We start from the raw sequence: 56321 nt of genomic DNA, 5'->3' as shown, positions 1-56321 counted from the left end.
CGCGACCGCCGCATCCGGGGTGACGCGCACGAGCGCGACGGCAGCGATCACGAGGCCCGTGCAGACATCGGCAAGCACGGCCACCTCGGTGTCGGCCGCTGCCGGAAACCTGGCGGCGACGCCGTTCGCGAAGGCTCCCCGCAGCTCAGCCCGATAGTCGGCGATGACCCGTGAGACGGTGGCGTCCTGCGAGATCGGCGCGCCCGCAGCGTTCACGAGCAGGCAACCGCTCGTCGCGGCCGTCGTGCCCGCATCGAGGAGCGCCGCGCGCAGCCCGGCGAGGTACCCCTCGAGCGCGCCCGCGGCGACCGTTGGGGCGGTGAGCGGCGCGAGCCGGGGGCGGATGACCTCGGTCAGGTAGCTCTCGATGACGGTCTCAAACAGCCCCTGCTTCGACCCGAACGCGTGGTAGATGCTCGAGCGCTTCAGCCCCGTGGCCGATTCGAGGTCAGGGATCGAGCTCGCTTCGTACCCGTTCGCCCAGAACACGCCTCGAGCCGCGCGCACGACCTCCGCGGTGTCGAACTGCTGCGTGCGACCCATACTGTCTCCTCAAAATGATTGCGCGAACGCCCCTCTCGTTATATTGTACTGACCGTTACAGAATTTTGCGAACGCGGCCCGCGGCCGGCGCTCACCGAGAGAATCGAGCCACCCATGATGATCACAGGCCTTGTGCTGACCGGTATTGCGGCACTCATCCACGTGTTCATCTTCTACCTCGAATCCATCGCCTGGACGAGCGCGCGGGCGCGCCGCACGTTTGGCACGGGCACCGTCGAGCAGGCCGAGGCGCAGCGCACGCTCGCCTTCAATCAGGGGTTCTACAACCTGTTTCTCGCGGTCGCCGTGTTCCTCGGCATCGTCGTCGTAGCGCTGGGCAACGTGCCCGTGGGGGCAACCCTGGTCTTCACAGGCGCGGGCTCTATGGTCGCGGCAAGCCTCGTGCTTGGCCTCTCGTCACCAGACAAGCTTGGCGCCGCAGCGAAGCAGGGCCTCGTGCCGGCGCTCGGCATCATCGCGCTGGCGATCGGTCTCCTCGGGTAGCCGGGCGGCCCCCGCATCCACCTCCCGCTTTCACGTACCCCACCTCACAAAGGAGCACACATGAGTCAGTCAACGAGCACCCAAATTCGCCTCGCCCGCCGCCCCACAGGCTGGCCCGTGCACGAAGACTTCGAGACCGCTACCGTCGAGTACGGCGATCTCGCGCCTGGCGAGGTGCGGGTGCGCAACGAGTTCGTCTCGGTCGACCCGTACATGCGCGGGCGCATGAGCGATGCCCGCAGCTACGTTGCGCCCTACGAGCTCGGCGCCGTGATCTCTGGCGGGGCCGTCGGCAGGGTCGTCGAGTCAGCGAACGATTCACTGCCCGTCGGCACCGCCGTCTTGCACCAGCACGGCTGGACCGACGTGGCGCAGGCCGACGGCGCGAAGTTCCGGGCACTGCCCGAACTCGCCGGAGTACCGCTCTCCGTCCACCTGCACATGCTCGGCATGACCGGGCTCACCGCCTACGTCGGCCTCACGACCATCGCGGGCCTGCGCGAGGGCGACACCGTCTTCATCTCGGGCGCCGCGGGCGCCGTCGGCACCGCCGCAGGCCAGATCGCGAAGCTCTTGGGCGCTGGCAGGGTGGTCGGGTCGGCAGGCTCGCCAGAGAAGGTGGCGCTGCTGACCGAGAAGTACGGCTACGACGCGGCGTTCAACTACAAAGACGGCCCGGTGCGAAAGCTGCTCGCAGAGGCAGCGCCCGACGGGGTCGACGTGTTCTTCGACAACGTCGGCGGAGACCACCTCGAGGGCGCCCTCGCCGCGATGAACGACGGCGGTAGGCTCGCGCTTTGCGGTGCGATCGCCGCGTACAACGCCACCGAGCGCCCCGTCGGCCCCTCGAACATGGCGAACATGATCACTCGCGCACTCACGATGCAGGGCTTCACCGTCGGTGCGCACTGGGACAAGCTGCCCGAGTTCACCGAACGCATGTCCGCGTGGTTTGGCGAGGGCAAGATCGCCTACGACGAAACCATCGTCGACGGCATCGACAACACCATCGACGCGTTCCTCGCGATGATGCGCGGCGCGAACACCGGCAAGATGCTCGTTCGCGTGGGGGCAACCGAGTAGCGGCGGGCCCCGCAAGGATTCCGGTCGGTGAAGCTACGCGGGCGGCGTCAGCCCCGACGCGACAGCAAGGTCTTGCCACGACATACCCGTGCCCTTGAAGACGTTCGGGCGGCTGGGGTCGCGCACAATCTCGCCCCGCACGAGGCCTGCGAGGGGCTGCATCGAGTTGACGTCAAGGTTCCCCTCGGCCGCCGCCATGATGACGTCGCCGGCCTCGCGCAGCGCGGTCGCCTGGTCTTCGACGACGACGAGCGCGCGGCCCATGAGGTCGCCCGGGATCTCGCGCCTGTCGGGCTCGTGCGAGCCCATCGCGGCAACGCAGGCGCCGTCGCGCACGAGCGAACCGTCAAACACCGGGTCTTTTGCCGACGTCGCGCAGAGCACGATGTCGGCTTCGGCGACGTCCGCGGGGGTGCCGACGCTCGCCGAGATCCCGAGCTCGGCGAGCTTCGCCACCGCTGGTGCGGTGCGCTCGGGGTTGCGCCCGACAAGCTTGATGTCGGTGAGCTCGCGGATGCGCGAGAAGGCGACGACGTGGTCGATCGCCTGCGGCCCGCTACCGAACACGACGAGACGCTGCGCGTCGGGCTCCGCGAGCCTGTCAACCGCGACCGCGGTGGTCGCGGGCGTGCGGATCACCGTGAGCGCCGACCCGTCAACGAGCAGCTGGGGAGTGAGGGTCTCAGCGTCCATGAGCAGGTAAAGGGCCTGAATGCGGGGCTTGCCCTTCGCAGGGTTGTCGGGCGAGACCGACGCGATCTTCACCCCGACCGACTGCCCGAGGCTCGACGGCATGAGCAGCAGGTGCCCCGCCCCAGCGTCAACCGACTGCCTCGCGGGGTCATCGGCCGGGTCGAAGCCCTCCAGCAGCGCGCGCTCGATGAGGCCGCGCGCGGTGTCTGGGTCGATCTGGGCGCGCACGTCCGCGGCTGAGAGGAACGGCAGTCCGGTCGGGGCAATCATGGAGTTCTCCTTGCTGGCTGGGTGGTGAAGGGGTTCGGCGAGGGGCGGCTGCCCGAGCCTAGAAGCGGTTCGCGGAGACGCCCCGCAACAGCTCGGGCACGGGGCCGCCACCAACGAGGTCGGTGATGAGCTTGCCCGTCGTGGGCGCCAGGCTGATGCCGAGCATGACGTGCCCCGTCGCGACAAGCACGTTCGGGTGCTTCGCGAGCGCGCCGATGATCGGGAGGCCGTCTGGCGTCGTCGGGCGCAGCCCCGTCCACGGTTCGGGGGCACCGTCGATGTCGGGCCAGCCCTCGAAGTATCCGCTCACACCGGTGAGGATACCGCCGGCGCGGCGACGCTTGATCGACTCATCGACGCCGGTGAAGCCCATCGTGCCAGCAAGTCGCACCTTCGTGTCGAGCGGCGTGATCGCCACCTTCGCCTCGGCGAGGTAAATCGGCTTCGTCGGGCCGCCGGGCACGACCGGGAAGTCGTAGCCGTAGCCCTTGCCCGACTGCAGCGGCACGCGCTCGCCGATGCCGCGCAGCACCTCGTTGGTCCAGGCGCCAGCGGCGACGACGACTCGGTCGGCTCGGAGCGTCTCGGCGCCCACCTGTACGGAGACGCCACCACCGGTGGCCTGCTCGAGCGATGCGGGCGCGCCAAGCCTGAGCTCGACGCCCTCGCGCTCGCAGGCCGCCGCGAGGCCGCGCACGAACGAGCCGGGGTCGACCGAGCGGTCGCCCCGCGACTCGATGCCGGCAACCACCCGGTCTGAGAGCACGGGCTTGTGCGCCTTCAGGTCTGCCTCGCTCATGTGGTTCCACGAAAACCCGGGCAGCTTGCCGTCCAAGAGTTCGAGCTCGGTGACCCGGCCCTCGACCTTGTGTCCGTCGGTGAAGAGCATCGACAACGGCTGCTCGTGCTGCTCGAATTCGACGCCCTCGGACGCGAGCTCGTCAAAGTCCGACAGCGCCGTCGCGCTGAGCGCGGCGAGCACCGCCGACCCCTCGCGGAAGCGCGCGTCGGTGCAGCTACGAAGCATGCGCAGCATGAACCCGATGAAGCTCGGCTTGAGCGAGGGTGTCACGTACAGCGGGCTGTCGGGCTGCACCATCCACTTCATGGCCTGCAGCATCATGCCGGGCGCTGGGACCGGTGTCGACATGCTCGGAATCAACCAGCCCGCGTTGTGCCCCGAGGCTTTCGCCGCGAGCGGCGCCTGGTCGACAACGGTCACCTCGTGGCCGGCCTTGCGGAGGTAGTACGCGGATGCCAGGCCGACAGCGCCGGCTCCGATCACGATGACACGGGTCATGCGGGTGTTACGCCTTTCGTGAGGAGGCACGCGCCTCGGAGTGGTCGGTGACGGGTTCGTCAATCACGGAGATGTGCGCGGTGCGGTCGATCGCGGGCTCACCCTTCGCCAGCCCAACGACGTAGCCGATCACGCCGCCGAGCACCGCGGGGATGATCCACCCGCCGTTGTCGGCGAACATGGGCAGCCACGAGAAGAAGCCGTTGAGCTCGTCGACGAAGTTGCCCGACGCCTTCACTGCGTCGAGGATCGCGATCGATCCGGCCCCGATGGTCGCCCCGACGTAGACCGCGCGGCGCCCGCCGAAGAAGCGGTCGAGGAGCGCGAGCACGATGAGGGTCATGCCGAGCGGGTAGAGCAGGAAAAGGATCGGGAGCGCAGCGGAAAGCACTGCCTGCAGCCCGAAGTTCGCGATGACGAGACCGACTGTGGCGTGGATCCATACCCACGCCTTGTACGACACCTTCGGGAACTGCTTTGCGAAGTAGTCAGCGACTGCGGTGAGGCACGCGACGAGCGTCGTGATGCCGGTGAGGAAGATGACGAGGCCGATCATCAGCACCCCCGGGTAGCCGAGCAGCGTGCGGGCCGCCTCGGCGATGACAGTTCCACCGTTGTCGGGGCGGCCGATCGAGTCGACGCTCGAACCACCGATCCAGGCGAGCGAGATGTGCAGCAGCGCGAGGCCTATGACCGTGATGATGCCGGCCTTCAAGAACGTGAACGAGATGCCCTTGCGGGTCGTGATGCCCTGGCCGCGAATCGACTGGATGAAGACGCCGGCGAACACCAGGGCCGCGAGCGCGTCCATCGTGAGGTAACCCTCGGTGAAGCCCTTAATGAACGCGCCGTTCTTGTAGGGGTCGACGGCGGGGTGCAGCTCACCCATCGGGGTGATGAGCGACTTCACGACGATGATGATGAGCAGCACCGAGAAGATCGGCGTGATGACCTTGCCAACGCGGTCGACGAGCTTCGACGGCGTGAGTGAGAGGTAGACGCCGAGCAGCGTGAAGATCACCGAGAAGATGATGAGCGGCCAGGTGCCTTGCGTGAGCTCGGGGCCGAGGATCGGCTTCACCGAGATCTCGTACACAACCGAGGTCGTGCGCGGGTTCACGTAGAGCGGCCCAAGCGCGAGGAACAGCAGGATGCAGAACACGAACGAGTACACGGGGTGCACGCGCGAGGCGAGCTGCTCTACCGTGCCGCCGGCCATCGTGAGGGCGACGATCGCGAGGAGCACGAGGCCGACGCCGGTGATGAGGAAGCCCGACATCGGGATCCACATCTCGCTGCCCGCGGCCTGACCGACCATCGGGGCGAAGATCGTGTTACCCGCACCGAGGAACATGGCGAAGAGCAGCAGGCCGAGGGCCAGCATCTGGAACGGCGAGAGTTTCCGGTCTCTGGTCATCGCGCACCCCCTCGGGTCGAGCTGGTCTGGTTGGGCACGGCGGCTGAGGGTCCCTCAGGCGCGAAAGGCGTGTGTTGCACGTTCTCCTCCTTGAGCTGGCAAAAGAAATCTGGCGGCGTGTGGGCAGGCTCGAAAAGCCAGTCGTCGCCGCACGTCCGCTCCATCGAACCACACGAGGCCAGCCCCATTCCTCGGGCAAAGTACCTAATTTATCGGGATATTATGGGCACTATGTACGGACAGTTCGCGCGCGCGGAAGAACTGGATCGCCCGCACGCGGGCGCGATCCCGCTCTCCGAGATCGCGACCGCACTCGACGCCGCGGTCCGCGAACTGGTTCCCGCCGAGCCCGAACCAGGATCCGGATCGCGGCCCACGCCCCGCGTACACACCGTCGCGCTCGCCGAGTTTGCCGACCTTGCCTCCCCCGTTCCGTCCGCGCCGCCGGCCGACCTCGTACTGCCCGTCGGCGTCGCAGCGGAGCACGTGGCGACGTGGCTCCGCGGCTTGGGCGCGCGGCCCGACGCTGAGCGCCCCGTCGCCCTCATGGTCAAGGAGGACATCGACGGGCCCGCCCTGCGAGCGGCCGCCTCCGAGGCCGGGCTGGCGATGATTGTGGTCGATCGTATGGCGCGCTGGGACCTGCTGCTCGCCGCGATCCACCGGCGGCTCGAACGGGCGCAGTCACGCGAGACGGCCCCGCCCGGCGCGGGCGAAAACGCCGCGTTCAGCGACCTCGCCGAGCTCGCGTCCGTGATCGCCGCGGGCGCCGGCGGCATGGTGACGATCGAGCGCCCCGACTCGAGCGTGCTCGCCTATTCCCCGTCCGACGGCACCGCCGACGGGCTCCGGGCCCGGGCCATCCTCGGCCGGGTCGCGCCGGAGGACTCGATGGTGCTGCTCGGCGCCTGGGGCGTGGTGAAGCGGATCCAGAACACGACCGAGGTCGTCGCCGTTCCTGCGCACGCCGAACTCGGGATGCGGCCGCGATTGGTGACCGGAATTCACTCCCCCAGCGGCCAGTTCATCGGCTCGATCTGGGTGCAGGAGGGCGCGAACGGGTTCAGCCCCGACGCCGAGACAGTCGTGCGGGGTGGCGCCTCAGCGGCGTCACGCGTGCTCACGCGCGAGCTCGAGGCACCGTCGGCGACGGAGCTCATGCTGCAGCGGGTGTTCGGGGAGCGCGGCGGGATCGACGCGGGCACTGCGTCAGCGTTTCTCGGTCTGCCGACGCTCGGCGACGCGGCGCTGATCGGCATCGCGCTGCCGGGCGCCGCCGAGGACGGGGGCGGGGCGGTCGCCAGTGTTGCCGGGGTCGCCGGGGTTGCCGGGGTTGGGGTCGCCGGGGTTGCGAAGATGCTGCGGTTGCACGTCGGGGCGTTTGCGCCGCAGGCGCGGTTCGTGCTGCTCGGAGAGCGCGCCTACGTGCTGCTTCCAAACCTCTCGGGCGGCCACAGGCTTGAGGAGTGGGCGGAGATGCTCGTCGCGAAGTTCGATGCCCCCGGCGCGCGTTCGATGCCCCCCGAGACGACGCCAATGCGGGTCGCGATCGTCGCCCCCGTCACGGGGTTTGAGGAGGTTGCCGGGGCCCGCGCCGAGGCAGACCGGGTGCTCGATGCGATCGCTGGGAGCGGCACCCGCGTCACTTCCCTCACCCAGTCGCGCACGTCCGTGCTGCTGCGAGAGGCATTCGAGCTGCTCGGCGAACGGCCGGAGCTCATCGACCCGCGGTTCGACACGCTGCGCGACTACGACGAGCGGCACGGGGCCGAACTCGTTGCGAGCCTGCGGCGCTACGTCGACACGGGCTTCAACGCGCGCGAGGCGGCCCGCCTGCTCGGGGTGCACCCGAACACGCTGCGCTACAGGCTGCAGCGCGCGCAGGAGATCACCGGGCTCGACCTCAGCCGCACGGAAGACCGCCTCCTCGCTGCGCTGCAGCTTGAGCTCGCGGCGCGGGCTGCGTCAGCTACCCTCGCCAAGTAGGTCGAAGAGCTTCAGCGCGAGCGAAATCTCCATGCCATCGGCTCGCCTGCCGCCGCGCTCAGACTCGAACTTCGCGACTCGCTGGCGCACGGTGTTGCGGTGCAGCCCGAGCAGCTCGGCCGTCTTCGAGGAGTTCTCGCCGGTCGCGTAGAACGTCGCAAGCGTCTCGCGAAGCGCGGCCTGCTGCTCCCCCTCGGACGCGACGTCCCCGAGCACCTCCCGGGTCCACGTTATAGCGCTCTTCGTGTCGTGCATGAGCAGTGACAGAAACCCGACGTCGGGGTCGCTGAACGCCACCAGCTGGGCTTCTCGGAACCGCTGGGCGCCGAGCGCGACGAGCCGCGCCTTCGCGGCCTGCTCGTGGCTGCGCCTGAACCCTGAGACGCCGCTGCCGGGCACCCCAATGGCAACCCGCACATTGTTCGCCTCGGCAGACTCGGCGAGCTTCGCGATGCGTGTGAGGGCATCAGGTGCAAGCTCGGTTGTCGGGGTCGCGACCCATGCCCACGCCGTCGTACGATCCGCAGCGGTGATCAGCGGCGGCTTCGTTGACTGCAGGATCGCGGCTATCCGTCTGAGCAGCTGGTCGACCTGCCGCTGATCCTCCGTCGTCGAATTGTCGAACTCGAGCCACGCGATGAGCGCGATGTGGTGCTGATCAAGCGAGTACTTCGTGCGCGCTTCGAACCCAGCGGACGAGATCGGCTCGCCGCGCAGTGTCTTGAGCACGGCTGCCGCATTCGTCACCGCACGCGCGGTCCACCATTTTGCCTGCTCGGCGACGAAGACGTTCGTCACGTACTGGAGCATCCAGTCAATGTAGTTGTGAATCACGTCGGTGATGCGGCGGACGAGGTTCATTTGCAGGTCTTGGTCGTCGAGCCCGAGCGCGTCGACCATGTCGATGCCTCGGCGAACCACCATCGATTGGCCAAGGTAGTACGCGCGCGTGAGCGAGCCAAGCTGCACGTCGCGCTGCGCGAGCCGCATGGCGTACTCGACGGCGGCCGTGCTCGGCTGAACTGATTCAATCGCGATGTCGTTCGTGAGGATGTGCCCGATGGTCCACACGTTTCCGTCAACGCTCGCGCGCAGCATCTGCACGAGTTGGGCGTCTTGGTCGAGACCCGCGACCCTGTCTGACAGCAGCGCTGTCATCTCGTCGACGATCTGTGGCGTGTCCTCCTGCAGGGTGTACCCCACGCGGGCGATGAGTTCGCGCAGCTGCAGGTCGTGAGCCGCAGACTCCGGGCGAACCACCCTGCGAGGCGCGGGCTGCCCTGAACCGGCAGCGCCCTCGCTTCCGCGGCCCGTCACGCCCCTATCCTCTCGAGCGGCGCGCGGCTTCCCCGCTGCAGCACGTCGAGGGCGCGGTTCGCCGCGTTGAACCCGCCCATCCCGTGAATCCCAGGGCCGGGCGGCGTCGCAGCCGAGCACAGGTAGACACCGGGCGTTCCAGTGTCGTAGGGCTGAGCGCTGAGCCGGGGGCCGAGAAGGAACTGGAGGGGAGACTTCGCGCCGGTGAGAATGTCGCCGCCGATGAAGTTCGCATTCTCGGCTTCGCTCTCGGCCGGCGTGCGGGCACGGAGGCCGACGATCCGGTCTCGGAACCCCGGTGCGAACCGCTCGATCTGCGCGATGATGTGTTCGGTGGCGTCGCCCGGGTAGCCGTTGGGCACGTGCGCGTAGGCGTACACGGGGTGGATGTCGCCGTTCGCTCGCGCGGGGTCGGCGGCGGCCTGTTGACCGACGAGCACGAAGGGCCGCTCCGGCATCCGCCCGGCAGCGATAACGCGCTCGGCGGCGACGATCTCTGCCGCCGCGCCACCCAGGTGGACGGTGCCCGCCTGCGCGATCTCGGGGTCGCGCCAGGGAACCCCGCCCGACACCGCGAAGTCAACCTTGAATGCCGCTGGTCCCGGCACAAATCTGCGGTACGCCCGGCGATCCTGCTCTGGCTGCTGCTCCGCAAGAATGCCGGCGGCAGCGCGCGGGTGCACGTCGAGAATGGTGATGTCTCGCGGGGGCAACTCGTGGAGTCGGGTGACCAGTTGGCCGGTCTCGAAGCGCACGCCGAGGCCGCGCAGTAGAGCGATGTGCGCGCCGGTGAATACCCCGGTGCCGCCCTTCACTACCGGCCAGCCGACCGCATGCCCTGCGATGATGATGCCGGCTCCGATGCCCGTCACGAGCGGCTGCGTGAGCGGCTGCAGCGCGTGCGCCGCGACGCCCATGAACAGCGCGCGGGCGCGCTCCTCGCGGAAGATCTTTCCGACGAGCGCGGGCGGCGGGCCGGCGACGAGCCCCATCCGGGCGAGCAGCATCGGGTGCCGCGGCACGCGCAGCATCGGGGCCATGATGACCCCCGAGAGCGTGTCGAACGCGCGAGCCGAGGGGCCGAACGCGGCAGCCCAGCGGGAGCCGTCACGCCCGAGGCCAGCGGCGGTCTCATCGATCGAGGTCCGCAGGATGCCGGGCTCGCCGCGGTCAAGCGGGTGGGCTGCGTCGATCGGGGCATACGCCCACTCGACGCCCATCGCCGGCAAGTCGAGCGTCTTGAAGAAAGGCGATCCTGGCGCCATCGGGTGCACGGCCGCGCAGTGATCCTGCACCAGCCCCTCGAGGGGGGACTCGACTGAGCGAGCTCCCCCTCCGAGCTGGTTCGCCGCTTCGACGACGGTGACGTTGACACCGGCGCGGGCAAGCACGGTCGCGGCCGCGAGCCCGTTGGGCCCGCTTCCCACTACGACCGCTGTGGTCATGGCTTCCTAACCTCCACGAGTTGCTCCGATTCGGCGACGAACTGGTTGAGCGCGGCGGTATCCACTCCGAGCGTCTCTGCGTCGTCGAGCGGTTCTGGCACCGCATCTGGCCCAACAATATCGGTTGCGGTGAACCGGAGCTGCTCGAATTCGGGCGAGCGCCACGTCACCGTCAGCGGGATCGGCCCATCGGGTAGCCACGGCTGGGCTGCCACAGCGTCTTTCACCCGCCAGTGGCCCCGCTCGACGACGCCGAGCGCCGCGTCGATGAGGCGGTACTCCTGCACCCCACTCCACAGTGCTTCAGACTCCACCCAGGCGACGATGAATTCCCCCGGCTCGAACTGAGCTTGCTCCTGGATCGCTGCGATGAGTTCTTCGTTGTGGAAGTGCCCCTCTCCGAAGTTGAAGCCGATCATGGCGTTGCACCCGAACTCTGCTTCGCGCACCCGACGGTGGTCGATGTCTGGCACGTCTTCAAGAAGCACGGAGAACAGCCCGCGGCCCTGTGAGTGCAGCGACCGCCACCCGATGGTCATCTGCAGGAAAGTCTCGGCGAGCGGGTACGGCAGCCCCATCGTCTGGAGCTGGTCGATCTGGTCGGTCGTCGGCCGGTAGACGCGGTGCAGCTTGCGCTCGGCGTCGGGGTGGATCGCCCAGAGCGCTGAGGCCCAGTTGCCACCGTACTGCCGGAGCGACGCGAGGAACGACACCTTGTCGGGGCGGATGCTGCCGAAGATCACGAAGAACACCGGGATCGCGATCACCGCGAACGGCAGCCACGACTGCGACATATCGAACACGCTGAACCCCACGCCGTTCGGGTAGCCGATGAAGAAGACGACGGCGCAGATCGCGAACAGCATGTTCCACTCGAGTGGCACGGCGAGCGGGAAGGTCGAGATGATGAACAGGCAGAACCCGACCATGAGCAGCGTCGCGAGGGTCACGGTGAGTTGGCCTCCGAGCGCACCGCCAGCGACGAACAGCATCACGAGTGGCGCGCCGATCTCGACGATCGTGCCGAGCACGTGGGCGATGAGGTGCGCGGGGCGGCTCGGGCGCAGGTCGCTGCCCTCGAAGTCCTTGTACATCGACTTCTTCAGCCAGCGCGGCGGCCAGAACGGAGTGTTGCTGAGCATCGGCGGGATGACCAGGCTGAAGTGTCGGTTGAGCTTCGAGAAGCCGGCCCCGACCCAGACCGTGACGAGGAAGATCTTCAGCGCGATAATCATGTCCGAGACCTCGAAGAAGTTCGGGAACACGATGAAGAAGACGATCGGCAGCAGGTACTGCTCTGCGCGGGCAGCGAGGAAGATCGTCTTGTCGCGCAGACCGATGACGAGCAGCAGAGCGACCGCGAAAATGAGCGGCGTCGTCTGAATGAGCAGGAAGCTCTCGGCGTGCTGCGAAAGCCAGGCAGGGACGCCGTTCGCGGGGTCCGTGAGGAACGCCTGGAACCTGGCGAGCGCCGGTAGCTCGGCAGCCGTCTGGCCCGGCATGAGCAGGGCAGTGCCCATGGCGAACAGGAACCCGTAGTAGAGGAACACGTCGAACACGGTTCGACGGTTGCCGCCGGTGAACGGAACCCACTTGTAGGGGCTGAGCTTGATCGTCCCGGGCCTGGACCAGAACAGTATCCCGCCGGTGAGCGGGCCGAACTTGCCTGCGAGCGGGCCCCACGAACCCGCGACCCCAATGGCGTCGAGCAGCATCGTCATGACGAGCAGCTTCTGATACACGATGGGGTTCATCCACCACGACCCCGGATCAAGCGGGTTCAGGTGCGAGGTAAGCGTGACGAGCAGCACGCCGCCGATGAGCCACGCGCCGAAGACCTTTGCGAGGTAGAGCACCGAGATGTTTCGCGCGGCGCCGAACCCCCACTCGGCCCACTGCGTCGTGAGTACCTTCAGTCGTTCCCGCAGCGGGCGTTGAATGAACGTTTCGGGCTCCACATTCGGGAACCTCGTTTCGGTAAAACCCATGACAACTCCTTTGGTGACAGGTTTCTCTTGGATAGGACGCGGCATTCAATCCCGTTTTGGGTACCGCAATGAGTGCTGTCAGCCTTGGGGCCGACAACCGGGGTGACGGTCGATTCGCCGTCAGACGCAGGCCGCCGTCAGGCGCTCACCCGCTGACGGACGGGCTCGGCGACCGGCGGGGTCTGCCTGCGCAGTTCGGGCTTGTCGACCTTGCCGACGGGGTTGCGGGGTAGGTCGTCGACAAGCGTGAGCCGTGCCGGAACCTTCACTTTCATGAGGCCCGCCGCGCAGTGCGCGAGGAGGTCGGCGCTCGTCGCTTCCGCCCCCGGCAGCAGCACGACATACGCGACGGGCACCTCGCCGAGCTGCGGGTGCTGCGCACCAACGACCGCCGATTCGAGCACCGCTGGGTGGGCCGCCAGGTGTGCCTCGATCTCTTTCGGGTACAGGTTCTCGCCGCCGCGAATGATCATGTCTTTGATGCGGTCGACGATCCTGAGATATCCGTCTTCGTCGAGCACGCCGACATCTCCTGTGCGGAGCCAGCCATCGACGATCGTCTCGGCGGTTGCTTCGGGGCGCCCGAGGTAGCCGCGCATAATGGTGGGCCCGCTAATTCGCACCTCGCCGCGCTCGCCCGTCGGCACGGGGTTCCCATCGGGGTCCGTGAGCTTGATCCGCTGGCCAGCGAGTGCCGGCCCGACTGTGCCGATCTTGTGGGGGCCCGCGAGGGGGATACACGCCGACGCGCACGTTGACTCAGTGAGGCCGTAGCCCTCGATGATGTGTAGGCCGAAGCGGTCAGCACTGAGCTGCAGCAGCTCGGCCGAGACCGGGGCCGCCCCGCAGATCACAAACCGAACGGAGCTGAAGTCCACCGGGGTGTCTCTCGGCAACTCAACGAGCTTCGCAAGAATTGCTGGAACCACCGAGAAGTAGGTGGGCCGGAAGCGTGCGATTGCATCGAGCAGACCCGTCGGCGTGAACCGGGGCATAATGACCGTTGACCCGCCGACGAGCATCGGCGCCAGCCAGCTCACGCAGATTGCGTTGACGTGAAACATCGGGAGTACGACGAGTGCGCGATCGTCCGCGGTGATCGCTGTGTGGGTCGCGAGCCCCTCAGCCATCGCGTGCAGGTTCGCGTGGTCGAGCATGACGCCCTTCGGCTGCCCCGTCGACCCGCTCGTGTAAATGAGCAGTGCGAGCTGGTCGGCCGGCGTTTCGGGGGTCGGGAGTGGTGAGCCAGGCCTGGCTGGGCCAACGGGGCTGCCTGGGCTGCCTGGGCTGCCTGGGCCGCCTGGGCTGCCTGCTGCAACGGGGCCGCGGAGTCGTGCACGGATGTCAGCGAGATCAAGGCGCGCGATCGCGAGCCCGTTGGCTGCGACCGACGTGTGCTCGTCTGCGATGAGGAGCTTCGCGTTCGAATCCTCAAGCTGGTAGTTCAGCTCGCGCTCGGTGAACGTCGGGTTGATCGGGGTCGCGGCCGCGCCAAGGAGCCAGGCAGCGAGTATCCCGAGCAGCAGCTCGACGCTGTTCTCAAGCATGAGCGCGACCACGTCGCCCTCCCCGATGCCAGCCTCGGCGAGCTGCCGCGCGAGCGCCCGGGCCTGGATGTCAGTTTCCTGGTAGCTCAGAATGCCGCGCTCGTCACCGATGCAGTCGCGCTCCGAGCCAGCGGCGGGAGATTCCCAGAGCAGGTGTTTCAGCCTCATTGCCGTCCTTTCCCGGGTGGTCCACGATGACCTCCTGCCCGGTTGCACTCGCAATGCTACGAGCCAATTTCACGCGATTTCGGGCCGTTGTTGGCCCAGCTCGCCGTCGGTGGTGTGCAGTTTGCATACTGTCGCTACCGGCGCGCGGGCGCCGGCCGCCCCGCTCCGGCACAGCTCCGAGGATTACTATTGCGAGCACTCACCGCACCCCGAGGAGAATCACCAGTGGCACGTATCTTCCCCGCCCGTTCACACACCGCCAGGCCGCTCGGTCGTACGCGCCTCGTGCTCCCAGCTCTCCTCGTTGCTGGGGTAACGTTGCTCGCGGGCTGCGCCGCCGAACCTGAGTCGCGCCAGCCCACGGCGTCCCCGAAGCCACCCGCGGCGACCCCAACGCCGAAGCCCGAACCCGTGCAGCCAGACCCGCAGGCGAACGCCGACCTCGCCGCCGCGGTCGCCGCCGACGATGGCGACGGGGTCCGGTCGGCAATTGAGCGGGGGGCAGACCTCGAGCTTCGTGGTGAGGCCGGCAGGACTCCCCTCGTCGCAGCAACGAAGGCAAACGCCGTCGCCGCCGCGACAGCCCTCATCGAGGCCGGTGCTGACGTGAACGCGAAGGACGATATCGAGGACAGCGCGTACCTGTATGCGGGCGCCGAGGGGTACAACGAGATCCTTCGCCTGACGCTCGCGCACGGGGCCGATTTGAAGAGCACCAACCGCTTTGGCGGTACCGCGCTGATCCCGGCCGGCGAGCACGGCCACGTCGAGGTGACCCGCATGCTGCTGGCCGCGGGCATCGACCCGAACCACGTGAACAACCTCGGTTGGACGGCGCTGCAGGAGGCCGTGCTGCTCGGCACCGACGGACCTGACCATCAGGAGACCGTGCGGTTGCTACTCGCAGGCGGGGCCGACCCGAACCTCCGAGACGGCCAGGGCAACACTCCCCTCGCCAACGCTCAGGCGCGTGGTTCGTGGGCGCTTGCCGAGCTCATTCAGGCCGCGGGCGGGGTGTAGGGCGGGCTGCCGCGGGCGCGACCCCGCTGCCGCTGCCGCGATCCCGCTCCCGCTGCCGCTGCCGCTGCCGCGATCCCGCTGCCGCGCTCCCTTCCCGCCCGCTCCCACCCAAATAATCTGCTGTTCCCCAAATACCCGGGGAGTTTGGCGTGTTCTCGAGAAATTGAGGGGGGGGAGGATGGTGAGGGGCCGGCGGGCGAGGGCGGAGGGGCCGGCGGGCCTAGATCCACCCCTGCTGCCAGGCGTGCTCGGCCGCGTCGTAGCGGTTGCTCGCACCGAGCTTCGTCATGGCCGCGGAGAGGTAGTTTCGCACCGTCCCAGCCGAGAGGAAGAGCGCGTCGGCGATCTCCTGCACGCTTGACGACGTCCGCGTCGCCCGCAGCACGTCGAGCTCCCGGTCGGTGAGCGGGCTGCGCTCGGCGGTCAGCGCGGCCGCAGCGATCTCGGGGTCAATGTAGCGCTTGCCCGCCGCGACGTCACGGATGACGTTCGCGAGGTCGCCCGCTGGCGTCGACTTCGGCACGAAACCAGCGATCTTTGCGGCGAGCGCCCGCCTGAGCACCCCGGGCCTGGCATGCCGCGTCACGATGATGACGCGGGCGGTGGGAACCTTGGCCGCGATCCGCTCGGCAGCCTCGATTCCGTCTGCCTGTGGCATCTCGAGGTCGAGCAGGCAGATGTCAGGCTGCAACTCGATCGCGAGCTCGGCCGCACTCGCGCCGTTGTCGGTTCCGGCGACCACTTCGATGTCGGGTTCGAGCCCGAGCAACGCTTCGAGCGCGCTCCGGATGAGGTGCTCGTCGTCAGCGATGAGCAGCCGGATCGGGCCGCCCTTCGGCGATGCAGTGTGCCTGCCCAGTTCTTCGCTCACGTTGTTGCTCCTTCTGGCACCCAGAGTCGTAGTTCAAAGTTGTCATTCAAGGCCCCCGCAGAGAGAGTGCCGCCCAACGCCGCGACGCGCTCCCGCAAACCGGAAAGCCCACTTCCGCTCCCCTGCTCGTACCCCTCAACAAGGCCGTTGTTCGTGACGACCAGCTCGTAGCCCCCACGTGCCGGGCGAAGCGCGAGCTTGGCGGCTGTCGCGCCGCTGTGGCGCAGGATGTTTGTTGTCGCCTCGCGAACCGCGAACGCAAGCACCCGCTGCGCCTCGCGACCCGAGGGCGTCCCCGCAATATCGAGCTCGCACTCCGCACCCGAGAGCGTGAGCACCTCGCGGGCGTTCTCCAGTTCGACGTCGAGCGCAACCTCGCGGAGCCCTGCGACGAGCGAGCGGGTCTCCTCGAGCGCCTCCTTCGCGATGAGGCGGATCTCCCCAACCTGCTCGGCCGCGTACTCGGGCTTCGCCTCGAGCGTGCGTTCAACGAGCTCTGCCTTCAGCGCGATGACCTGCAGGTGGTGCCCCTGAATGTCGTGGAGGTCGGCAGCGAACCGCAGCCGCTCCTGGGTGACCGCGAGTTCCGCGGCAAGATGCCTGGCCTCGTCGAGCCGCCACACAACGCGCCACAGCCAAAGGCTCGAGATCAACATGAACGGCAGCAGCAGCCCGTACATCATGACGAACGGCCCGGCGCCGCGCTCGGTCAGCTCCAGCCCCTCGTCGCCGAGGAGCGCGCGCACAAAGATCGGGATCGCGGTCGCCACCGCCAGTGCGAGCATCACGAGCCACCGGAGCGCGCGCCGCAGCACGATTGCGAACAGCACTCCCGAGAACCAGAGCTGCGCCGCAGCGTAAACCGAACCCTCTGGCAGCACGAATGCGAGCCCCCACGCGGCAACAGCGGGCGCGAACAGCGCGATCGTCCAGCCGACGTGTGGAAGGCGGCCCTCAGAGTCTCCGCGCAAGAACCAGCAGTACCTGATACGGGTGGCCGACGCCAGCACGCAGACGGCCACGAGTACACGCAGCAGCATCGACCCGGTCTCCAGGTAGCGGACGACCAGGTCGGCAATGACGATCAGGTCAAGCATCAGGAACAGGAACACAATCGAGCCGAGCGTGTAGTTCCAGGTTGCGTTCACCCCCTCGAAGGGGGTTCGTGTGTTCTTCTGTGCAGACATCAGTGTCAGCATACGGGCAGCAGTGGCACGAACGGACCCGACAAGACTCCGCACACGCGACGCATGACAAATGTCATGGCTCGGGCCAACGGAATCTCACACGGAGCGGTGACACCGCGGCACTACTGGGGTGCCGCGGCCTGCGAAACGATTGGTGTACCGCGGCACCTCGCCGTCATACTTCGAAAGGTCATCATGCTCGAGTCGCTTCAGGATTTCACCGCGTCCCTCCCCGAGTTCCTCCAGTGGTTCGGCGTTTTCCTCATCGCAGCGATCCCGTTCGTGGAGTCGTACTTCGGGTCGGCCATCGGCGTGCTCGTCGGTATCAACCCGGTGATCGCCGTCGCTGCCGCAGTTATCGGCAACGTCATCTCAATGCTGATCTTTGTGCTCACCGCCCACGGTGTGCGCGCGAAGGCGACCCAGGGGAAAGAGGCGAAAGAGCTCACTCCGCGCCGCGCGAAGCTCAAGGAGCGCTTTGACCGCTTCGGCGTGCCCGGCGTAAGCCTGCTCGGGCAGCTCTTCCTGCCGAGCCAGATCACGTCGGCGGCAATGGTGTCATTCGGCGCGCCGAAGAATCAGGTCATCTTCTGGCAGATCATCTCGATCATCCTGTGGGGCGTCGTCTTCGGTGTGCTCGCGACGCTCGGTTTCTCGGTGTTCTTCCGCTAAACACCGGGGCATCGGCCCTGGATCGCTACCTGCGCCGCAGTCGCCGCCCGCCAAGAATAGCGCCGGCTCCAAGTAGCAGCGCGCCAAGGCCGCCGAGCAGGATCAGCGGGGTCTCCGACCCCGTCGCGCCGAGCACAGCCGTTTGCTCACTCTTGCCGGAGGTATCGGGGTGCTTCGGCTCTGGGCTCGCGCCATCAGAGTCACCATCGGTACCTCCATCTGTGTCTCCATCTGTGCCTCCATCTGTGCCTCCATCATCTTCGGCTGCGACGATCACCGCCACAATCGCTGAGCTTTTCAGCCGCCCGTGGTCGGCGGGGGTGAACCGAAGCTCAACCTCGTGTTCACCGACCTCGAGCGGGGGAAGCTCGCCGCGGCCTACACCGCCCTCTACGGTGAACGCCTCACCGAAGGGCTGGTTGTCGATGAAGGCCTGAACGTTGCCGTCAGCTGGGACGTTCGGCTGATCGTCAGCCCCGAGGGCAGTCACCGTGACAGGCAAGGGTAGTCTCGCACCGGGGGCGACCCGCATAGTCTCTTCAGCCGGCGTGATCTCGGTCTCAACGCCGAGCATTCGGAACGCGAACTCAGCGCTTTCGGCTCCCGAGAAGCCGGGGCTGGGAAGGAAACGCGCCTGAACGGAGTGCTCTCCGAGCGAGAGTTCACCTGCCTCGATCGCGAACTGCGCAGCCCCGTCACCCTCGGTGGAATCTGCGCTCGCGCCAAGAACAGCGGAGTACTGAACAGTACCGTCGACGAGAATCTGGATCTCGCCGCGCGGATCTACCCGGCTAGCCTCGTCCGTGTTGCTCACTGTTCCCGAGAAAGTCAGGGTTTCGTCGGCCCTGACAGTGCTCGGCGGGACCTCGAGTGTCACTGCGGTGCCAAGCGCAGTCACAGACACCTGCTGCGCGACGGAAGTCGACTCGGCGAAGTTTCGGGTTTCCCCTCCGAGGAACTTGGCGCGGAGAGCGGTAGTGCCCCACGGCAGGGAAACGCCCACGAAGTTCGCGCTTCCGTCTTCGCTGAGGTCAGCGTACGCAACCGGGCTCTCGTCTGCGAAGAGCGCGACCCGCCCTTTCGCCCCAGGGACTGGAGAGGAGACTCGTGCCGAGATGTCCACCTGTTCGAAGGCCAGAACCGTGCTCGGCGCAGCGGTGATCCACGTCTCAGTCGCTACCGGAGCGACTACCATTTCGTATGGCGCGCTCGCGGACGGGAGCGCATTGTTTCCCGTGGTCTCATCGTACGCACCCGCAAACCGGGCGATGATTGAGTGCGTCCCTGCATCGGGCACGTAGGCCACAGGGAGCAGCGAGATGAACTTTCCCCCACTTACATAGAGCAGCGGGCTTGAGCCAATGCTCACGCCGTCGGACTCGAATTCGACGCTCTGGCCCATGAGGATGGCTGGCCCCGTCGGTTCAACAATCGCACTGAGAATCGCGAAGCCACCGTAGCTGGTCGGTGCGTTGATGATGTTCAGCACCGTGGTTGTCTCCACATCAACCACCCCTGGCGCGGAGAGCTCCGTCTCGCCTAGGGGAACGGGCAATCGCCCAGGCGACTCAGCCTGAATGGGCGCGGCGACAGCGGGTGCGGCTGCAGAGAGCCCCACCCCACCAAAGGCGATCGCTGCCGCGACGGCGAGCGCGAGAGGCGACAGGGTCGTCGTGGATACAGGCCTGGGTGTGCGGGAACGGCGAGAAATCAGGTGCATCTGAGAAGCGTAAGAGCGGCCGGGCGTGCCGACGGGCAGCCGAGCGAAACTGTGCGCAAATTGACCGCGCCGCTGCGCAAACTGCACGCCCGAGCGCCCGAGCTCACCTAACTGCTGGCCTGTGCGGCCAGACCAGAACGCTCGCCAGCACCACGAGCCCGAGCAGTCGTGCGCACCGCAACCGTGGCCAAACTCTGCACCACGGCCGCGATTGCTGCGTCCGCGGAAGCGCTCGACCTGGTGAGCGCGACCAGGCTGCGCGACTGGGCGCGTGGGAGCGGCGTGCAGATTGCGCCAAGGCGCAGCGGCTCGGGTGTGAGCGCCGGAATAAATGCCGCGGCGGCGCCAGAGGCAACCATCGCGCAGCGAACGATGACGTCAGACGTCTCATGCGCGACGACCGGTGCAAACCCTGCCTCGTGGCAGAGCGCTTCCGCCCACGCCCGTTCGGGCCCACCACGTTCTTCAAACACCCAGGGGTGCTCTGCGAGTTGCGTGAGTTCGGTGACCGGCCCCCACTCCGCTGGAACCGCAAGCAGCATGTCGTCGTCACCGAGATACAGTTCTGCCAGGTCAGAATGGGGTTCGGGGTGCTGCCCGGCGTAACGCTCAACGATCGCAATATCGATCTCGCGCGCCCGCAGAGCCACGATTGCTCGATCGGGCTCCGCCTGCGTACAGCTCACACGTACGCCCGGGTGCTCAGTGCGGAGGGCTGCAAGCAATCTGGGGAAGAGCGCGAGACACCCCGATTGGAACGCCGCGATGGCGACGGCGCCGCGAACCTCTCCAGTCGTCGCAAGGGCTCTTGATCTTGCCCTGTCCCAGGCGTCGAGCACGGTTGGCGCTTCTCTTGCGAGAGTCTCCCCCGCCGCCGTGAGTTTCAGCAGCCTTCCGTGTGGCTGCACGAGGGGCACACCAATCTCGCCCGCAAGCTTCTCAAGCTGCTGGGAGACCGCGGAGGTGCTGTACTGAGTCGCCTCGGCTACTGCCGCGACTGTGCCGAGTCGCGCGAAGTCGAGAAAGGTCTGCAACCGACGGATCTCCGACACGCCATCCTCCGTAAATTAGGGACGATACTATCCAACAATATCCGCTTTTATTAGACGAAAGGTCTTGCGAGACTTCAGGAATGCAGACATCACCTTCGCTCTATCTCAACCCGTCCGCCCGTACCGCGCAGCTCGCGCGACCCTCCGACGACGTGCGCGCCTTCCACGCGGGCTTCCCTGGCTACCACCCGACACCGCTGGTCAACCTCCCCGCGGTCGCGGCCGAACTTGGCGTTGGCCGCGTTCTCGTGAAAGATGAGTCCTCGCGACTCGGCCTCCCCGCATTCAAGATTCTTGGCGCTTCGTACGCAATCGCCCGCGCGCTCTCCGCCCGTTGGGGCAGCGCGACTACGCTGTCCCTCGACGAGCTGCGGGCGCAGGCGCCCTCGCACCCGCCGGTCACGCTCTTCGCTGCAACAGACGGGAACCACGGCCGCGCGGTCGCGCACACCGCGCGTTTGATTGGACTTGCGTGCACCATCTTTTACCCGGACACGCTCACCGAGGCGGCGATGTCAGCGATCTCGGGCGAGGGCGCAACGACGCACCTCCTCGCGCTGCCATACGACGATGTCGTTGCCGCCATGCGAGACGCCGCAGACTCCCACGGTGACGCAGCGCTCGTGATCCAAGACACCGCATGGGAGGGATATCACGAGATTCCGGGCTGGATCGTTGACGGGTACAGCACGATGCTCGATGAGCTCGACGAGCAGCTCGCCCAGCTCGAGATCGAGGCCGTCGACCTCGCTCTCGCACCGGCAGGTGTCGGCTCACTCGCACAGGCCATCGTCGCTCATTTCCGCGGTGGTGAGGGCTCACCCTCGGTAGCTATCGTCGAGCCGGAGACAGCCCCCTCAGTGTTCCACGCACTCACTACCGGCGAGCCAGGCCCCGTCGACACCGCACACACCGTGATGCTCGGGCTGAATTGCGGCACAGTGTCTGACCTTGCGTGGCCCGTGCTGCAAGCGGGCGCCGATGCAGCCGTGCTCGTCACCGACGACGACGCCCGCGCCGCGGTCGCGACGCTGCAGGCCGAGGGCGTTGATTCGGGGCCGTGCGGGGCGGCGACGCTCGCCGGCGCCAGGCGGCTGTCGCTCGCCGCACGCGCTGAGATTGGGCTCACCGAGTCGAGCACCGTTGTGCTGTTCAATACCGAGAGTTTGAGCGCGAACCCGCTCTAACGTAGCCAAACGATGGGAGGCTGGTGTCACCAGCCTCCCATCGTTTCACGGGCGCGTCATCTCATCCACGAGCGCCGTCGCGCCTGTGAGGGCCCCCAACAACTGACCGTCAGCAATGGCGCGCAGTAACTCAGGTTCGCTTGCGTCGTCTTCCTCCGCCACTGCGAAGACCGCCTCGAGCGCCGCGGCCGTGAGCGAGAGCACCCCATTTGCATCGGCAAGAATAATGTCTCCGGGCGAGACACCGACCCCGCCACAGACCACGGGAACCCCGATTCCTCCGCCACCGGCGCCGAGCAGTTTCGTCGTGAGCAGGCTCGTTCCTCGCGCGTACACGGGCACGCCGATGCTTCGCAATTGCACGATGTCCGTGACCACGCCGTCGACGATCACACCGGCGGCACCACGGACGCGCAGCTGCGTCGCCACGACCTCCCCGAGCGGGGCGTGGAATCGGTCTCCTCCGGTGTCGAGCACAAGCACTTGGCCGGGCTCGATCAACCCAGCCGCGTGGTGCAGCGCAGTCGAATCCGTCGCAGTGGTTCGCACAGTCACCGCGGTCCCCGCGATGTTCTCACCGGAACCGACAAGCATTCGGATTTCGGGGTCAACGAAGCCCTCTTCGAGATAGTGGCCAAGGGTTGGGTAGCTCAGGTTCTTGAGCGCGGAAAGCTGTTCCGCGGGAAGCGTCCCGGGAAGCCGCCCGATTGTCATCCTCATGCTGTCTCGTTCTCCTCGTCTTGAGCGGTCGTCTTCGACTTCGTCGCACCCGGTTGCCGCCTGAGCGCGCGCCGAATCTTGTTCAGGCGCCGCGACGTGGCGAGTGCCGTATCCGGGTCGACGTGTCCCACGGCGAGTACGAGTGCGTCGATCGCGACCATCGCGGGAAGGTTCTCCCCGGTCAGGCCCCCGGCAGAACTCGCGGTGCGAATGACGCAATCCACGCGGTCGACGTAAGTGTCACGGTACTTGTCCGTAAACAGCAGCGTCGATACGCCGAGCCTGCGAGCCTCAAGGAACGCAACGTCGAGCTCGCTGAACTCACTGCCTGGAGCGAAAGCGACGAGCAGGTCGCCCGCGCGCAGCCCGAGCAGCGAGTCTGCGAACGCGAACCCCATGCCCTGTGCTTTGCGTGCTGAGATGCCGCGCCGCAGAAGCTTCACTGCGAGGTACTCGGCAGACACCGCCGAAACCCCGACACCGAACGCGTGCACCGTGCCCGCGGCACTCACGAGCCGAACGGCACGCGAGAATTCCTCGGTGTCGACGTAGTTCCGCGACGTTGCGAGCCGCTCTCGCGCCTCCTCGAACACGATATCCAAGAGGCTCCCGTGAGACTCACGCTTCGTCACGGTCAACCTGGTCGAGAGCCGCTTTGCCGGGCTCACGGTGAGAGCGAGCTGCGACCCGAGGGCGCGACGCAGCTCAGGCCATCCTGTGTACCCAAGCGAGCGAGCGGTGCGCACAACGGTCATGTCGCTCGCGCCAAGCACCTCGCCGAGTTGTACCGCGCTCATGAGCAAGGCTTGCTCTGGCTGTGCGGCAATGTACTGCGCAACCTTGGTTTCCGCAGCGGTCAGCCCGGCGAGCCGCTCGTTGATCCGCGTGAGTACATCACCCGGGTTATCCAGCTGCGGATCCTGCTCGAGATCGCTCATGGCCGCACCTGCGCAGCCCCCTCGCCCGCGGGCCTTGCCGCCGCAAGCATCTGGCGGAATGCTCGAAACGTCGGCTTCAGAAGGTGATAGCCCTCGTGCGCAACGCCCGGCACAAGGTCGACGGTCACCTCGTTTCCGTTCTCACGCAACGACTGCGCGAGAGCTTGCAGCCGCGTTACCCGGGTGACGCCCGCGGCGTTGACGCCGGGAATGTAGACGGGGTGACTGGGGGCGACCGAGATCTCCCAGGTCTGAACGTCGTCGTCACCCACCACAAGGTTCGCGGGAACACGAGCGACCTCTGCCGCGTCGAAGGCACGCCCAAACGTGTCTTCGAGCTGCCCCACGCCGGCTGGCCACGGCCGGTTCGAGTCGCACAGCGTGACGACTCCGGGCGACACGATCGAAACCCCCGCAAGCCGCTCGGGATGAACGTACAAGAACCGGTGAGTGAAGTGCCCTCCGCCAGAGAACCCGTTCAGCAGGAACCTGTCGAAGTTCAACAGGTAGATCTCTTCGATCTCCTTGACCATGTCGAGCAGCACGAGGTCATACCGAGCGTCGTCCGACGCCAGGTATTTATAGGCGTCGAGGTCGCCGGCGGTGCCGATGCCTGCCGGGAAGAGCGGCACGAGCACGAAGCACTGCTCGGCCTCAGCGAATTCGATGAACTCGTTGCGGAGGCGAGGCGCATCGCGGCCGGTTCCGTGAATCGCGACGATGAGCGAGTACTCCCCCGGGGCGCTCTCGTCGTAGCTCTCCGGCACGTACAGGCAGTACGAGAACCGCTGATCCATCCGGCTCGCGAACACGGTCGTTGCGCCGAACTGGTAGAACGATAGCCGCTCACCGTCTGTTGTGTGTTTCATGGTTTCTCCTTCGTTCGGTCGTGAGGTCAGAGCACGGACTCAGCCGTGCCGTGTTGCTGGGGCTCTCCCGCGTCAGCGAACGAGAAGCGCCTGTACTCGTGACGTGAGGGCGGTCCGCTCGCGACCCAGATCTGCCCGCGACCGGGTTCAGCGATCACCGAGGTCACCGTCATGTTCCGGTCTTCCTCATCAACTCCCCGATCATCGTCTTCGGGGTAGATCGAGAGCTCGTTGCCAATGTCGCTTCGGTCACGGAGCATCTCAGCGATATCGCGCGGCGCGATGTCCGTTCCCCCGGCCGCGATCGAGCCAGCGAGCCGCTCGTAGCGAAGCTGCGAGTTCTCGAGCCACGGGTTCGATTCGTTGTGCTGCAGGCTGGGGTCGAGGTAGTGATTGGCGTGCGCGAGGAAGCCCTGGGCCGGCTGGATCGACACCATCGATTCGGCGGTGTTTTCAAGGTCGACAGCGGTACCGCCGGCATCGAGCATGATGACGTTGCGCGAGGAGGCCCGGTGGAGGCGTCGCAGCGCAGCTTCGGCCGCTTCGACTGATGCTTCGCGCAAGGCAACGCGGGTGTACAGGTAGCGGGGGAAGCCGTCGCGCCAGCTCGCGCAGTGCAAGTAGTTGCCGAACACCCCGAGCCCGGCGTTATTGATGCCGATGTACGAGATCTGCCCGGCAGGGATCACCATGAGTAGCTCGGGCTCGTCATCGACGCTCACCCGAACGACCGTCATCAGGTCGTGGTACATCGCGGGCAGGTCGGCATTCTGCCCAACGAAGCCCCGATTCTCAGAGCCGCGCTCCGGCAGAATCGCGAACGTCGTGCACTCTTGTTCGGCCCCGTGCTTGCCGACAAGCTGCACGAACACCTCGGCGCGCAGCTGCAACAAGAAGGCCGCTCCGAGTGTGATTTCGGCGCCTTCAGCAAGCCCGTGAATCTCCTCATCAAGACCAACAGAGACTTCGCGGATACTTGATCGGTAGTCGAGCGCGGCTGCCTCAGCCTGCGCGATCGTGATGCCTTGGCGCTCAAACCTGCGCTGCAGTCTGTCGAGGTGCACCGCGATCTGCTGCCGCAACGCCGCTCCGTGCTGGCGCCCGACCTCGTGGTGAGAACCTGCGAAATGGTGAAATGGGAACGATACGGTCACTGAGGATTCCTTTCAGGGGTGTGCGACGCAGGCGTTGCCGACGCGCGAGTTGATGCGAGCCGAGCTCGCTGCCGAGCACGCGCAATCGTGGGGTTCGCGATCGGCACGGCGTCGATCAATGCTCGGGTGTAGTCATCGTGCGGAGACCTGATGATCTCCGCGGCCGGCCCAGACTCTACGATTCGCCCCTTGTTCAAGACGATGATGCGAGTGGCGAGCTGTCGCGCCATAGCGAGGTCGTGTGTGATGAACAGCATCGACAGCCCCTCCTGTTCGTTCAGCTCGCCAAGCACCTGCGCGATCTGCGCCTGGATCGAGACGTCGAGCGAGGCAAGCGCCTCGTCGGCGACGAGGAGTCGGGGGCGAGCGGCGAGGGCCCGAGCAATGCCCACGCGTTGGCGTTGCCCGCCAGAGAGCTCGGCTGGGCGCCTGTCAAACATCTCGTCAGCGAGGCGCACGCGGCTGAGCAGTTCCCGCGCGACCGCTTCGCGCTCACTCGCGGGGAGGGTACCGGTGATCTGTAGCGCTTCGACGACCGCATCGCCAACCCCCATTCTCGGGTTCAGCGACGAGTACGGGTCTTGAAACACCATCTGGTAGTTGTGGCGGTGCGCTCTGCTTTCGCGCCCGCGGAGTGCGTGCACGTCTTGCCCATCGAAGCGAACGTGCCCGGCACTCGGCCTCAGCATCCCAAGCAGCAGCCTGCCGATCGTCGACTTGCCTGACCCGCTCTCGCCGACGAGTGCGACGATCTCCCCTCGCCCAATGGTGAAGCTCACGTCATCGATCGCTGGCGGGGCCGGCGTGCTTCGACGGAAGAGGCCGCGCGGCCTCGGGTAGGCATAGCTCAGGTTCTCGACCTCAACGAGCGTTTCTCCGGTGTTCATTGCGCAGCGCCTTCCGAATCTGGGGCCCCGTCAAACAGCGTTGGAGTGGCCGCGAGCAGTTGTCTGGTGTAGTCGTGCTCTGAGGCAAAGAAGATCTGCTCTGCGCTGCCGTGCTCGACGAGCTTTCCGCTGCGCAGCACGGCAACGTCGTCTGCCAGGCCCGCGACCACACCGAGGTCGTGGGTGATCCACATCACAGTCATGTCGAGTTCTTCGCGGAGTCGGGCCACGAGATCGAGAATCTGTTGTTGGATGGTCACATCGAGCGCTGTGGTCGGTTCGTCAGCGATGAGCATCTTCGGCCCGCAACTCAGCGCCAGCGCGATCATCACACGCTGCCGCTGCCCGCCGGAGAATTCGTGGGCGTAGCGCTTCAGCTTGGACTCCGGTTCAGGGATACCGACCTGGTCGAGGAGCTCGACCGTACGCTTCCGGGAAGCGGCCTTGCTCATCCGCAGGTGCGTGCGAAGCACAAGCTCGAACTGCGTTTGGATATCGAGCGTCGGGTTCAGCGCTGCCATCGCGTCTTGCGGCACGAGACCGATCTCACTGCCGTTGAGCCGCCTGCGCGCTCGCGGGTCGAGGCTGAGTAGGCTGGTGCCGTCGAGCCTGACATCACCACCCAAGACCGTGATTCCTTCCGGGAGCAGGCCCATGACAGCGAGCATGCTGAGCGTTTTGCCCGAGCCGCTCTCGCCGACGAGCGCGGTCGCGTTGCCCCGCTCGACGATGATCGAGACACCTTCGACCAGCACGCGACCGCTCGATTCAAACCCAATCGTCAGGTTCTCAATTTCAAGATGTGGTGAGCTCACGAGGTGTGCTCCTTCCGCCCCTGGATGGCCTGGTTGAGGCCCTCGCCGATGAAGTTGACCGAGAGGATCACGAGGAAGATCATGATCCCGGGGAAGAGCCCCCTCCACCATTGGCCGCCGCTGATGACGGCGCGCTGTGCCTCCTCAAGGAGGCCGCCCCAAGTTGCCTGGGGTGCCTGGAAGCCGAGACCAAGGAACGAGAGCGCCGACTCGGTGAGCACTGCAGAGGCGATACCGAGCGTTGCAGCGACAAAGATTGGTGCGAGCGCGTTCGGCAGGATGTGGAGCACGATGAGCCGGAGATCCGTCGCGCCGAGGCCGCGCGCAGCCTGCACAAAGTCTGACTTCTTCAGGCTGAGAATACTTGCTCGTAAGAGCCGGGCCGTCGTCATCCAGCTGAAAGCAGAAATCGCGAGGATAATCGACCCGAACCCGGGGCCGATCAGGGCGACGAGCAAGATCACGACGAAGAGCGCGGGCATCGAGTAGAACACGTCGGCGATGCGCATGAGCAGGTTGTCGATCCAACCGCCGAAGTAGCCGGCGAGCGCCCCGACGATGATACCGAGCGTGATCGCCACGCCTACGGCGATGACCGCGACCAAGATCGTGAGTCGTCCACCGTCAAGCACGCGAGCCAGCACGTCTCGACCAAGCTCGTCGGTTCCCATGAGGTGAGCGAGCGAGGGCGCCTGCCCCTTCGCCGAAAGGTCGATTTGTTCGGGGGTGAACGGCACGACAAACGGACCGACGATGACGAGCAACACAATCGATGCGAAGGCGATGAGGCCGAACCGCGCTGGCTTGTTGCGCCAGAAGAGCGCGAAGAACTCCGTATCCGTCTGACGCCCGACGGGCACCACCTGGGTTTTTGGTGCAGCAGTCCTATTCATAGCTGATCCTTGGGTCGAGCCGGCTGTACACAACATCGGCGATGAGGTTCGCGAGAAGCACGAGAAGGGCGGCGATCATGAGGATGCCGAGGAGCACCGGGTAGTCGCGCATGTCTGCCGATTCAACAAAGAGGCGCCCCATGCCGGGCAAGCCGAAGATCGTCTCGGTCACCACCGCGCCGAGGAAGAGTTCGGGGAGCATGAGCACCGCAATAGTGACGACCGGCAGCGACGCGTTCTTCAGCACGTGGCTCTGAATCACCATGCGCTCGGGGAGGCCGCTCGCCCGAGCTGAGCGAATGTAGTCTTTGTCGAGGACCTCAATGACCGAGGAGCGCACGTGGCGGGCGAGCCCCGCGATTGAAACGAGCACGAGCGACAGCACTGGCAGCACCAAGTGTTTCGCGAGATCGAGCGCCGCCCCCGCTCCATCGTGCGAGGCTCGAAGGTCGCGCAACCCCGAGCTTGGCAGCCACCCGAGGCTATACGAGAAGATGAAGATCAGCATGAGCGCGAGCCAGAACCCTGGCACGGCGAGCCCGGCGTAGGTAAGCCCGGTCGCGAGGTGGTCAAACCAGCCGTCCTTCTTCACCCCTGACTGAACGCCAATCAGCAAGGCGAAGATGAGCGACAAGACAAAGGCGGTGAGGGTGAGCAACAGCGTTGTAGGCACCCGCTCGCCGATTACTTCGAGGACGGGGCGGCCGGTGAGGTACGAGCTCCCCCAGTCGCCGGTGACCACGCCTCGGAGCCAGTTGAAGTACTGCATGATGAGCGGATCATCGAGGCCGTACCGGCCGCGCAACCGTTCGAGTTGCGCGGCCGTGGCCGCAGATGCATTACCTTCCCCGACGGACATCGGCCCGCCGGGTGTCATCTGCATGAGCAGAAACACCAGCACGCTGATTCCGAAAAGCAGCGGGATCGACTGCAGAAGTCGCCGCAGGAGGTATGAACTCATCAGTACTACTCACTCGCTCCGGTAAAGGCCCAGTTGACCGAGCTCGTCGTATCCCACGGGCCATTCCACGAGTCATCGGTCACGCCCGTGAGCTCCGTCGACCATGCCCACGCGGTGGGAGCGGCATAGATCGGGATCGCGGGGCGTTCGCTCGCAAACAGTGCGTTGGCCTGGTGCACTGCGTCCTCGCGGAGGGCCGGGTCCATCTCTGACGCGACCGTAGCGAAGAGGGCGTCGTACTCGGGGCTGCTCCACCACGCGTAGGAGTAGCCGGAATCCTCGGGGCCGTCAGGAATCTGCGAGGATACGAACTCCATCATCCACTCGGTCGGGTCTGGGAGTTTGCCGGCCCGCGACATCATGATGTCGAAGTTCCCGGTCGCGAGCAGCCCGCCGTCTTTGGCATCGCCAAACATGAGGTTTGACGGCACGTTCTCAATGACGGTCTCGACCCCGATCTCTTTGAGGTTCTGCTGGATGACCTGCTGATAGAGGGCGCGCACCTCGTCCCCGCTGATCGTCTGGAACTTCACCGATGCTCGGATGCCGTCTTTGGCGCGGATACCGTCCGAGCCGAGCGCCCAACCTGCCTTGTCGAGAATCCCGTTCGCCTTGGCCGTGTCAAACGGCACCGTCTTCGTGAGCTCGCCGCCGAAGCCCGCGTACACCAGCGAATTGCTGAGGGTGCCAAACCCGCCGAGCACATCAGCAAGTACTCCTTCGCGGTCGATCGCGTAGTCAATTGCTTCGCGCATGGCGGGGTCACCCAGCACGGGGTGGGGCGTGCCAAGCTGCCCCTTGTCTGAGTTGTTGATCCACAGCCACTCGACGAACCCTGTGTTCTCTGGCTTCTCGTGCAGTTCAATCGGCGCCCCGGAGTCGACGGCCGCGGCAACCTCGTCGAGGTCGCCCGCCGTGAGCCCGAAGACCAGATCGAACTCACCGCGCGTAAACCCGTTGACGGCGGTTGTGAGATCGGGGTTGATCTTCACGGTCACGCCGTCGAGCTTCGGCTGCGAGTCTTTACGCCAGTAGTTTTCGTTGCGCGTGAACTTGATCTCGTTGCCCGAGCTCCATTCGCTGATAGCGAAGGGGCCGGTGCCGGTCGGCTCGCGCAGCTCAGGGTCGTCAGAGCTAATACTCGTGCCCTCGAAACGGTGCTTCGGCAGAACCTGTTTGAAGAGGTTCAGGTAGTTCGGCTGCGTTGTTGTGAACTGGACCGAAATGGTCTGCGGGTCGTTCACGGTGTACGACGCGATGGCGGCGTACTCAGCATCGGGAATGGCGACCGTGTCTGGTTCTTTGGTGACATCGATCGTGAACGCGAGGTCATCAGCCGTGAACGGCTCACCGTCTGACCAGGTGATGCCCTCGTGAAGCGTGTAGGTGACGGTGAGGCCGTCGTCGCTGATCAGCCCGTTGTCTTTGGTAGGGATCTCTGACGCGAGGTTGGGCACGCGCTCGCCCGAGTCGAGTGTTGTGAACAGCGGTTCGACAACGAACGCGTAGGTGAGGTTTGACCCACTCTGCGTGCTGAACATTGGGCTCAGCATCCCCGGCTCCTGCGTGAGCGCGACTACAGCAATGCCGCCCGATGCGGCCTCTTGTGTTTCACCAGCGGGTGCCGAAGCGCACCCTGCCAGGGTGAAGGCCGCGGCAAGCCCGAGGGCTGCGACTTTCAGTGCTCTCGCCTTTCGGGGAGAACCGTTCTTGTGTTTCAAGGCTCCATTACCTTTCTGCTGTGCCCGCAGGATGTTCCCGAGGACCTCGGAGCGATACTCCGAGTAGCCGAACATTGTCATGTTGTGCTTCTCCACATTTCTGCAGTTGTGGAGGCCCCCATCATATGTTTCGGCCGAGTCGCCAACAACGGTGCAGAACCACTTGTGTTGCGAGTTCTGCGATGAGATGCGATTTCGGTTTCAAAAACCACGGAATTCGAAATTCGGCGGGCTTTTGCCCGCCGCCTGGCGCAAGAATGAGTGCCGTTCCCGCGGCCCTCCATGCACCCGCGGCACCCCTCCACAGACGATCGGAACCCCATGAAAATTGCAGCAGCGCAGTTCGCGCCCACGGCTGACCTCCACGAAAACCTTGCGCAGATTGAAGCGCTCGCCCACGAGGCGGCGTCGGCGGGAAACCGGCTCCTCGTGCTCCCCGAGGAGGCGATGGTGCAAACGGGCCTGATTGAGGGCTCACTCGCGGCGTTTGCGGCCGACCACTGGGATGCCTTCCGTGACGGTCTCCGCCGCATCGCGAAGGAGCACGGCATCGCGCTCACTGCCTCGGGTGTCGAGCCGAGTGGTCTCAGCCGCCCCTTCAACACCATTCTCGCAGTCGACACCGACGGCACCGTGCGGGGCAGCTACCGCAAGCTTCACCTCTATGACGCGTTCGCGTACCAAGAGTCGAACCGTATCCAGCCAGGCGAAGATCTCCCTCCCGTCGTCGAGCTGGGCGGAACGCGCGTTGGGCTCGTGAACTGCTACGACCTTCGTTTCCCTGAGCTCACCCGGTCACTCGTCGACAGGGGTGCTGAACTCATCGCGGTGAGCGCCGCGTGGATGGCCGGAAGGGGCAAGGAAGATCACTGGAGCACACTGCTGCGAGCCAGGGCCATCGAGAGCACCACCTGGCTGGCCGCGAGCGGCAACTCGGCCGACGACTGCATCGCGGCGAGCGTCGTCATCGACCCCCTCGGCGTCGTGGTGGCAGCGGCGGGCGACACTGACACGGCATGGTGCTCGGCCGACGCGACGACGTCCCGAACCGCGCAGGTGCGCCGCACTCTCCCCGCCCTCGCGAACCGCCGCATCGCGCTCGACTACTCCGTCAAGCCGAAGCTGTTCATCAAGGCCGCGGTCAACGGCGGCCGCGAGATCACAGAAACCCCGCTCGTGCCAATCTCTGTCCAAGAGATTGCTGCCGAGGCCGCCGCTTCGGTGCGGGCGGGGGCCAACGTCGTGCACGCTCACGCCCGCACACCTGACGGTGGCCAGACGATTGATCCCGAACACATCGCTGCGATGGTGCGAGCGGTTCGCGAGCAGGATCCCGCGATCGTCGTGGGCACGACAACGGGGCTGTGGACCTGCGCTGGTCACGACGATCGCATGAACAAGATCCGCTCGTGGGAGACGGAGTGGCTCCCAGACTTTGCCTCTGTGGCTTTTTGCGAGGAGGGGGCGGCTGAGGCCGCTCAGGCGGTCGTCGACCGCGGGATGATCCTTGAGAGCGCGGTGTGGTCCATGGACGACATCCCGGCGCTCCTCGCCTCGCCCACCCTGCACCTCAACGTCCGCGTTCTCATCGAGCCACTCGCTGAAGACCCTGATCAGGCTGTTCGTGATTGTCGAGAGATGGCGGCGGCGTTGCGCGCGGGCGGTGTCACCGCGCCTCTCCTCTACCACGGGCTCGAGGGCACAACCTGGCCCGTCGTTCGGGCCGCGATCGAAGACGGCGTCGAGGTACGAGTCGGAATCGAGGACGTCGTGAGCGACGAGCGCGGCGAGATCGCGTCGAACAGCGTGCAGGTCGCCGAGGCCTTCCGCATTTACGATGAGGTACACGCCACGAATCACTAGCGCTCGAATACCGAGCGGTCCCCAGAAGAGAAAGCCGAGGTCCAGGAGATGCTCGACGACCACGACGCATCGATCCTGACCATACTTGGCCGCGACGGCCGAACCCCGTTCACGGCGATCGCGGCCAAGCTTAACCTCAGCGAGGCAACGATTCGAAACCGCGTGCAGCGGATGATCGACAACGATATTCTCGTCATCGTCGCGCTCTGCAACCCGATCTCCCTCGGCATGCAGGCACTGCGACTGTTCGTGACGGTCGAACACCCGTCACGCGTTGAGGAGGTCTGCCTCGCACTCGCGCAGTTGCACCACACGAACCGCGTGGCCTCTGGAGTTGGTTCGCACGAGATCTACGTCGAGCTCACCTGCGGAACGCTCGCCGAGTCGCAGCGCGTACTCGACACCGTTCGCTCGATCGCTGGCATCAGCGACATTCGAACGTCAGTGCTCACGAGTTTTGAGAAAGACCATTCGTGGCGGGGCCTGCGCGGTGGCACTGGTCAACACCGAACACGCGTCTAACTCACTTCGCCCACACATACGAGTCCTTCACGAGTTCCCCCGTGCGAACATACTCAATCCTCCGAACGCCCTCGTACGCAGGTAGCTCAATGTTGATGAATCGGTGGAAGTCGCCAAGATTCTGGAACGCAACGTCGAGGATGAGGTCGGCAGCACCGATCGCCGCGGCAACAAGTTTCACTTCGGCTCGTTGAGCGAGCTCTTGCGCGAGCTGCCTCGCCGCCCCACCGACGACCTGCACCGAGACGTGTCCCTCGACCGCCCCAACACCGTGGAGGTCTGCGAGCCCCACGACCTGCAAGATCCCGAGTTCCGAGAGGCGCGCAAACCGTGACCTCACGGTTGATTCGCTCACGCCCAAGTCTGAGGCGATCTGCCGAAAAGGGCGCCGGCCGTTTGTGCGTAGGGCATCGATGATCTGGCGATCAATCGAGTCCGCAACATTCACGCTCATGGCCCCTCCCTCCCGAGGTCTGCGGTCTTGAAGATTACAGTATCGCCCTGGCCTCGACCAGAGCGTTCTCGGAAGACCACGGCGGGGTGGGCCTGACGATCAGGCCCACCCCACCGCGCCTATGCGGCCGTTGCTCGGCGCGCCCTCACCACGCCGATGACGGTGTCGATGATCACGAACGCGAGGAGCGTCCAGCCGACGAACGGGAGCAGCACGCCGATCCCGATCGCTGCGACGGCCACGGCCCCGATCCCCCACCACGGGGCTTCGCGAACGACGCCGCGGCGCGGCGGGCTCGCGAATTCGAGCGGCGAGGTGCGCGTCGGTCGCCTGCGCCACCACATGAGGTAGCCGAGCACGACGAGGGTTGCGATGCCCGCGGCGATGAGGAACAGGACGAGCTGGTTGAAGAGCCCGAACATTGCTCCCATGTGCAGGTCGATCCCCCACCGGCTGAGCTTCGCGAGCGGCGGGTAGTCCGCGAAGTCGAGCCTGTCGATCACCTCCATCGTGCTGCCATTGATCGCGACCTGGTCAACCTCGGTCGGGAACGCGGCCTGGATCTCTTTCATGACCCAGGCCTGACCCGGCTCGGCCGGCGGTGTGATCTCAACGAGGCCCGTGTTCACGTTGATGCGCTGCGCGATCGCGAGCATCGCGTCGAACGTGTCGGGGTTCGCCTCGCCTGTCGGCGCGGCGACGGGCCCGTGGTGGTGCGCGTGCTCGTCGCCCGAGGACGCTGCGCCGTCGAGGCTCGTCGTGAGCGCGGGAGTCCCACCGCCGAGCGCCGCGCGCACGACCCCGACGTTGCCGCCCGCGTACTGCGACCAGGTGATGCCGGTCGCAGACAGGAACAGTGCGCCAAGCAGCACCCAGATGCCGACCGACGTGTGCCAGCTCAGTGTCTTCCGGTATCCCCGGTACGCGCGGTTCGGGCGCACGAAGTCCTTCTTCGTGCGCGACTTTCTGATGCGCACGATCCAGAGCCCGAGGCCCGCGAGCGCGATGATCCCGAGCCACGACGCGGCGAGCTCGCTGTAGAAGCGGCCCGGCTCGCCGAGGTTGAGGTTGCGATGCAGGTTGTCGACCCAGGTGCGCAGTGGCAGTGCGCCGCTCGTACCGTAGACCGTCAGGTCACCGCGGATCTCGGCCGTCGCCGGGTCGATGAACACCGCCCGTGACTCACTGCCGCCGAGCGAGGCGTCAGCAAACAGTACTCGGGTGGTAGCTCCCGGCTCTGGCGCGGGCCGAACCGCGCTCGGCGCGACGTCGTCTCCGACGTACTGCTGAGCGGCGCGAATCTGCTCGGCGAGCGAGAGCTGCGTGTCCGAGACCGGCGCCCGCAGCTCGTGCGCATACACGGCCTTCTCGATCACGGGCGTGAGGGCGTAGAGCCCTCCCGACACCGCGGCGATCAAGATGAACGGGCCGACGAGCACGCCCGCGTAGAAGTGCAGCCGGAGGAGGAGCTGGGCGAACCAGCCCCGCTGGGGCTTTGGCCTCTGGCCGTTTGGCGGGCCGTGCGGGGCGCGCGGCGCCGCCTCTGAGGGTGCGGTTGAGGTCGTCATCGCGATCCTCAGTGCCCGCTGTGCGCGTCGTGCTCAGCGTGCTCCTCGGCCCCGCCGTGCGCGTCGTGGCTACCGTGGTCGCCCTCGTAGTTCTCGTTGGCGCCCGCGTAGTCCTTCACGATCGCGGTGAAGTCGAGCTTCGAGCCGTCAGCGAACTCGAGCGTGAACGTGATGTCTTCGCCCGCGGTCACTGCCTTCGGCAGCCCCATGATCATGATGTGGTTGCCCGCGGGCTCGAGGCTGAACTGCCCCTTGGCTGGGATGACGAAGCCGCCCTCGACCTCGCGCATCACCATCTGGCCCGACTCGTTCGCGACGGTCTCGTGCAGTTCCATCATCGGTGACGCGGTCGAGGTGACCGAGACGATGTTTGCGTCGGTCTCGCTCGAGTTCTTCAGCAGGCCGAAAGCGGCCGTCATCTCGCCCTGCTCAGCCGACTTGACCCAGGCCTCCTCGATCGTCACAGAGTCAGCCGCGGGGTGCGCGCCGGCCTCACCGGAGTGTTCCCCGGCGTGTATGCCGGAGCCGGTCGCGGCCTCGCCGGCCGAGCACCCGGTGAGTGCGAGGAGCGCGATGCCACACGCCACAGTAAAACGGGTCGCGCGAATATGAGTGTTCAACATTGTGTGCCTTTCAAGCATGCAAATTCTCCGGCCGCGCACACGAAATCGGCGCAGGCCGGGCGCCGCTCCGGAAGAACCGAGCGGCAGTGGTTGGAAATGCTGAGAGGGGTCGCCGGGGCCGCACCGGCCGGCCCGAAGTCGGGCGGTGCTAGCTGGCGATCCCTGGCACTGCGGGTGGCCCGCGAAGGCTGCGCGTTGACGCGGTGAGCTGGGTGAGTACCGCCCAGCCGGCGGTCGTGGTGGGCTGCCCCGTGCGCCCCGGCAACTCGCGGAACACGGCGGGCACGCGCAGCGGGGCCGCGAGGCCGTGCTGCGCCCACGCGATGAATCGCTCGGCGAGCGCTCGGAGCTGGTGGATCGTCTGCTCACCGCGGTAGAGGAAGAGGATCGTCACCGCGGCGCCAGCGAGGTGCGAGAGCCACATGACGGCGTCGCCCTGGATGAGCATCGCGGTGTGGTCGGTCATCGCAGATGAACCGGCTGCAGGAGGCATCATCATCTGCCCGTGGTGCTGGTGGCCGCTCATCACCGCTCCGCCGGCGGCCCCGGCGCCAGCACCGCCCGCGCTCGGCGCACCGAGCACGAAGAGGGTGTGGAACAGTGTCTGGCTCGCGATCACCGACAGCGACAGCCTCGTGAGCGACAGCTTGCGGCCCGCGAGCAGCACGCTCACGAGCAGCGAGAGCACGAACGGCACGCAGATGCCGAGCGGCTCGGGCATCGCGCCGCCGGCGAGCACGTGCGAGAACAGTGCGACGAATGTCGCGACCGCCGCCGCTGTCGTCCCCCGCACGACGTGCGGGAGGCGGGACGCGGCGTGCATAGTCACATTATTCCCTACCGCGCGCCGCTCAACGTGGGAAAACGCGGCGGTCTACCAGGCGCTCGGCTCGTAGTCCTTCACGAAGCAGCCGTAGAGGTCTTCGCCTGCCTCGCCGCGCACGATCGGGTCGTACACGCGGGCGGCGCCGTCGACGAGGTCGAGCGGGGCGTGGAAGCCTTCTTCGGCCAGGCGCACCTTCGTGTAGTGCGGGCGCTCGTCGGTGATCCACCCGGTGTCGACGGCGGTCATGAGGATGCCGTCGGTCTCGAACATCTCCTCCGCGCTCGTGCGGGTGAGCATGTTCAGAGCGGCCTTCGCCATGTTCGTGTGGGGGTGGCCCGGGCCCTTGTACTTGCGAGAGAACTGCCCCTCCATCGCGGAGACGTTCACGACGTAGGTACGGCGAGCGGGCGACGCGGCCATCGAGGCGCGCAGTCGGCTGATGAGAATGAAGGGCGCCGTCGAGTTGCACAGCTGCACCTCGAGCATCTCGATCGGGTCGACCTCTTGGACGTGCTGTACCCAGCTGTTCACGTGGGCAACGTCGGGCACGAGGCCGCCCGCGTCGATCGCCGAACCGTCGGCGTGCTTCTCGAGGGAGGAGGATCCGGCGGCCATCGCGAGCGCCGTGAGGTCATCGGCGCTGCGGCCCTGTTCAATTCCCGCGGCGACCGTGCCCGTGAGGAGCGCCGGCGAGAACGTATCGAGTGAGACGGCGCCGTCGGCCCCGACCGACGACTGCAGCGCGCGCGGGTGCAGCTCGGCCGGGTGGCCGAGCGACTCGGTCTCGGGGAAGACGCCTGCGGGCAGCGGCTGCGACTCGGCGTCGGCGAGCAGCGAGTACGATCCGGGCGACCGGCGCACGGTCTGCGCCGCGTTGTTGATGAGGATGTCGAGCGGTCCGCGGGCAGCGACGGAATCCGCGAGCCTGACAACCTGCGAGGGGTCGCGCAGGTCGATGCCGACGATTCGGAGGCGGTCGATCCAGTCGGCCGAGTCCGGCAGCGACGCGAACCTGCGCGCGGCGTCGCGCGGGAAGCGGGTCGTGATCGTCGTGTGCGCGCCGTCCCGCAGCAGCCTGAGCGCGATGTGCATTCCGATCTTCGCGCGCCCGCCGGTGAGCAGCGCGCGCTTGCCGGTGAGGTCGGTGCGGGCGTTGCGCTTGCCGTGGCTGAACTCGGCGCAGCTCGGGCAGAGCTGGTGGTAAAACGACTCGACCTTCGTGTACGGCTGCTTGCAGATGTAGCAGGCCTGCGCCTTGCGCAGTTCGCCCACGTACTTCGCCTCCGACGTCGCGGCGAGGGTGAGGCCGCGGGTTTCGTCATCGATCCGGTCGGGCGCACCCGTCGCGGTCGCTTCGATCACCGCGCGGTTCGCCTCAGCGATCTCGTTGCGCTGCACCCGGCGCCGCTCGCTCTTCGCCGCTTTGTACATCGCTGACGTCGCGCGCCGGATCGCCACGACGTCGGCGTGCTCGCTCGGCAGCTTCGATGCCGCAGCGATCACGCGCAGCGCTGTTTCGAGGTCCGCGGGGTCGATTGCGCTCTCGTCGGGCGTTGCCTCAGCGGGTGTCTCGGTCATTGCGTCAATGTTACGCGAGCTGACTGGGCGCCGAGGCCCCCGAGGCCTCGAGGGCGCAGCCCTACAGCCCCGCGCCCTCGCCACTGATGTGCACAACCGTCAGCCGAATGAGCCCGGGCTCGAGACCCTGCGTGCTCAACAGCACCAGTACAGCGGCGTAGACGCGCTCGAGGGTATCCACGCTGCTGGCTTCTGAGCTCACCCCGAGCTCGACTTCAATCGCGACAACAACATCGTCGGTGCGTGAGACCTTCACGAGCGAGCCAGGGCGCCGCTCGCCGCGCAGCAGTTCGCCGCTTGCCTCGATAACCTTCCCGAGCGGTGACCCGGCCCGAAATACAGCAGTTACCCCGGGCACGTCTCGTATGGCGCGCTCAAGGGCTTGTTCTAGGGGTTCTTCAAGTGCCTGACTCATGGTCCGTTCTCTGTCTGGTGTGGGATGTGGTGGATGTCGTGCACAGCGACGTCCACGCCCTCAATACGCAGTGTTGTGTGGGTCGCGAGTCGCGTGTGAATCGCGTCGCGAATGGCCCGGGCGGCCAGGGGAATCGATGTCCCAAACGGCACACTGAGCTCCACGGTTACGCGGGCGGCGGCGCCGATCTCGGTGATGTCGCCTTGAAACCCACACTTCCCAATGAACACTCCCGGCACGACTCGTTCGGCGCTGCGAACGATGGCTCTGAGGGCGCCCTCCGTGATCCCGATGTCGGCGTTGGTGGCTGACGACGCAAGGGGCATCCGTCGCCCGGCCCGGGCGTCGAGCCGGAGGCCCGCGAGCACTCCCTGCACCCACCCCTCGTCGATCGGCGGCGCGGCCGCCGCGTCGGCTTCGAGCAACCTGGGTGTTACCCGTTTCAACCGTTCAAGTGCGTCGAGGGCGAGCTGGCAACCCGCTGACTGTTCTATGCGTGAATCAGGGGGCGTGCGGTTCGCCTCCATGTAGTCGGAGAGCTCCTCGATGGTAAACCCATCAAGATCTTCGGGGCCTAGCCCGAGGAGCTCGCGATGGTCCGAAGCATTCATCGCCACTCCTCCATTCGAACAATAATGTGTTTGCGGGCGCGCGCGAGTTGCCCGCGCACCGTGGAAAGCGGGATCCCGAGTTCCTCAGAGATCTCCTCGTAGCTGTGGCCGCCGATTTCTCGGAGCACCCAGCACTGACGTTCACGATCAGGCAGTTCGCCGAGCGCCTCGCCGAGCGCCGCAACCCCCGCGCTAGCTTCAGCGCGGCGGGGCGGGTCCGATGCCTGCGGCACCGAGATCTCCACCTCCTGGAAATCGGAGTGTACTTTGGTTGCCCTGATTCGGTCGATCGCTTTCCGGCTCGTGATTCTCATGAGCCAGCTCTTCACCTGTTCCGGGCGCTCAAGGGTTGACAGCTGCTCCCACGCGGTGATGAACGTCTCCTGGACGACATCATCGATTTCGGATGTACCCGGCAAGATTCGCCTGGCGTAGGCGCTCATCATGGGCGCGTATCTTCGCACGAGCGCGGCGAATGCCTCGGCGTCTCCGTCAGCAGCGCGCCCGGCGAGGATCCTGTCGGTGGCCGCAGCGAACTCATCGCGGTGCTGCTCTTCCCTCATCCATCGCTCCCCTCGTGGCGCTGGCCGTTCTGCGGAGTCTGTGTGCGGCCCGAAAGCTGCTATGTCCATCCTCGGTAGGCGACCGTTCAGTGGGCCTGAGTTTGTCTGTTTCCGTATATCGAAGCTGTTCTGGTCGCCTTGGCTGTGGGGATTCCACAGCCAAGGCGACCTCGGGGTGGGGCTGTTTGAGCCTCGCCCCGAGCGCGTTAGTCCGTAAACGTGTCCGTGACGGCTTCAAGCGCACCCGGGGCTTTGATCTTGTCTCCTGCGCTCATCGTGTCCTCCTGTTTGGTGGTGGTAGTGATGGTGATGGGTGAGACGCGGGTACCGGCGCTACGCGCTCAGCACCCGCTTCTGGGCTTTCTTCATGAGACGCTGCGCCTTCTTCGCCCGCTTCTTCCGCGCTTTCGTCGCTTCCGGGCTCGTCCACAAGCGTTCGATCTGATGGCGAAGATCTTCGTAGTTCTTGCCTCGCGACTTGGCTGACTCCACGCCGACCCAGTAGGCCGCCGCACCAATCACTGCGACGATCATCAAGTTCTTCAACATGCTCTTCCTCTCCCTCAGCGCCGTTCCCCGCCGAACGGGGCTAGCGCACCCTAGCCTGGTCTGCGGCGAGCTTCGACCGCAGGCCCGCGTGTATCGACACGAAGGTCGGAGTCTTAGCTCCGGTCAACCTGGCGAGGTTGTCGACGAGTGTCGTCACTGTCCGTGCAGTGATGATGGGTGACGCGTTTTGTCTTGGGGTCACAGCGACGTGCAGCACGTCTTCCCCCCGGATACGGCTCGTGGTGACCTTCGCGGCGAGGATGCTCTCGTCGCGGTGAAGCGATTCTCCGAGCGCGTCCTGCGCGAACCCCTGCAACACCGTCACGGGGCCAATCGCGCCGTCGATCGCCTCAGATCGGGTCACGGTGCTGCTGCGACCCCCGCCGAGCCGGAGAACGATGATGACGGCCACGGTGACGATGACGACGAGTAGCGCCAGCACTCCGGCTGAGAGCCAGCTCAGCGTCGTCGATTCGTGAATTCGTGTTGCCGCGTCAGTATCGACGAGCCACTTTCCAGCGCCGTCAACGAATGACTCCCAGAACCGTCGCGCGTCCGGTGAGACGGCTGCGGCTGCGGTGATCGCTCCTGCGGCGAAGAGTGCGAGCCCGACGACGCACAGCACGATGCGGTTCACCGCGCGATTCGTTGCGTTCATGCGGTATCTCCCTCCGGCGCTTTCGAGAGCACGCGCGCTCGAACCCGCACGCGCGGGGTGAGGCCGTACCCCGCGAGCTCGTCGGCCGCGATCTCACGTACGCGAGCGGGTTCGATCACCTGGCCGGGCTCGGGCCGCACGGTGACGTCAGCACTGCGGTGCGCAATGCCAACGGTCGCCCCTCCCGCCGAGAGGTCGAGCTCTCGGCGTACCCTGTCGGCGACAGCCGCAGCGACCACGCCGTTGTCCACGACGACGGCGTGGGGAGGCCCCATGATCTCGTGTCGAGACCGCCGGCCGGGCGTGATCGCAAGCACGACGAGCACGAGGCCGAGCACAGCGACGACAGCTGCCATGGCCATCGTTCCGGCGCTCTCAAAGGGGGCTGCAGCGACCCAGTCGAGCGCCTCCGCTGGCCTTGCGAGCAGCGGCGCAGCTCCGAGAAGGTGCAGTACGAGCTCGATCCCGACGTACACCGCAAGAGCCACGACAACGGCGAGCGTGGCGACCGTGGCGACCGTGCGCGGTGAGTGTGTCTCCCGTCGCACGACCCTCGTGAGGACATCGTGTGCCATTTATCTCACCCGCTTTCGTTCGGGGATGATCGCGCCAGTAACGGTCACCGAAACTCGCCGAATGTCGCGCCCTGTGAGGTGAGCGAGATCACGAACGAGCGCGTGCTGCATCGCGCGAACGCGCTCGACTATGGGTGTCTCGGCCAGCACGGCCTCGGTGCGTTCGAGCGCGGGTATCGGCAACTTTGTGGCGATCCGAACCGTCAGGGCGCCGCCCCACTCCGCGAGTTCGACTCGAACGTCGCCACGCGGCGCCCCTGCACACGTCGCCGCTGCCTCGCGGACTGCTTTTTCAAGCGCTCTTGGTTGGACGCGGATGGCGCCCCGAGTGTCGCTGTGGGGGTCGACCGTCGCACGGCTTGGCGCTTCAACGGCCGCGGCGCTCATGACGAGGTTCGCCTGCCTGTGAAGACGCCCGCGAGTGCCCGTAGGTCAAGCTCGCCAGACACGACGCGCCCCGCGAGGGCGCCGAGGCCCATAAGGATCGCGACGAGCAGGAAGCCCCAGAACCCGAACACGAGCCCCGCGAAGGCGAGCACAGCGCCTATGGCCGCCCCGGTGACGGTGGCGCTCATGAGACGCGCGACTCTTCGTCGTCGTCAGCGTCGTCGCTCGGCAGGTGGACATCGTTCACGTCGATGTTCACCTCGACCACCTCGAGCCCGACCATGCGGCTAATGGCGCCCGCGACGGCGCTGCGCACGTTCTCGGCGACCTCCTGGATGGGGGCCGGGTAGTCGACAACGATCGTGATGTCTGCGGCAGCCTGCGTCTCACCGACCTCAACCTTCACGCCCTGCGTGAGGTCGGTCGCGTTCATTGCGTCCCTGATCGCGCCGAGGGCGCGCGCCCCGCCGCCGCCGAGCGCGTAGACCCCGGAGACCTCGCGTGCGGCGATGCCAGCGATCTTTGCGACGACGCCCTCTGCGACGATGGTGCGCCCCTCGGAGGGGGTTTCTTCGCCTGACGAGTGCGAGAACTGCACTCGGTCAACGCGGGAGGAGGTAGCGGGCGCCTGAGCCGAACGTGAGGCGGCAGCGGCCTCGGCAGTCGCAGGGGCGTTAGTGTTCTTCTCTTCGGTAGCCATCAGAGTGTCCTCTCATTGGTGGCGTGGCCCGAACGGCCGCGCCGTCTGTTCGAGCGAAGAACGTCGCTCTACGAATAGGTCGTAGGTGCGACCGGATTCGTCACAAATCAATCAGAGAAGTTGTTGCGCCTCCCAGCTACTGCCCAGTTGCTGCCCAGGGAACGTTCAAGGGGCAGTTTGGAGACTCCCATGAACCCGAGGCTGACGCCAGCGCTACGTAGCCGGGTGCGCCGCGAGCGGCAGTGCGCGCTCGCTCACAAAGCATCGCTCGCTGCCGTCCACGGGGTCGGTGAACCGCAGCTCGCTCGCGAGCAGCTGGAGCGGCGTTGTGAAATCATCGATCGCGACGTCACGGGCCACCGGGTAGAGCGGATCTCCCTCGATCGGGATCCCAAGGCTCCACAGGTGGATGCGCAGCTGATGCGTCTTGCCCGTGCGCGGGGTGAGGCGATACACCGCGCGACCGGGCTCACCGCCGAGCAGGGCCTCTTCATCGGGGCTCAGCGCGCGCTCAAGCTCGACGAGCGACTCCGAGTTCGGCTCCTTGCCTGTGAGCACCTCGGCCTGCATCGTTCCCGGCACCTTGTGCAGGTGGTTCCGCACCGTCGCCGGGAGCTCGAGCCCCTCCAGCAGCGGCGCGACGGCCCGGTAGGTCTTTGTCACCTCGCCGTCTTGAAACATCGTCTGGTACGCGCCGCGGTACCTGCGCTCGATCGACATGAGCAGCACGCCAGACGTCACCCGATCGAGGCGGTGCATCGGGGTGAGCTCGGGCAGGCCGAGCTCGTGGCGCATGCGCACGACGACGCTCTCGCGCACGTGGCGGCCCCGCGGAATCGTCGAGAGGAAGGCCGGCTTATCCACGACAACGATGCGGTCGTCGCGGAACAGCACCGGAATGCTGCCGGGCACCGGGGCCTCGTCTGGCAGGTCGCGATAGAACCACACGAACACGTTCGACCGGTACGGGTCGCCGGCGAGCACGGGGTCGCCCGACTCGAGCACGAACCTGCCGCCCGCGATGAATGCGTCGACATCGATGTGCGCGCCGACCCGGAAGTGCAGCCAGTCGTGCATTGAGCGCCACGCCCGCGGGTCTTCGCCAGGCCGCGCCGCGGTGTTCAGCCAGGCGGCGTCAAGCCCCATACGCTGGGGCAATGGAGAACGCGGGGGCACCAGACGAGCCTACCGCCAGCGGCTACCCTCGGCCTCCGCGGGCTACGAGCAGTTGCCGCAGACGCCCGACAGCGCCATCATCATGAAGCAGTTCGGGCAGACTGGCTGCACGCGCTCCTGCTGGGCCGCGGGCTTCACCTTCGGCTCGGCCTTCGGCTTCGCAGCCCGGGTGCCCTTCGCGCGCGACGCCTTCACTGGGCCACGCTCGGCCGCGAGCTCCTCGGCCTCGATGATCGAGCCGCGCCCGTGCAGGGGGTGGTCAACGGCCCACATCCCGGGCCGACGACTGCTGCGCCACCGCGGCGCCTCGCTGCCGGCCGCGGCGATCGCGTCCTCTTCCGACATGAACCCGACCGAGTAGCCCTGGCGCACCTGAATGTCGGGGCCACCGTCCGACCGCACGACGGTGATGCCGCCCTCGGCCCGCATGAGCCGCTCGACCGGAATCCGGTTCAACATGGTGCGCAGAAACACGCGGTTCGGCACCGGTGCACGCCGGTGCACGAGGGCTTCCTCCAGCGATCCGTAGCGGTTCAGCGGTGATTCGTTCGTAGCCGACAGATCCATGATGCGTGCCCTCCCCAAGGTGCGTGCGGGCGAAAATGCGCCACCCACCAGTATCCCGCACTTCGCGACTCAACAGCGAACCGGGCACGCGGGCGGGGCTGGCGGCCGGGAATGATTCCCAGACGCCAGCCCCGAACTGCCCCGAAACGGAGCCTGCACTCGGTTCGCTACTGCTTACCGCTATCGCACCTGGAAGGTTCGCGCGACCTGGTTGCCCGAGCTCTCCACAAGGATTGTGTATGTGGCGACGCCGAGCTGCATGTTGGTCGTGACCGACCAGTTTCCGCTTCCCATCGCTGTGCCTTCACCGAGCGTCAGGCCTGAGACGTTGGAACGAAGCACGACTCTCGCTCCCGGCTCGGCGATGCCCGTGAAGGTGACCGGGCCCGGGTTGACGACCGCGTTCTGAGCCGGGCTTGTCACTTCGAGCAGCCCGATCACAGGCGCGTCGGAGATGCGGAACGTGCGCTCAACGCGCAGCTTCCCGTTTGCCACGACGATCGTGTAGGTGCCCTCGCCGAGGGCGTTCGTGGTTGTCGCGCTCCAGTTCCCGGCCGAGTTCGCGGTCCCTTCCCCGAGCACGATGCCCGAGACGTTCGAGCGCAGCTGCACCTTCGCGCCGGGGTTCGCGGTACCGGTGAAGGTGACCTGGCCGCTCCGGAGCGTGCTGCCCGCGGCCGGGGTCACGACGTCAAGTCGCTCCCCGGGCACCGTCTTCTCAGCGACCGAGAACTGACGGTCGACGGTCTGGCTCCCCGACTTCACCTGCAGGAAGTAGTTGTCGACGCCGAGCTTGCGATTCAGCGTCACCGCCCAGTTGCCGCTGCCGCTCGCCGTGCCCGTGCCGAGCAGCGCGCTGGTGCTCTTCGAGCGGATTTCGATGCTGGCGCCGGGCTCGGAAGTACCCATGAACTCAACCGTTCCGGGTTCGAGGACCGCGTTCTGCGCGGGGCTTGTCACGGTGAGCGGGGCACCGATGGGCTGATCGCCAATCGAGAACGCCCGCGTCACTTTGAGCGCGCCATTCTTCACGACGATCACGTAGTCGCCCTTGCCGAGCTGACGGTTGACGTCGGTCACCCAGGTGCCGTCAGACTTCGCGGTCGTACTGCCGAGGAGACCGCCCGAGACGTTCGAGACGAGCTCAATGCGGGCGCCGGGGTTCGCCGTGCCAACGAAGGTGACGGTGCCGGGGCGCAGCCGCTCCCCCGCTGCCGGAGCGGTCACTTCGAGGCGCTCCTGAGCGGCGGGCGTGCCCACCGTGAACGAGCGCGGAACGGTGAGCGAGCCGTTCTTCACAACGATGGTGTAGTCGCCGGCGCCGAGCTGGCGGTTCACATCGGTCACCCAGGTGCCGTCTGCCTTCGCGGTTGTGCTGCCGAGCAGTGCACCTGACACGTTCGAGCGAAGCTCAACCTTCGCGCCGGGGTTTGCCGTTCCGGTGAAGGTCACGGTGCCGGGGTTCAATTTCGCGCCCGCCGCGGGCGTCACGACGGTCAGGCGCTCCTGCACCGCGGGGGCTTCGATCACGAATGATCGAGCGACCTCAAGACCAGCGTTCTTCACAAGAATCGTGTAGTTTCCGGCGGTCAGCGCACGGTTCACCGAGGCAGACCAGGTGCTGTCGGCACGCGCCGTTGTCGACCCGAGCAGGGCACCGGTCAGGTTCGAGCGGAGCTCAATCGACGCTCCGGCGTTCGCGGTGCCGGTGAAGGTGACGATACCCTCCTTCAGCTTCGCGCCCTCGGCGGGCGTGAGCACGGTGAGCTCCTCGTCCTTCACGCCGGGATTGATCTCGACCGCTGCTGTCGTGACGTTTGCTCCGCGACCCGTCTGGGTGACATCAAAGCTGAGGTTTCGTTTCGCAACGTTTGCGACGTCGATCGTCCACAGGCCGTTCGACGCGACGGTGGCCGAGCCGAGCTGGCCTGCGACCCCGCGCTGAGCGAGCACCACGTTGCCGCCAGGCACACCGTAACCCTGGAAACGCAGTGCGCCGCCGCCATGGGTCTGCCCGTTCAGTGGTGTCGAAATCGTGACGGCTGAGCCGTAGTCTGCGGAGACGTCAACGCTGCCGGGAGCTGCCGTGCCACCGACGACCTGCTTGACCGTGTAGGTCTTCACGCCGCCGGCGTTTGGTGCGGCGATACCCGCCGAAAAGTATCCGTTTGAGCCGTTCGCGTTGACAGTCGTTACACGGGTGTTCCCCTGCCAAATCTCGACCGCTGCGCCGGGGTGCGCGTAGCCAGAGATCGTCGCGTTCTGCGCGAGGTCGTTCGAGAAATCAACCTGAGCGCTGAGAGCATTCAGCTGCAGGTTGACCTGGACTGTAGCGCTCTCAAGCCATCGGCCACCCTCAAAAACGTCAACACGTACTGAGTTCTGCCCGAGATTCAGGTTCGTCACCGTTGCAGACCAACCGTAAGGGCCAACGACTACGCGAGGGCCACCGTTCAGGCTGACCTCCGTTCCGGGCTTGCCCGTACCAACGAGAACCGCAGACCTTGCGACCGCGTCGGATGACTGGAAGCGCGCAGAGAACGCGGGGTAGTCCGGCGTCGAGGGGCTCAGCAGGTCGGTGCGCAGCTGAGACCCACCCATCACCTCGTAGTTCGCGTACATCGGCGGGTTACCGTCCGTTGAGTTCCGCTGTCGCCCGACAATGCCATATCCGGTCGACGCCGCGACAAGCTGGCCGTCAGCACGGAGCGTGAACTGCTGAAGATCCATGCCGTTGCAGGCCATCATGGTCATCGGCTCGGTCTGCGTCATGCAACGCCCATCGAATGCGCGAATCTCGCCAGTGTTACCAAGCCCAGGAAACGAGTACTCGCCGGCGTGCCCGACCAAGGGCTTACCACTGACGGTGCGGGACGACGAGATCGGCGCCATTCCGTCCGGAGCGGGTTTGACTGCGTGTGAGAGCCGCGAAGAGTTCACTATGACGAACCGGCCCTGGAGCCGGTCCCCACTTGCGAAGGTTTCGGGGACCGACGTTGCCGTAGCCCCCTCAGCCTCGCCGTCGTCCGCGAGGGCCGGCGCAGAACTTAATCCGACCCCGGTGAGGGCAATCAGCGCTGCCGCGCCGCCGGCGAACACGCGCCGCAATCGTCGCTGGTGAGACATAGAAACTTCTTTCGTGTTGCCTGACAAAGCCATGCCAGGCGCGTCGACGTCGCCGAGAGAGACGACGGGCGAACAATCCCGAAGGCACGCGCCGCAACCAGTATTTGCAAATACTGAAATATTGTCAAATTCGCATTCTCGACGATCTTCCCCCGAGGCTAGGCGAGCCGGCCGAGCCTGTACCCGCGCCCGCGAACCGTCTCGATGAGGTCTTTATCGGTCTTTCGCCGGAGGTAGTGCACGTAGGTCTCTACCGTGGTTTCGCTCTCTCCCTGGGCGAACACGCGGCCCAGCAATTCCTCACGCGAGAACGTCCGACCGGGCTCGGCCGCGAGCACCGTGAGCAGGGCGGTTTCGGTGCTCGTGAGCGCGACACTGCCCTCGTACGGCGACTCGATCCGCTGGTCCTCCGGCGAGAATTCCCAGCCACCAATGTCGTAGCGCGGCCCCGCGCCGTCATAGCGGCGGGTGAGAGCGCGCAGCCTCGCGTTCAGCTCCTCGAACTCGAACGGCTTCACGAGGTAATCGTTCGCGCCCGCGTCGAGCCCTTCGACTCTGTCGTGCAGCTCGCCGAGAGCCGTAAGTATCAGGACGGGTGTTTGCACGCGTCGCCTACGGAGATCACGTACCCACTGCTCACCCCGCAGTCCCGGGAGGCCCCGATCGACGATCATTACGTCGAACGGCGTCACGGTGGCAAGCCGCTCCGCTTCCTCAGCGCTCGTGACGAGTTCGACGTCCCAGTTCGCTGCGAGCACGTCGCGCATGATGGGGCCGAGGCGCGGGTCGTCCTCGACGATGAGCAGCCGCAGCACTAGTGATCCCCGGTTCGCTCGGCGAGCGGGAAGGCGAGTTCGAACACCGTGCCGCCCGGCCCGGAGCGCGCGACAGTGACCCTGCCGCCGTGCGCCGAGCACAGCTCGCGTACGAGTGCGAGCCCGATCCCCTTACTTGTGCGCGCCGCACCGCGCGCGGTTGCCGGGGCGTCTCCCTGCGCAAATCGGTCGAACACCCGCTCGGCCGCGATCCCCTGAATCCCGTCACCCTCGTCGCTCACCGTCATGACGGCCTCGCCGCCGCGCTTGACTCCCGCAATCTTCACGACGCTTCCCTCCGGCGCGTGGTCGATCGCGTTGTCCACGAGCGCGACGAGGCAGCGGCGCACCACCTGGGCCGGGGCCGCGACGGTAAGTGCCTCGCTCTTCGCGACGACGGTCACGCCGAACTGCCGCGCCACCTCGCCGAGATCGCGCGCGACCGCGCTGACGCTCTCGTCGAGGGCCGCCGTCCCTGTGCCCTGCTCGGCGCCCGAGGCCGTTGCAAGCATCGCGTCAATGACGCTGGCCATAATCCGGGTGTCCTGCCGCAGGTCGACGAGCACCGATTGCCGGGCGTCACCGGGCGGCGTGAGCGCGGCGAGCTGCTGAGCGCGCGCGTCGATCACGGCGAGCGGGGTGCGCAGCTCGTGGCTCACGTCGGCGACGAACCGGCGCTGCAGGCGGAACGCCTCGTCGAGCGGGTAGACGGCCCGGCGCGCGATCAGCCGGGCTGCGAGCCCGGCACAGATCACTGCGCCGGTCGCGAGAAGCACCGTCGCGAGAATGAGCTCGCCCGGGTCGAGCCGCACCTGGATCTCGCCGGGCTGCACCGGCTTCGCCGCCTCGGTCGGCGTCGTCTGCCAGAACACGAAGGCGAGGATCACGCCGCCACCGATCACGACGAGCGCAGCGCACACGGCCATGACCTGCCAGCCGATCTGCGACGCCGACCTCCGATACGCCTCCTCGTCGGGGAGCGGTCGGGTGTTCCTGTGTGCTCTCGCCATGTCCGCCCTCCCTGCTCCGAGACCCACCATCGGCCCCGCGTACCAGTGCTGCGTCCACTTTCGCACGTTTCGGCTCCCCCGCGCTATGAGCTGGCCTCGGCCGCGGCCTCACGCACGCACGAAAGGGCGACGCCGAGGGCCAGGAGGAGGGAGAGGAGCGATGTCCCGCCTGCCGAGATGAACGGAAGCGGCACCCCGAGTACGGGCACGAAGCCGAGCACGACCGAGATGTTCACGATCATCTGCACCGACACCCAGATCGTGAGCCCTCCGAACACGGAGCGCGCGAACGGGGTATCGCAGCACGTCATGAGCGCCATGAGCACTGCGGCGAGCGCGACAAACGCGACGATAATCGTCGCCGCGCCGACGAAGCCAAGCTCCTCGCCAAGGATCGCGAACACAAAGTCGTTCTCGGCCTCGGGAAGCCAGTGCCACTTCGCCGTGGAGTTTCCCACCCCCGTTCCGAGCAGGCCACCCTGCGCGAGGGCCCAGAACCCGTTGAGCGTCTGCCAGCAGCCGACATAGGCGTGCTCGGCGTCGTTCAGGCAGTCGACCTCGAAGAAGTGCATGATGCGCACCACGCGGTTCGGCTTCATGAGCGTCATGATGCCGATGCCGAGCACGGCGACCGCGGCTATCCCCGCGAGGATACGCAGCCTGACCTGCGAGAAGTAGAGGCACCCGAACACGAGCGCGGCAAGCACAAGCAGCGTGCCGAGATCGCCCCCAAGGATGTTGATGAACATCGACGCGGCGACGACGGGGAGGATCGGGATGACGACGTGCAGCCACTCGCCAAGCAGCCGCCATTTGGCGGCGATCACCGCCGACACCCACACGAGCAGCACGAACTTCATGAACTCGGCGGGCTGCATCGACACGGGCCCAAGTCGCAGCCAGTTGCGGTTGCCGCCCGCCTCGTACCCGAGGGGCGTGTAGACGAGAACTTGGAGGAGAAACCCGCCCGCGAGCAGCAGCCAGGCATAGCGGCGCAGCACGGCGGTCGGCACCCGGCTGATCGCGAGCATCATCCCGATCCCGATCACCGCGTAGCCGCCCTGCTTGATCACTCCCTCAAGTGGGTGCCTGCCCGCCGAGATCGCGACGACCTGGCTCGCTGACTGCACCATGAGCACGCCGACCGCGACGAGCAGCAGCACGATCGCGAGCAGCGCGATGGTCAGGGAGCGCAGCCGACCGCGCTCTGCGGGGACGATCCCCTGCCGCTGTGGCCGCGCCCCCTCAAGGACGACGGTGTGCTGCCGCATCGCTCACTCACGCTCAGTTCACGCAGGGGATGGAGCCCGCCTTGATCGGCTCCTCCCACGAGTCGTAGCGCGCGGTGCCGGGGGCGGCGGGCTCTTCCTCCGCGGTGACGTCTTCCTCAGCTACGACGTCGTCCGTTCCTTCCCCGCCGTCAGGCACCTCACCCGCGGCCTCACCGTCACCGCTCGCAGGTTCGTCAAAGTAGCTCCCGTCGAAGATCGAGGCGACGATCGCCTGGATCTCGTCAACGTCGACAAGGTTGACCTCTGCCCCACCGATGTTCTCGAAGCCGAGGATGGGCAGCGTCACGAACTCGGCCCCGCTCTGCGAAACCTGGTGAGCGATCTTTAGAAACCCGAGCACGTCAAACTCAGAGTCGAGCGCGACGTGCTTCTGCGTGACGTCGACGAGCGACCACACGGTCTTCGGGTTCATGAGCGTGCTTTTCTTCTGTAGTTTGTCGGTCAGCGAGATCATGAACGCCTGCTGCCGCCTCGACCGGTCGAGGTCGGTCAGGAAGGGGCCGTCGTAGCCGGTGTCGCGGCGCTGCCGAACGAAGCTCATCGCCTGCTGCGCGTCGATCTCCTGCACCCCCGCCTCGAAGTTCGCGCCCGAGTACGAATCCTCGGTCGCGTGGTTCAGGCACACCGAGACCGGGGCGACGGCCTCGGCGACGTGGTAGAAGCCGCCCATCGTCATCTCGACGAAGTGGTCGATGCGCACGTCGCCGAGGAAGTGCGAGACCGTTTCGATCTGGGCTTGGCGCCCAGCGGCGCGCGCCTGCTGGTAGAGCTCGTCGTCGCTGAGCTCTTCCTCGCCCCAGGTGAGCTCGTTCATCTTCTCCTGCATCGCGAGGCCGTACGCCTCTTTGATCTTCGAGTGCGTGACGCCGAGCGGTGCGCCCGCGATTTCGACGTAGTCGTCGCGCGGGATGGAGATGCCGACGGTCTTCGAGCGGTCCTCGGGGATGTGCAGCAGCATGAGCACGTTTGCGTTGTACCCGCCGTCGTCGGCGCCGCCGGCGTGCAGCGCCTCGTACACGCCGTCGGGCAGCGGGTTGCCGTTCTGGTCGACGCGGCTGTCCATCCCCATGATGAGCACGTTCTGCTCGCCCGGGTCAGGGGCGATCTCGTCGACCTGCGGCAGCACGAAGTCCGAGCGCACAATCTTGTCAGTCGCCTGGTGGTAGGCGAAGACGACGGCGCCGACGCCGAGTACCAGCGCGCTCACGACGGTGGTCGCGATGACGATCGCGAGGCGCTTTCGCCTGCGCCGGCTCATGCGAGGTCGGCCAGAGGGTGCCGCGGTCTCGAGCTGTGGGGCATTGCGCATGTGGGGTTCCGTTCGGTGCTTGGGTGCCGTGTTGCTGGGCAACCGGCAACGAAGGATCGCCGAATCGCCACCAGCCAAGGCTCTCGCGGGCACGCCAAGAATCCTCCAAGGAACGGTCGCCGGGTCGCGATTGCCGGCACGTTGCTACAGTAAGGTCTGATGAATAGCAATGAGGTTCCCGAAGAGCGGCCAGTCAAGTTCGGAGCGCTCCGCGACCGCCGGACCGGCCCCTATATCGGGGGCGGTGCGCTCTCGATGATGGCCGATAACGTCGAGCACGTACTCGCCTACTGGGTGCTCTGGCAGACGTTCCACTCCCCCTGGCTGGTCGGGTTCCAAATCGTCAGCCACTGGCTGCCGTACCTCCTGTTCTCGGTCGCCGCCGGCGCGCTCGCCGAGCGCTTTGACCCGCGGCGCATCATTCAGATCGGCCAGGCCCTCTTCATGGCGGTCTCGGCCGCGTGGGGCTTCCTCTTCCTCACCGGCACGCTCGAGCTCTGGCACGCCTGCGTGCTCCTCGTGCTCCACGGCGTCGCAGGCTGCCTGTGGATGCCAGCCGAACAGTTGCTGCTCTACAAGTTCGCGGGCCCCAAAGAGCTCCCCGGCGCGATTCGTATGAACGCCACGTTCCGGTCGCTCGCGTTCCTCGCCGGCCCCGTTGTCGGCTCGGCCCTGCTGCTGAGCATCGGCCCGGCCGCAGGCATGTTCGTGAACATCCTGTTCTACCTGCCACTCACCGTCTTCCTCTGGTTCGTGAAGCTCGGCCCCCGGAACGCGGAGGCCGCTGCGGCCCCGCCAACGCCACCCCGCTCGTCCGAGAAGCCGATGACATTCTTCTCGGCCTTCAGCGTGCTCGGCACGATCCGCCGCGACCGCGAGCTGCTCGGCATGATCCTGCTCTCCGCGCTGAGCGCGGCGACGATTGGCGCCGTGATCCAAAACGCGATGCCGGAGTTCGCGGAGGGACTCGGCGCGGGCTCCGCGGGGCTCGCGTACGGCGTGCTGCTCTTTGCAAACGGCGCGGGCGGCGTACTCGGCGGGATCCTGCTCGAGGCAACCGGTCGCGTGCCCACGACGGCCCGCACGGCGGTCATCGCCGCGACCCTGCTCGGCATCACGACGATCGTGTTCGCGACGAGTTCAATCTACGCGCTGTCCGTCGCAGCGTTGCTCGTGGGCGGCGTCGCGCGCATCACGGCCGACGCGACCGAGATGAGCATCGTCCAGTTGCGCGCCCCCGACGACCAGCGCGGTCGCGTCATCGGCGCGTACACGATGTTCGGCCCGGGCATGATGACGTTCAGCGGCATCAGCGTCGCCGTGCTCGGCTCCCTCTTTGGGCTGCGCGGCTCCGTACTCTTCGGAGGCACGGTGCTCACGATCGGCGCGATCGCCCTCGGCTTCTTCGTCCTGCGGCCCGGGCGCCGCGGCGACGGGCCCGAGCGCCCGGCCGACGCCGAAGCTTAACCCTCGCGCTCGCGCACGATCGCCTCGACGAGGGTCTGACCGCGCAACCGCTGCGCGACCACGCTGAGCCCCTCCGAGGCGTGCAGCATTTCGAGCGTGCTGTCGGTGGCCTCGGCGTCACTCACGACGAGCATGCGCGGCCGCCCCGCCTGCTCGATCAGGTTGACCGAGAGGGTGCTCCCCGCTGGCGCGCTGTACACGCACTCGACGAGGAGCGTGCCGAGCGTTTGGACGTGGCCGGATTCGGCAACTTTCGCGTACTCCGCGGGCAGCACGAGGGTCACCCCGCGCCCCTCAGCCTCGCTCGCGGCGAGCGCAAACCACCAGTTCATGAGCGATGCGTCGCGCGGCAGCGTGATGAGCTGGCGCAGCCGCGATTCTTCCCGCTCGCACCGCTCCCGCGTTTCGGGGTCGTCGAGCAGCAGGGTGCCGTCAGCGATGCCGCGCAAGAGCTCGATCGAGGGCTTCAGGTTTGACGCGCTCCACTGCTTCTTCACCGCAACGGCGGCCTCAGACGCTGCGGCATCTCGCGCGGCCTCCTCAACCTCCTGGCGCGAGCGGGCGATCTGGGTGCCGATCGCACGGAAACTCCGCAGGAAGACGAAGAGCACGCCGATAAGGCCGAGCGACGGCGCCTCGATGAGCGCGATCGTGCACCATTCGATCTCGGCGTTCGAGCGCAGGGCCCACACCGCGATGGCACCCGTGCTGAGGAGGTGCAGGAGGATGGAGATCGCGAACGGACGGCGACTCACCGAGGTGACGTAGAGCAGCACCGGGATCACGGTGGCCGCGACGGCGGGAACGAAGTAGAGCTCCCCGCGCCCGAAATCGATGCCGGCGAGCGAGCACCAGCTCACGACGGGCACGGCCGAGAGCAGCAGCAGTGTGAGCAAAAGAGGCGCCTGCCGCCACCGACGGCAGGCGAGCCAGGTCGCGAGCGTGAGCGAGCCGAGGATCGCGACGAGCAGCACCGCCGGGAAGACCGCAGGCCACATGAGGCGCTGCCAGTTGAACACCTCGAGGAGTGCGCCGGTGAGCGTCGCCTGGAGCCCCCACACCACGCCGAGGCGAAGCTTGAAGTCACGAATCTCGTTCCGCGCCTCTGCGGCCAGTGCGGCCCCACCTATGGGCGCGGGCTTTGGGATCGGGCACCGCAGCGTGAGGGTCGTGCCACGGCCGGGCGCCGTGCGGAGCGCAACGCGGATGCCGTTGGCCTCCGCGCGCGCGAAGATCGAGTTCGCGATACCGCGCTCCCGCACCTGCGATCTGTTGAAGCCACGCCCCGAGTCAGAGACCACGACGACGAGTTCGTGCTCGACGCGGTGCACGTCACAGGTCACGTGGGTCGCGCCCGAGTGCTTCGTCGCGTTGAGCACGGCCTCCATCGCGCACCCGTAGAGCGCGTCGAGCGTCGTGCTCAGCAGCAGCCGCTCGTGGGCGCGGAGCGCCTCGTCGCGAAGCCCTGTCCATTCGATGGGCAGCCCCACATGGTCAAGGTCGGTCAGGCTCACCGCCACGCGCTCAGCCCCCGGATGCCGCTGGAACTCTTCGACCCTGCGAAGGTCACGCCTGCACCGCTCCCTAACCTGCACGGTGTCGATTTGGCCGGTGCCGATTTGGTAGGGGTCGAGCCGCCCGATCACGCCAAACGTGTTGATAACGGTGTCGTGCAGCACCCGAATGTACTCTAAGGTCGCTTCGTCGAGCGCGCGTGACCGCAGCGCGCGGAGCTTCTGCTGCGCCGCGGAGTTTCGCTGCCCGTCGACGCCATCCGACACCCGGCGAAGGTAGCGCATGAACAGGAATGCGAGCACGATCATGATGCAGTTTGTGGTCGCAGAGGCAGCCGCAACCGACGAACCCCAGGTGGGGTGCGATACGAGGATCAGAGCGCCAAAGCCCGCGCCGAGCACTACGGAGGCGATAAGGGGCCAGACGCCGCGCCACAGCATGATCGGCAGCACCACGGTCCACGACGTCAGCGGAATGAGGAGGCCCGTCAGCAGCTCACCGGGGTCGAGCGCGACGACGTAATAGAACGCGAGAACACAGAAGAAGCAGACGATGAGCACGACCGCCGGGACTCGCCTGTGGATCGTCAGCAGCCCGCTCGTGAGCACGAGCACCGCCGCGGTGACCGAGCCGGCCGGCGGAACACCGGTCGCAGAGAGGAACGAAGCTGCGCAGAGCACGAGCGTAACGAGCACGAGCCCAATGAGCTGCGCCCTCCGCATGGCACCCGCGAGAGTTGATGCGATCCATGACGAGGCGCTGCGGGTGTCAACGAAGTGGTCGGGGAGGTCGTGTCGTGTGCACTCCACGGTCGCGGGGACACCGTGCCTTTCCATAGCAGAGGATTGTTGCATGCTGTGCTTAAAGCATGAGTCTGCCGTGGTGGGCTACGCTTCCTCGGCAGACAGGGTTGTGCGCCCGACCCCGGGGAGGGTCAGGCGCACTCGCTGGGCTCAGCGCAGCCTAGGGGGAGCTGTCACAACGCCAAGCCCAGCGGCTTAGTTCGCCCCAGCGCGTCGCCTCAGGGTGACGGTCATGAACGTGCCGCCGCCGAGGAGCAGCATGACGGCGAGAACGGGCAGCCCCCAGTTCGCCGAGCCACCGGTCGTGGCGAGCTTTCCGACCGGAACGCGAACGTCGTCGGTGGACTTCACGGGCTCGCCCGAGGGCGGGGTGCCGGTTGCGGTCGCCGTGTTGTCGACGTGGCCGCGGTCTCGGTCGGCG

53 protein-coding genes (2 of these 53 cut by a window edge) are annotated in these 56321 nt (G+C 66.6%); 9 read left to right on the top strand and 44 right to left on the bottom strand.

Annotation, left to right across the window (positions count from 1 at the left end; all coding sequences use genetic code 11):
- On the bottom strand, positions 1-543 hold the 5' portion of the coding sequence (locus FB468_RS14790; protein ID WP_141888009.1) for a TetR/AcrR family transcriptional regulator. Its footprint begins 51 nt before the window's first position; 543 of the gene's 594 nt are visible here — the first part of the coding sequence; it begins with the start codon at positions 541-543; its stop codon lies off the left edge, out of view.
- A gap of 114 nt (positions 544-657) precedes the next feature.
- On the opposite strand from FB468_RS14790, the gene FB468_RS14785 reads away from it, so the two are divergent.
- Together FB468_RS14785 and FB468_RS14780 are read left to right on the top strand one after the other, a co-directional pair.
- Positions 658-1047 (top strand): DUF1304 domain-containing protein, encoded by a 390-nt coding sequence (locus FB468_RS14785; RefSeq protein WP_141888008.1) that lies wholly within the window; start codon positions 658-660, stop codon positions 1045-1047.
- A 60-nt stretch (positions 1048-1107) separates the two neighbouring features.
- The gene (locus tag FB468_RS14780; RefSeq protein ID WP_141888007.1) at positions 1108-2130 is read left to right on the top strand and encodes an NADP-dependent oxidoreductase; all 1023 of its coding nucleotides are present in this window, start codon (positions 1108-1110) and stop codon (positions 2128-2130) included.
- A 33-nt stretch (positions 2131-2163) separates the two neighbouring features.
- On the opposite strand, the gene FB468_RS14775 is transcribed toward FB468_RS14780, so the two are convergent.
- Genes FB468_RS14775 through brnQ form a run of 3 tightly spaced genes read right to left on the bottom strand, consistent with a single transcriptional unit; the run spans position 2164 to position 5810 of the window.
- Positions 2164-3093 (bottom strand): ornithine cyclodeaminase family protein, encoded by a 930-nt coding sequence (locus tag FB468_RS14775; RefSeq protein ID WP_141888006.1) that lies wholly within the window; start codon positions 3091-3093, stop codon positions 2164-2166.
- A gap of 58 nt (positions 3094-3151) precedes the next feature.
- Entirely contained in the window at positions 3152-4393 is a 1242-nt protein-coding gene (locus FB468_RS14770) for an NAD(P)/FAD-dependent oxidoreductase (RefSeq protein ID WP_141888005.1), read from the bottom strand.
- A 7-nt stretch (positions 4394-4400) separates the two neighbouring features.
- Positions 4401-5810 carry a branched-chain amino acid transport system II carrier protein gene (brnQ, locus tag FB468_RS14765; RefSeq protein ID WP_141888004.1) on the bottom strand — a complete coding sequence of 470 codons (1410 nt, stop codon included), beginning with the start codon at positions 5808-5810 and terminating at the stop codon, positions 4401-4403.
- Between the two features lie 231 nt (positions 5811-6041).
- On the opposite strand from brnQ, the gene FB468_RS14760 reads away from it, so the two are divergent.
- Entirely contained in the window at positions 6042-7796 is a 1755-nt protein-coding gene (locus FB468_RS14760) for a PucR family transcriptional regulator (RefSeq protein WP_141888003.1), read from the top strand.
- Here the strand turns inward: FB468_RS14760 and FB468_RS14755 are convergent.
- The 4 genes from FB468_RS14755 to FB468_RS14740 form a co-directional block, all read right to left on the bottom strand.
- Positions 7776-9113 (bottom strand): PucR family transcriptional regulator, encoded by a 1338-nt coding sequence (locus tag FB468_RS14755; protein ID WP_141888002.1) that lies wholly within the window; start codon positions 9111-9113, stop codon positions 7776-7778. The genes FB468_RS14760 and FB468_RS14755 overlap by 21 nt on opposite strands.
- Positions 9110-10558, bottom strand: coding sequence for a phytoene desaturase family protein (locus tag FB468_RS14750; RefSeq protein ID WP_141888001.1), 1449 nt, complete (start codon positions 10556-10558; stop codon positions 9110-9112). Before FB468_RS14750 ends, FB468_RS14755 begins: the two co-directional genes overlap by 4 nt.
- On the bottom strand, positions 10555-12546 hold the full coding sequence (locus tag FB468_RS14745) for a DUF3556 domain-containing protein (RefSeq protein WP_211359148.1): 1992 nt from the start codon (positions 12544-12546) through the stop codon (positions 10555-10557). The genes FB468_RS14750 and FB468_RS14745 overlap by 4 nt, the downstream gene beginning before the upstream one ends.
- A 137-nt stretch (positions 12547-12683) precedes the next feature.
- The gene (locus FB468_RS14740; protein ID WP_141888000.1) at positions 12684-14261 is read right to left on the bottom strand and encodes a class I adenylate-forming enzyme family protein; all 1578 of its coding nucleotides are present in this window, start codon (positions 14259-14261) and stop codon (positions 12684-12686) included.
- Positions 14262-14486: 225 nt separating this feature from the next.
- On the opposite strand from FB468_RS14740, the gene FB468_RS14735 reads away from it, so the two are divergent.
- Positions 14487-15281: an ankyrin repeat domain-containing protein gene (locus FB468_RS14735; protein WP_246055914.1), complete on the top strand. Its 795-nt coding sequence runs from the start codon at positions 14487-14489 to the stop codon at positions 15279-15281.
- Positions 15282-15501: 220 nt separating this feature from the next.
- On the opposite strand, the gene FB468_RS14730 is transcribed toward FB468_RS14735, so the two are convergent.
- Positions 15502-16152 (bottom strand): response regulator transcription factor, encoded by a 651-nt coding sequence (locus FB468_RS14730; RefSeq protein ID WP_246055913.1) that lies wholly within the window; start codon positions 16150-16152, stop codon positions 15502-15504.
- A complete protein-coding gene (locus tag FB468_RS14725) occupies positions 16149-17339 on the bottom strand; it encodes a sensor histidine kinase (RefSeq protein ID WP_170219760.1) in 1191 nt (396 codons plus the stop codon). Before FB468_RS14725 ends, FB468_RS14730 begins: the two co-directional genes overlap by 4 nt.
- Positions 17340-17402: 63 nt before the next feature.
- Between FB468_RS14725 and FB468_RS14720 the strand changes: the two genes are divergently transcribed.
- Positions 17403-18011 (top strand): hypothetical protein, encoded by a 609-nt coding sequence (locus tag FB468_RS14720; RefSeq protein WP_342777256.1) that lies wholly within the window; start codon positions 17403-17405, stop codon positions 18009-18011.
- A 25-nt stretch (positions 18012-18036) separates the two neighbouring features.
- On the opposite strand, the gene FB468_RS14715 is transcribed toward FB468_RS14720, so the two are convergent.
- Positions 18037-19731: an Ig-like domain-containing protein gene (locus FB468_RS14715; protein WP_141887998.1), complete on the bottom strand. Its 1695-nt coding sequence runs from the start codon at positions 19729-19731 to the stop codon at positions 18037-18039.
- Positions 19732-19838: 107 nt separating this feature from the next.
- Positions 19839-20783: a LysR family transcriptional regulator gene (locus FB468_RS14710; RefSeq protein WP_141887997.1), complete on the bottom strand. Its 945-nt coding sequence runs from the start codon at positions 20781-20783 to the stop codon at positions 19839-19841.
- An 80-nt stretch (positions 20784-20863) separates the two neighbouring features.
- On the opposite strand from FB468_RS14710, the gene FB468_RS14705 reads away from it, so the two are divergent.
- Complete coding sequence (locus FB468_RS14705; RefSeq protein ID WP_141887996.1) at positions 20864-21970, top strand: diaminopropionate ammonia-lyase; 1107 nt, start codon at positions 20864-20866, stop codon at positions 21968-21970.
- 45 nt (positions 21971-22015) lie between these two features.
- On the opposite strand, the gene FB468_RS14700 is transcribed toward FB468_RS14705, so the two are convergent.
- The 9 genes from FB468_RS14700 to FB468_RS14660 are packed head-to-tail and all read right to left on the bottom strand — an operon-like array spanning position 22016 to position 30748.
- Complete coding sequence (locus FB468_RS14700) at positions 22016-22690, bottom strand: RraA family protein (protein WP_141887995.1); 675 nt, start codon at positions 22688-22690, stop codon at positions 22016-22018.
- The gene (locus FB468_RS14695; protein WP_141887994.1) at positions 22687-23628 is read right to left on the bottom strand and encodes a MurR/RpiR family transcriptional regulator; all 942 of its coding nucleotides are present in this window, start codon (positions 23626-23628) and stop codon (positions 22687-22689) included. Before FB468_RS14695 ends, FB468_RS14700 begins: the two co-directional genes overlap by 4 nt.
- Positions 23625-24497 carry an alpha/beta hydrolase family protein gene (locus FB468_RS14690; RefSeq protein ID WP_211359147.1) on the bottom strand — a complete coding sequence of 291 codons (873 nt, stop codon included), beginning with the start codon at positions 24495-24497 and terminating at the stop codon, positions 23625-23627. Before FB468_RS14690 ends, FB468_RS14695 begins: the two co-directional genes overlap by 4 nt.
- 26 nt (positions 24498-24523) lie before the next feature.
- The gene (locus FB468_RS14685) at positions 24524-25651 is read right to left on the bottom strand and encodes a C45 family autoproteolytic acyltransferase/hydrolase (RefSeq protein WP_141887993.1); all 1128 of its coding nucleotides are present in this window, start codon (positions 25649-25651) and stop codon (positions 24524-24526) included.
- Positions 25648-26538, bottom strand: a complete 891-nt coding sequence (locus FB468_RS14680; protein WP_141887992.1) for an ABC transporter ATP-binding protein — start codon at positions 26536-26538, stop codon at positions 25648-25650. Before FB468_RS14680 ends, FB468_RS14685 begins: the two co-directional genes overlap by 4 nt.
- Positions 26535-27353 carry an ABC transporter ATP-binding protein gene (locus FB468_RS14675; protein ID WP_170219759.1) on the bottom strand — a complete coding sequence of 273 codons (819 nt, stop codon included), beginning with the start codon at positions 27351-27353 and terminating at the stop codon, positions 26535-26537. Before FB468_RS14675 ends, FB468_RS14680 begins: the two co-directional genes overlap by 4 nt.
- Positions 27350-28246 carry an ABC transporter permease gene (locus FB468_RS14670; RefSeq protein WP_170219758.1) on the bottom strand — a complete coding sequence of 299 codons (897 nt, stop codon included), beginning with the start codon at positions 28244-28246 and terminating at the stop codon, positions 27350-27352. Before FB468_RS14670 ends, FB468_RS14675 begins: the two co-directional genes overlap by 4 nt.
- Complete coding sequence (locus FB468_RS14665) at positions 28239-29207, bottom strand: ABC transporter permease (RefSeq protein WP_141887989.1); 969 nt, start codon at positions 29205-29207, stop codon at positions 28239-28241. Before FB468_RS14665 ends, FB468_RS14670 begins: the two co-directional genes overlap by 8 nt.
- A gap of 5 nt (positions 29208-29212) precedes the next feature.
- Complete coding sequence (locus FB468_RS14660; RefSeq protein ID WP_170219757.1) at positions 29213-30748, bottom strand: peptide ABC transporter substrate-binding protein; 1536 nt, start codon at positions 30746-30748, stop codon at positions 29213-29215.
- 501 nt (positions 30749-31249) lie between these two features.
- On the opposite strand from FB468_RS14660, the gene FB468_RS17475 reads away from it, so the two are divergent.
- Both FB468_RS17475 and FB468_RS14645 read left to right on the top strand, forming a co-directional pair.
- Positions 31250-32791: a nitrilase-related carbon-nitrogen hydrolase gene (locus FB468_RS17475; RefSeq protein ID WP_246055912.1), complete on the top strand. Its 1542-nt coding sequence runs from the start codon at positions 31250-31252 to the stop codon at positions 32789-32791.
- A gap of 48 nt (positions 32792-32839) precedes the next feature.
- The gene (locus FB468_RS14645) at positions 32840-33313 is read left to right on the top strand and encodes an Lrp/AsnC family transcriptional regulator (RefSeq protein WP_141887987.1); all 474 of its coding nucleotides are present in this window, start codon (positions 32840-32842) and stop codon (positions 33311-33313) included.
- Between the two features lies 1 nt (position 33314).
- On the opposite strand, the gene FB468_RS14640 is transcribed toward FB468_RS14645, so the two are convergent.
- The 21 genes from FB468_RS14640 to FB468_RS14540 all read right to left on the bottom strand — a co-directional run bounded on the left by FB468_RS14640 (position 33315) and on the right by FB468_RS14540 (position 52115).
- The gene (locus FB468_RS14640) at positions 33315-33767 is read right to left on the bottom strand and encodes an Lrp/AsnC family transcriptional regulator (protein WP_141887986.1); all 453 of its coding nucleotides are present in this window, start codon (positions 33765-33767) and stop codon (positions 33315-33317) included.
- Positions 33768-33886: 119 nt separating this feature from the next.
- On the bottom strand, positions 33887-35335 hold the full coding sequence (locus FB468_RS14635; protein WP_141887985.1) for a PepSY-associated TM helix domain-containing protein: 1449 nt from the start codon (positions 35333-35335) through the stop codon (positions 33887-33889).
- An 8-nt stretch (positions 35336-35343) separates the two neighbouring features.
- Positions 35344-35958: a copper chaperone PCu(A)C gene (locus FB468_RS14630; protein ID WP_141887984.1), complete on the bottom strand. Its 615-nt coding sequence runs from the start codon at positions 35956-35958 to the stop codon at positions 35344-35346.
- Between the two features lie 148 nt (positions 35959-36106).
- Positions 36107-36781, bottom strand: a complete 675-nt coding sequence (locus tag FB468_RS14625) for a hypothetical protein (RefSeq protein WP_141887983.1) — start codon at positions 36779-36781, stop codon at positions 36107-36109.
- A gap of 51 nt (positions 36782-36832) precedes the next feature.
- Positions 36833-38362 carry an SDR family NAD(P)-dependent oxidoreductase gene (locus FB468_RS14620; protein ID WP_141887982.1) on the bottom strand — a complete coding sequence of 510 codons (1530 nt, stop codon included), beginning with the start codon at positions 38360-38362 and terminating at the stop codon, positions 36833-36835.
- A 61-nt stretch (positions 38363-38423) separates the two neighbouring features.
- Positions 38424-38777: a hypothetical protein gene (locus tag FB468_RS14615; protein WP_141887981.1), complete on the bottom strand. Its 354-nt coding sequence runs from the start codon at positions 38775-38777 to the stop codon at positions 38424-38426.
- Positions 38774-39388, bottom strand: coding sequence for an Asp23/Gls24 family envelope stress response protein (locus FB468_RS14610; RefSeq protein WP_141887980.1), 615 nt, complete (start codon positions 39386-39388; stop codon positions 38774-38776). Before FB468_RS14610 ends, FB468_RS14615 begins: the two co-directional genes overlap by 4 nt.
- Positions 39385-39951: an RNA polymerase sigma factor gene (locus tag FB468_RS14605; RefSeq protein ID WP_141887979.1), complete on the bottom strand. Its 567-nt coding sequence runs from the start codon at positions 39949-39951 to the stop codon at positions 39385-39387. The genes FB468_RS14610 and FB468_RS14605 overlap by 4 nt, the downstream gene beginning before the upstream one ends.
- 333 nt (positions 39952-40284) lie before the next feature.
- Positions 40285-40500 (bottom strand): hypothetical protein, encoded by a 216-nt coding sequence (locus tag FB468_RS14600; protein WP_141887978.1) that lies wholly within the window; start codon positions 40498-40500, stop codon positions 40285-40287.
- 40 nt (positions 40501-40540) lie between these two features.
- A complete protein-coding gene (locus tag FB468_RS14595) occupies positions 40541-41158 on the bottom strand; it encodes a hypothetical protein (protein WP_141887977.1) in 618 nt (205 codons plus the stop codon).
- The gene (locus tag FB468_RS14590; RefSeq protein WP_141887976.1) at positions 41155-41733 is read right to left on the bottom strand and encodes a DNA/RNA endonuclease G; all 579 of its coding nucleotides are present in this window, start codon (positions 41731-41733) and stop codon (positions 41155-41157) included. The genes FB468_RS14595 and FB468_RS14590 overlap by 4 nt, the downstream gene beginning before the upstream one ends.
- Positions 41734-42120 carry an NTP pyrophosphohydrolase gene (locus FB468_RS14585; protein ID WP_141887975.1) on the bottom strand — a complete coding sequence of 129 codons (387 nt, stop codon included), beginning with the start codon at positions 42118-42120 and terminating at the stop codon, positions 41734-41736. It lies immediately after the preceding gene.
- Positions 42117-42308: a DUF2273 domain-containing protein gene (locus tag FB468_RS14580; RefSeq protein WP_141887974.1), complete on the bottom strand. Its 192-nt coding sequence runs from the start codon at positions 42306-42308 to the stop codon at positions 42117-42119. Before FB468_RS14580 ends, FB468_RS14585 begins: the two co-directional genes overlap by 4 nt.
- Positions 42305-42820 (bottom strand): Asp23/Gls24 family envelope stress response protein, encoded by a 516-nt coding sequence (locus FB468_RS14575; protein ID WP_141887973.1) that lies wholly within the window; start codon positions 42818-42820, stop codon positions 42305-42307. Before FB468_RS14575 ends, FB468_RS14580 begins: the two co-directional genes overlap by 4 nt.
- 213 nt (positions 42821-43033) lie before the next feature.
- Positions 43034-43996 (bottom strand): pseudouridine synthase, encoded by a 963-nt coding sequence (locus tag FB468_RS14570; RefSeq protein ID WP_141887972.1) that lies wholly within the window; start codon positions 43994-43996, stop codon positions 43034-43036.
- A 42-nt stretch (positions 43997-44038) separates the two neighbouring features.
- Positions 44039-44563, bottom strand: a complete 525-nt coding sequence (locus FB468_RS14565; RefSeq protein WP_141887971.1) for a hypothetical protein — start codon at positions 44561-44563, stop codon at positions 44039-44041.
- A 180-nt stretch (positions 44564-44743) separates the two neighbouring features.
- On the bottom strand, positions 44744-47335 hold the full coding sequence (locus FB468_RS14560; protein ID WP_141887970.1) for an Ig-like domain-containing protein: 2592 nt from the start codon (positions 47333-47335) through the stop codon (positions 44744-44746).
- A 512-nt stretch (positions 47336-47847) separates the two neighbouring features.
- Complete coding sequence (locus FB468_RS14555) at positions 47848-48504, bottom strand: response regulator transcription factor (protein ID WP_246055911.1); 657 nt, start codon at positions 48502-48504, stop codon at positions 47848-47850.
- Complete coding sequence (locus tag FB468_RS14550) at positions 48504-49514, bottom strand: sensor histidine kinase (RefSeq protein ID WP_141887969.1); 1011 nt, start codon at positions 49512-49514, stop codon at positions 48504-48506. Before FB468_RS14550 ends, FB468_RS14555 begins: the two co-directional genes overlap by 1 nt.
- 83 nt (positions 49515-49597) lie before the next feature.
- Entirely contained in the window at positions 49598-50785 is a 1188-nt protein-coding gene (locus tag FB468_RS14545; protein ID WP_141887968.1) for an FtsW/RodA/SpoVE family cell cycle protein, read from the bottom strand.
- Positions 50786-50798: 13 nt separating this feature from the next.
- Positions 50799-52115 (bottom strand): LCP family protein, encoded by a 1317-nt coding sequence (locus FB468_RS14540; RefSeq protein ID WP_141887967.1) that lies wholly within the window; start codon positions 52113-52115, stop codon positions 50799-50801.
- A 159-nt stretch (positions 52116-52274) separates the two neighbouring features.
- On the opposite strand from FB468_RS14540, the gene FB468_RS14535 reads away from it, so the two are divergent.
- Positions 52275-53582 (top strand): MFS transporter, encoded by a 1308-nt coding sequence (locus tag FB468_RS14535; RefSeq protein ID WP_141887966.1) that lies wholly within the window; start codon positions 52275-52277, stop codon positions 53580-53582.
- On the opposite strand, the gene FB468_RS14530 is transcribed toward FB468_RS14535, so the two are convergent.
- Positions 53579-55933 carry a sensor histidine kinase gene (locus FB468_RS14530; RefSeq protein WP_141887965.1) on the bottom strand — a complete coding sequence of 785 codons (2355 nt, stop codon included), beginning with the start codon at positions 55931-55933 and terminating at the stop codon, positions 53579-53581. The two genes, FB468_RS14535 and FB468_RS14530, sit on opposite strands and share 4 nt — an antisense overlap.
- Before the next feature lie 162 nt (positions 55934-56095).
- Positions 56096-56321, bottom strand: partial view of a DUF7507 domain-containing protein gene (locus FB468_RS14525; protein ID WP_170219756.1) — the end only. 1748 nt of this gene lie beyond the right edge of the window; 226 of the gene's 1974 nt are visible here — the last part of the coding sequence; its start codon lies off the right edge, out of view; the stop codon is at positions 56096-56098.

Origin of the sequence: Leucobacter komagatae, assembly GCF_006716085.1 — a bacterium.
Taxonomy (GTDB): domain Bacteria; phylum Actinomycetota; class Actinomycetes; order Actinomycetales; family Microbacteriaceae; genus Leucobacter; species Leucobacter komagatae.
Note: the sequence above shows the minus strand (reverse complement) of the source record. Positions and strands in the feature narration are given on the sequence as shown.

What these genes read in the sequence shown, in the direction of transcription:
- FB468_RS14775 (WP_141888006.1), bottom strand. Translation starts at nt 3,093, where the DNA reads ATGATTGCCCCGACCGGACTGCCGTTCCTCTCAGCCGCGGACGTGCGC.
- FB468_RS14670 (WP_170219758.1), bottom strand. Translation starts at nt 28,246, where the DNA reads ATGAATAGGACTGCTGCACCAAAAACCCAGGTGGTGCCCGTCGGGCGT.
- FB468_RS14595 (WP_141887977.1), bottom strand. Translation starts at nt 41,158, where the DNA reads ATGAACGCAACGAATCGCGCGGTGAACCGCATCGTGCTGTGCGTCGTC.
- FB468_RS14665 (WP_141887989.1), bottom strand. Translation starts at nt 29,207, where the DNA reads ATGAGTTCATACCTCCTGCGGCGACTTCTGCAGTCGATCCCGCTGCTT.
- FB468_RS14600 (WP_141887978.1), bottom strand. Translation starts at nt 40,500, where the DNA reads ATGTTGAAGAACTTGATGATCGTCGCAGTGATTGGTGCGGCGGCCTAC.
- FB468_RS14780 (WP_141888007.1), top strand. Translation starts at nt 1,108, where the DNA reads ATGAGTCAGTCAACGAGCACCCAAATTCGCCTCGCCCGCCGCCCCACA.
- FB468_RS14725 (WP_170219760.1), bottom strand. Translation starts at nt 17,339, where the DNA reads ATGTCTGCACAGAAGAACACACGAACCCCCTTCGAGGGGGTGAACGCA.
- FB468_RS14740 (WP_141888000.1), bottom strand. Translation starts at nt 14,261, where the DNA reads ATGAGGCTGAAACACCTGCTCTGGGAATCTCCCGCCGCTGGCTCGGAG.
- brnQ (WP_141888004.1), bottom strand. Translation starts at nt 5,810, where the DNA reads ATGACCAGAGACCGGAAACTCTCGCCGTTCCAGATGCTGGCCCTCGGC.
- FB468_RS14785 (WP_141888008.1), top strand. Translation starts at nt 658, where the DNA reads ATGATGATCACAGGCCTTGTGCTGACCGGTATTGCGGCACTCATCCAC.
- FB468_RS14695 (WP_141887994.1), bottom strand. Translation starts at nt 23,628, where the DNA reads ATGAGCGATCTCGAGCAGGATCCGCAGCTGGATAACCCGGGTGATGTA.
- FB468_RS14660 (WP_170219757.1), bottom strand. Translation starts at nt 30,748, where the DNA reads ATGTTCAGCACGCAGAGTGGGTCAAACCTCACCTACGCGTTCGTTGTC.
- FB468_RS14720 (WP_342777256.1), top strand. Translation starts at nt 17,403, where the DNA reads ATGACAAATGTCATGGCTCGGGCCAACGGAATCTCACACGGAGCGGTG.
- FB468_RS14770 (WP_141888005.1), bottom strand. Translation starts at nt 4,393, where the DNA reads ATGACCCGTGTCATCGTGATCGGAGCCGGCGCTGTCGGCCTGGCATCC.
- FB468_RS14700 (WP_141887995.1), bottom strand. Translation starts at nt 22,690, where the DNA reads ATGAGGATGACAATCGGGCGGCTTCCCGGGACGCTTCCCGCGGAACAG.
- FB468_RS14620 (WP_141887982.1), bottom strand. Translation starts at nt 38,362, where the DNA reads ATGACCGAGACACCCGCTGAGGCAACGCCCGACGAGAGCGCAATCGAC.
- FB468_RS14560 (WP_141887970.1), bottom strand. Translation starts at nt 47,335, where the DNA reads ATGACGCAGACCGAGCCGATGACCATGATGGCCTGCAACGGCATGGAT.
- FB468_RS14625 (WP_141887983.1), bottom strand. Translation starts at nt 36,781, where the DNA reads ATGCACGCCGCGTCCCGCCTCCCGCACGTCGTGCGGGGGACGACAGCG.
- FB468_RS14610 (WP_141887980.1), bottom strand. Translation starts at nt 39,388, where the DNA reads ATGAATGCTTCGGACCATCGCGAGCTCCTCGGGCTAGGCCCCGAAGAT.
- FB468_RS14715 (WP_141887998.1), bottom strand. Translation starts at nt 19,731, where the DNA reads ATGCACCTGATTTCTCGCCGTTCCCGCACACCCAGGCCTGTATCCACG.
- FB468_RS14545 (WP_141887968.1), bottom strand. Translation starts at nt 50,785, where the DNA reads ATGCGGCAGCACACCGTCGTCCTTGAGGGGGCGCGGCCACAGCGGCAG.
- FB468_RS14635 (WP_141887985.1), bottom strand. Translation starts at nt 35,335, where the DNA reads ATGACGACCTCAACCGCACCCTCAGAGGCGGCGCCGCGCGCCCCGCAC.
- FB468_RS14630 (WP_141887984.1), bottom strand. Translation starts at nt 35,958, where the DNA reads ATGTTGAACACTCATATTCGCGCGACCCGTTTTACTGTGGCGTGTGGC.
- FB468_RS14615 (WP_141887981.1), bottom strand. Translation starts at nt 38,777, where the DNA reads ATGAGTCAGGCACTTGAAGAACCCCTAGAACAAGCCCTTGAGCGCGCC.
- FB468_RS14540 (WP_141887967.1), bottom strand. Translation starts at nt 52,115, where the DNA reads ATGCGCAATGCCCCACAGCTCGAGACCGCGGCACCCTCTGGCCGACCT.
- FB468_RS14565 (WP_141887971.1), bottom strand. Translation starts at nt 44,563, where the DNA reads ATGGATCTGTCGGCTACGAACGAATCACCGCTGAACCGCTACGGATCG.
- FB468_RS14550 (WP_141887969.1), bottom strand. Translation starts at nt 49,514, where the DNA reads ATGGCGAGAGCACACAGGAACACCCGACCGCTCCCCGACGAGGAGGCG.
- FB468_RS14680 (WP_141887992.1), bottom strand. Translation starts at nt 26,538, where the DNA reads ATGAACACCGGAGAAACGCTCGTTGAGGTCGAGAACCTGAGCTATGCC.
- FB468_RS14690 (WP_211359147.1), bottom strand. Translation starts at nt 24,497, where the DNA reads ATGAAACACACAACAGACGGTGAGCGGCTATCGTTCTACCAGTTCGGC.
- FB468_RS14750 (WP_141888001.1), bottom strand. Translation starts at nt 10,558, where the DNA reads ATGACCACAGCGGTCGTAGTGGGAAGCGGGCCCAACGGGCTCGCGGCC.
- FB468_RS14640 (WP_141887986.1), bottom strand. Translation starts at nt 33,767, where the DNA reads ATGAGCGTGAATGTTGCGGACTCGATTGATCGCCAGATCATCGATGCC.
- FB468_RS14590 (WP_141887976.1), bottom strand. Translation starts at nt 41,733, where the DNA reads ATGGCACACGATGTCCTCACGAGGGTCGTGCGACGGGAGACACACTCA.
- FB468_RS14705 (WP_141887996.1), top strand. Translation starts at nt 20,864, where the DNA reads ATGCAGACATCACCTTCGCTCTATCTCAACCCGTCCGCCCGTACCGCG.
- FB468_RS14745 (WP_211359148.1), bottom strand. Translation starts at nt 12,546, where the DNA reads ATGGGTTTTACCGAAACGAGGTTCCCGAATGTGGAGCCCGAAACGTTC.
- FB468_RS14530 (WP_141887965.1), bottom strand. Translation starts at nt 55,933, where the DNA reads ATGGAAAGGCACGGTGTCCCCGCGACCGTGGAGTGCACACGACACGAC.
- FB468_RS14760 (WP_141888003.1), top strand. Translation starts at nt 6,042, where the DNA reads ATGTACGGACAGTTCGCGCGCGCGGAAGAACTGGATCGCCCGCACGCG.
- FB468_RS14575 (WP_141887973.1), bottom strand. Translation starts at nt 42,820, where the DNA reads ATGGCTACCGAAGAGAAGAACACTAACGCCCCTGCGACTGCCGAGGCC.
- FB468_RS17475 (WP_246055912.1), top strand. Translation starts at nt 31,250, where the DNA reads ATGAAAATTGCAGCAGCGCAGTTCGCGCCCACGGCTGACCTCCACGAA.
- FB468_RS14605 (WP_141887979.1), bottom strand. Translation starts at nt 39,951, where the DNA reads ATGAGGGAAGAGCAGCACCGCGATGAGTTCGCTGCGGCCACCGACAGG.
- FB468_RS14580 (WP_141887974.1), bottom strand. Translation starts at nt 42,308, where the DNA reads ATGAGCGCCACCGTCACCGGGGCGGCCATAGGCGCTGTGCTCGCCTTC.
- FB468_RS14535 (WP_141887966.1), top strand. Translation starts at nt 52,275, where the DNA reads ATGAATAGCAATGAGGTTCCCGAAGAGCGGCCAGTCAAGTTCGGAGCG.
- FB468_RS14585 (WP_141887975.1), bottom strand. Translation starts at nt 42,120, where the DNA reads ATGAGCGCCGCGGCCGTTGAAGCGCCAAGCCGTGCGACGGTCGACCCC.
- FB468_RS14645 (WP_141887987.1), top strand. Translation starts at nt 32,840, where the DNA reads ATGCTCGACGACCACGACGCATCGATCCTGACCATACTTGGCCGCGAC.